The organism is Marinobacter sp. RI1, assembly GCF_041155085.1.
Taxonomy (GTDB): domain Bacteria; phylum Pseudomonadota; class Gammaproteobacteria; order Pseudomonadales; family Oleiphilaceae; genus Marinobacter; species Marinobacter nauticus.
The window spans coordinates 1550383-1605906 of sequence record NZ_AP031605.1 but is presented as its reverse complement, the minus strand read 5'-3'; the positions used below and the strand labels follow the sequence as shown (position 1 = coordinate 1605906).

Sequence of the window (55524 nt, the reverse complement as noted above, 5' to 3'; positions counted from 1 at the left end):
GTGCCACAAAGGTAAAGAAGGCGGACAGAATATGGCGAGTCTCGCCGGTATAGCTGTTCTCGGCCTCCACCTTCGCACCGATCTCCATGGAGGAGCCCCAACTACGGTTCAGCGACAGATTGAACAACAAGGTGTCATTGCCTTTGGCGGGAGCGCGAAAATGAATGGAATCCACCGCCGCCGTCACACAGACATGGGCCGAGTGCCGCTCCGCGACCACCAGTGCCAAGCGGTCACACTTCGCCATGATCATGCCCCCGAACACCGTATTGTGGGAGTTCATATCGTTCGGGAACACTTTATACACATGCTTTTCAATAGCTGAAGCAGAAACAGCTTTTGCAGGTTTATCGGTCATGAAACGGTCATTCCTTTGTGTGTTTACCCACACTTTCTGTGGATAACTTTGTTAGCAAGGCAAGGACATGCGATCACAGGCGGCATAAACACTGCATTTGCGATCCCTGCGGTTAATTTGATCAGATATACTGCACGTTTTAATGACAACAACAAAGCGGGCATTACCCCCGAAAGGATTCACATACCGGAAAGGAGTTTCCCATGATCATCTGCGGCCCTATCGTACGCCACTCCAATCGCACCGTGCTCAACCTATGGCTGGTATTAGACCAGCGTCCCGAGAGCATTCAACTGAATACCTATCTGGATGATGCCAGAGCATCACCAGTTACCAGAGACTGCGACGCCGAGTTCATACCAGCAGGCGATAACTGCTTTATCTGCATGCTGTCGACGGACCTTCCCCTCGACAACGCCGAGCCTTATCACCAAACCAATGAGCTCTTCTATGAAATAGTACTGGATGGCGAGCCCTTTGGAGACAGCCAGCTGCTCGCGACACTTTGCCCTGGCACGGACAAGCTGCCCAGTGTTTACCTGCCCCGGGAACATCGGCATTTCATTCAGGCCTCCTGCCGGCGCCCTCACTCCCCAGGGCAAGACAAAAAGCCGGACCAACTTGCCCGGGGCGCCCGTTTGCTGGCGGAGAATCTGCGCAAGGAGAGCCGGCCAAGCCAGCTGTTTCTGACCGGCGACCAGATCTACGCCGACGATGTGTCACCCTTGCTGCTGGATTATCTGGGCAAGCTGCAGAAACACCTTGGACTGGCCGATGATCTGAAAAACCTGCCGGCGGGCAAAGACCTGCTCCGGCTGTCGAAACTGGATGACCGGCACTGGGTAACCCGAAGCCCCTACGGATTCAGCTCCAGCGCCAAAAGCTCTCACCTGCTGACCCGTGCCGAATATCTGAGCATGTACCTGTTTGCCTTCTCAGGCGCCGGACACCAGTTTGGCCTCGACTTCGCGGGCCACGACGAACTCAAGCCACGGCTTGCCAAACAGCCCGCCAATACCCGGGATGGCCGGAACCCGCCGGTGCAATATGTCTACACGGAGCGACAACACGCAGAAGACCACCGTAATCTGTCTGGCTTTGCACATCTGGCCCGTTCGGAGGTCCGCCAACTGCTCGCCAACACGGTGACCTACATGATCTTTGATGACCATGAAGTAACCGACGACTGGAACATCTCGAAACAGAACGCCCGGCAACTGAGCACCACGCCCATTGGCCGGTATGTGCTGATCAACGCTCTGCAGACTTACTTCCTCTGCCAGCACTGGGGCAATCAGCCCTCTCTGGTGAAGTCCGAAGTGGCAAAACTCAAAACACTTCTCGAACAGAATACGCCAGCCGACCACAAAGAATGGGACTGGTTGCTTGAGCGGTACTGGGGCTACGAACTGGAACAGACACCGCCGGTGGCGGTGCTGGATACCCGCACGCACCGGGAATTCAGCAAGCGAGGCAAACACTCGCTTGGCCTGATGTCTGATCAGCAGATCCAGCAACTGGGCCAGAGACTCTCCGGGTTTCATCAGTGTCGCACGCTGATTGTGGTCTCACCGACCCCCACCTACGGGTTCAGTCATATCGAATACCTGCAGCTGAATTTTCCCATGTTCAAACGCACCCTGGACCGGGAACCCTGGAGCGCTGACACGGCATCGCTCGAGGCTCTGAAAGCGTCCTGCTGCCAGCTACCCGGCGTTGAGCATGTGGTGGTTTTCTCTGGCGACGTTCACTACGCCTTTGCCCGAAGACGTCAAACCAGCCAGGGGCCCGTGCTCTGGCAGATCTGCAGCAGCGCCTGCAACAACGTACCCATGGGTGAGAATATCGGCTTGAGGGCCATCAACAGGATCGGCGAGTTACTGGGCAAAAACCAGGAACGTTACCTGCTGCCGGAAGACAGCGACTTCTTCCTGACCAGTGACCGCAATATCGGCACCTTGATGCTTGACGATCAGGGCTGCCCGGTCCAGGCGGGATTGCTGTGTGCGGGAGAAAACGGCAGTTACCAGAAGCGTTACGATCTGGTGAACTACCGGGAAACCAACTGAAGCGACAGGAGCCACCAGACAGGTGGCCCCGTCAGGGATCAGCCCAGTACGTCGAAGTGGGCTGCATCCTGCTCAATGCACCAGTCCAGCTTCTCCAGATAAGCGGCCTTGGTTTTGAGCTTGGTTTGCTTGTGGGCGCGCATGTTCAGTTGCTTCATTTGCGTTGCCACCGCTGTGGCGCGCTCCGCCAACTGTTCCGGCGCCACAATTTCATCCAGGAAGCCGGCCGCGATAGCCGTTTCCGGGTTAAAGATCTCAGCGTTTACCACCGAGCGGTAGAAGTAAGGGGCCGGCATACGATGGCGCGCAATCTCAATGCCCGCATGGTGCATGGTCATACCAATGGCCACTTCATTCAGGCCCAGCTTGAAGCCACCCTCTACCCCGATTCGATAATCCACTGAAAGCAGAACGAACGCGCCCTTGGCGATGGCGTGGCCACTGCAGGCGGCAATAACCGGCAGCGGAAATGCAGCCAGACGACGGGTAAACGTAGAGCCCACCTTAACCAGCGCCATGGCCTCTTTCGGGCCTTTCTGCATTTCCTTGAGATCATAGCCGCCGGAAAACATCCCCGGCTGGCCCGTGAGAATGACAATGGCCTTATCCTGCTCTGCCTGGTCCAGCGCGGCATTCAGCGCGTCAAATACCTCATGGCTCAGAGCGTTAGCCTTGCCATTGTTCACGGTAATGGTGGCAATGCCGTCGTTCAGTTCGTAAGTTACGAGTTCTGTCACCTGGATTTCCTCATCTACTGCCAGAATTAAGTGAGTGTTTGTTAACTGTATAGCGAACACCGGTCATGGGCAACGCCAAAATCCCGATCAACGGTCTCAGGATTCTGACGCCTTCCCGGAGCCGGAGGTTCGCCGGTACATCCACGCCAGGCCAAGCAGCGCCAGCCCCAGCCCCATAAAGGCAGCAACCCGCCACAGCCCCTGCAGCCCTGCCATATCCACCAGAAAGATCTTGCCGATGACCAGGCCAAGCAGAATCATTCCGGCCTTGTGCAGCAACGCACTCCGGTTCTGGGTGGACCAGAGAATTGCGGCAATGGCGTAAAGCATGCCCACCACCGAATAGGTATAAAGCTCACCCTCGCTCATGCCACTGGCTATCGTCATCTCCGAGCCCTGCCACAGTTGCCGGATTTCGAGCAACGTGAACAGTCCGAATGCCCCGGCAGCGACACACAGAGACCAGCGAACCGGAACCAGATCCGAGAACCGGCTGTTCGCCAGGGCCAGCAGAACCGGCGCGCCATAGGCCAGCAACAACATATTGAAGACCGGGGTGTCACCAACCACGCTGGTTGCCCACCATGGATTGTGTACCACAACCAGCACCAGATAGCTCAGCACGCTGAGGACCAGCAGCACACGGGCCAGCAGTCGATACAACCAGCCCAGAGCCCCGGCCACGCTGGCCCGGAACACGTAGACCATACTCAAGGCCCCCCAAAGCAAGGTGTTGACTGACGCCTCGGTGAACCCGTATTCATGGGCAAATATATTGCCATCGTACAACCAGTAGCGGAGTTCGGCCCCCAGGAACAAAACCAGCAAATGCAGAGTGACCGCTTCCAGCCAGGGCCTGATGGCTTCGGCCCGGGCCAGCCAGGCGGCACCCGCCGCAAACATCGTTACTCCACCGTAGGTCCAGAGCGACCAGTGCCCGTCGCCCTCATAGGTCTGCAACCAGGGATTAAACGTCAGCCTGGTCACAACAATCGCCAACAGGACTTTGAGAACAAGAAACAGCTCCGGCGCCTGGTAACGCCGCCCAAGCCAGACGAGGCTGACAAACTGGGCCGCCAGCGCCAGGGTCATCGAGGCTTCCTGCAGCCACATGGCGACCGCCAGAGAGTAACACCCATGGGCGGCCAGAATCGCCCAGACCAGGCCCGCTCGATACGCGTGGTTTCGCTCCAGCTGCCACGCCAGCCCACCGTAAACCGCAGCGGCCAACAGTGACGCAATGGCCCAATTACCCGAGGCCTGGCCACCCTGAATCAGCAACCAGCCCAACACCAGCCAGACGACCGGCGCGAGCATGACCAGAGACGCCCAGCGCCTGAGTGTTAATTGACTCCGCCACTGCCAGAGACCGGTTAACACCACCACAATTGAGGCCACAATCAGATACGTCAGGAAATCCTGGTGATAATTCGGAGCCAGCGGCATGAACAGCACCTCGGCACTCCAGCGGCCGGACCATGCCAGCCAACCGGCAAACGTGGCGAGCACTGCCGCCCAGGGCAGATACCAGAGCTGTTGCCGACTCTGAGGCAACAGCACAGCCAACGGCAGGATCAGCAACCAGACCAGGAAAGAGGGGGCATCAACGGGTTGCCCGTATATGGAAGCACCCCAGACCGACAGCACCGCCAACAAAGCTTCGCGGCGACGTTCAGGGCTCAGCCGTCGGCGACCGGGCAAAAAAGAGAAGAGCAGAAGGAGCACCGGCAGATAGCAGGCAATCGCCAGACTGTTGGTTTCACTCGCGGCCACCAGCAACCACCACAGACCTGCACCGGCGAGCGTGCCATACCAGAGCCAGGACCGGTAAACATGCTGCATCAATAACAGAGAACTGGTGGTAATCACCACACTGTAACTGAGCACAAAGGCCGAACTGCCGCCTTCCCCGCCAACCAGTAATGGCACAAGATAGGCGCCGCTTAATCCCATAATGGCCAGCAGTGGGCCATGGACAAGCGCCAGGGCCATGGTGGCAAGTGACACCAGCGCAAGCCCGACCAACGCCAGGACAGGACCGATCAGCTGATAGTGATGAACACCCGCCAGCATGGCGGCATAAAGCGTGACACTTCCACCACCGGCAAGTGCCGCAAAGACCTGATCCGTGCCCAGATGGCGTCGCCGCAGGAGTTCAGCCGCAGCATGGAGAGCAACCCCGGTCACCAGGGCCATCAGCAACTGCTGTGCGGGACCAATCAAACCGGCGCTGATCGAATGGCTGACCATAAAAATACCGGCCAGGCTGACGCTCAATCCGCCTAACCACACCATCCAGTTCTCTTTCAGTGCCTGAGCGAAGCGGGGTTCCACAGAAGGGCGGCGATAGTCGGGGGATGGGACAACCGCTTCCGGCTCGGCGGGCGCAGGCTCCGGTTCCAGCGGGAGCGCGGTGTTATCAACATCGGCGTCAGCGGTATCGGGCACCGCTTGGGCAGCCGATGCCGCCTCATCACTCCCAGGCTGGGGTTGAAACTGTTGACGCTTCAGCGCCTCCAGTTCATGCCTTAAACCGGTAACCTCCTCGCTCAGAGCTTCGATCCGGCTGGCATGGCGATCCCGCTGGCGAAAAGCGAGAAATCCCAGCAATGAGCCAACTGGCACAAGCAGGAGAACACCCGCAACCAAAAGATAAAACAAAGCTTCCAATGGACTTATCCTTGTCGTGTCGTTACGTCAGGGTTGCACCACCCCGGATTGAGGCACCAGGCAATTGATCATGGTAATCGACAGATCCCGGAATACTGCTTCAGACATCACGTTATCCGGAAACCGGCCGACCATCGTTCGCCGGCAGGATGAGGATCGACTGTTTGCTCGCTGCACACAATCGTTGAATGTCTCCCCGCTATCCCGTCCCGTCGCCTCGCTGCAAAAAACGGGAACCCGGCTGACCACAAAATCAAGTACCTCCCCCCGGCTTGCAGGGCTGGTCGCCAGGTTACTGAAACGCTCTGCACTGGCCGGAGCCGGGGTTCCCCTGGTCTGGTCCCACAATACGTAGAGCAATGCGGCAGAAACCAGCGTTACTGTGACAACGGGCATCTTCATTACAAATCCTTAAAACAGAGTGGCGCGCCATTGTAAAGAAGAACAATCCGAGCTGCCTCATTGAACACCGGTTGAATACCATAGTGAACTCCCAAATTCTGAACCGAAAACGGAGCATCCTCATGAAAGGGAAACTCGGACTTCTCGCTGCCATGCTCGTTCTGGCCGGCTGTGCCACCGCTTCCGAGCAACTGCGCGTTTACACCGAACAATATCCTCCTTATAACATGACCACCAGCGGTCAGCCCTTTGCCCATTCAGAATCCGAAATCACCGGCCTCTGCACCGATGTGCTCAAAGCTGTTCTTGAGAATGCCAAGGTCGACTACAGCATCAAACTGCGTGACCTCAGCTATGGCATGAACCGCGCCCAACGGCACGAAGACCATGGTATCTACTGCGTATCCAAGACAGACGAGCGGGAGCCTTTCTTTGAATGGGTGGGACCACTCTCCAGCATCAAGTGGACCCTGTTCGCCAAGCCCGGCTCCAGCATCAAACTGGACGATATTGAGGATGCCCGTGACTACCGTATCGGTGGCTACAAGGGCGATGTGATGACGGGATACCTGGAAGACAAAGGATTCGACGTTTCCGCCATCACCAACAATGGACTGAATGCCAAGCGGCTGGAACAGGATCAGATCGATCTATGGGTGGCCGATGGCCTGGCAGGCCCCTACCTGGCCGCCGATGCCTCCGACGTGACCGGCCTTGAGGCAGTTCTTGTTTTCCGCGAAACCCCGATGTACCTGGCCATTAACAAGGACTCTGATCCCGACCTGATCAAAGCCCTGAATACGGCTTACCAGGCCATGCAGGAAAGCGGTGAGATAGACACCATTTCGCGTTCTTACGGGCTCTGATCAAGAGCCCGCACCTTCCCCGGAACACACTCGAGTTCCGGGGCCGTGCCCCGTTTTGCCCACTTGTCGTCAGGTACACCAAAACCAGTGATCTGCGCCAGCCAGAACCGCCTCCTACCGCTCCAACTGTGACTCACTCGACATTGTTACACTTTTGTTACAGGCACTTTCTGTCCTGAGTGCGGGACAACCGTCAGAATCCCTCGCGCAATTGCAAAAAACTGCAATACGGGAAAAATTCAAAGGGATTCAAGATGTTTTCGAGAAAAACCGTTGTACTTGGATTAACCGGACTCTTGCTTGCAGGCTGCGGCGGAAGCTCCTCAGATAGCGATGATCAGGCGCGCACCCACACCAGCGGTACCCTGAATCTGCCGGAGGCCATTGCCCAGGTGAATTATAGTTTTCAGGCGAAAGCGGCCGCTCTCTCCGGCAACGTGACCTATCGTGCCAGCCAACTTCCCGAGTGGGCGTCGATAAACACTGCCACCGGCATCATTGCGGGGAAGCCCGATGCCGACGATGTATCTGCCCGGGTTCCCGTGGTAATCGAAGCTACCAATGGTCAGCAAACGATCACGTTGAAAGGTAACCTTCAGGTCGAGCACTCTGCGGCCTATATCGACCGTGCAGCCAGGGATTTCTATGCTACAGACTTCAACGGCAAGGCCCGGTCCCTGAGAAATGATCTTTCAGGTGGTGAACTGAAGGGCGAAGTCCAGTTCGTGCAAACCCATTCCGTTGCTCCGGCAAACAATTTCGAGCGCAACCAGGCTGACGAAACCCAAAGTAAGTATATGCCCAGGCTGACGGCCCTTCGGGATACGCTCTTACTGTTCATCCCTGACCAGACGGTTAAACCAACGACCATTGACGTCCAGGTAAGCCTGCACGGTGAGCCGCTCATGACATTGCCCATGGCCCACCCCAACGCTCTGCCGACCTCCGATACAAACAATTCACCAGCGATCCAGTACTCGAACCGCGCCTGGTCAGTCCGGTTGCCCTGGGACACCGTAAAGAATGGACTGTCCCTTCGCTTTGTGACTGACCACGACGCCAGCAGCTCAAGCTCCGGTTACCTGCCCGCGGCAAACATTGATGTCGGAGAGGCCTCCCAGATTGTGTTCCAGAGTATTCGACTGGGCATGCTAACAGAGCCGGGCCAGGAAAACGGTCATTTCACGCTTCGCGATCCCATCATGGCCGCCACCGATTATTTCCAGACCATGCCGGTATCCCGACTGGTCATGGGGAGCTATGCCGATACCGTACTTGATCGCGTTATTTTGAGATCGGGCGTGATCTACGACAAAACCGCAGATGGCGCCAGTCAGGATGATGGCGGCGTCTACAGCGGTGATATGCGTGGGGATGTCGCCAAGTCACAGGTCAGTGTGGGCATAAACATGGCCAACTTTGGCTATCCCAGCCATCACATGAACCAGGCATACCCGCACGTTTTCAAGCAGATCACCAATCATCACGCCTGGGGCATGTATCAGAATGGTCGGGTGTACCATGGACTGAGTGGCGGCAATGGCATTGGAACGCTTTATTCCTCATGGGGTAACGAAGCCAGCCATGAATGGGGTCATGCCTACGGACTGGGGCATTATCCCGGCCAGGGTTTAACGGAAGACGGCCGCTGGGCGGTACATCACGCCGACAGCGGCTGGGGATACATTGCTCACCGAAATCGTATGCGGGCAAATATAACCGGCATTCAGGAGAACGGTGATTTCGCCTTCCATAAAGACTCCATGTCCGGAGGTTGGGAGAGTTCGCCATTCTCTGTGTACACCCATTACACTGGTTATTCCGCCCGAATCATCCAGAACGATGTGGCTCGGCTGCCCGTGCCGGACACCAGCTTCCCTTCCGGTTACAAAAAGTGGAATACAACGACCGGCCAGTATGAAAATTACAGCAGCCCCCATCCTGCCCCTGCAAGCGTCGGCGTTCCGGTAGCCACAATTCTCGGCGGCTACGATCCCGATGGCACAGCCGCTGTCATCTACCCGGTTTTCCACGGCAACTACGGCAACGTATTTGAACTGCCGAAGCCAGACCTGAGCGCTGCCGGCGACCTTTGCTGGGTGGAAGTCAGCAACGCCGAAGGCAAGCAGAAGCAGGTTTCCGTGGCCCCGGGCCGGCACAATGCCGGCAGCATCAATCAGCTGCACTTCAATCTGCACGCCGATTTCAGGCCGACCAGCGCCAGCTTGTTCTGTCGACGTGATGGCGACATCCAGACTCTGACCCAAACAAGCTTTGACGGATCAATTCCTGAACTGCCTCCGGTTGGCATCGTTGGTCAGGACACAGGCTATCAACAGCTGCGCGCACGCGAAATAGCCGAGGTTGAAACGTTGTTGGCGGCGTTGGACAACGCCCAGTTCGCGGTGATGAGCGGTGAACTTGCAACCCTGGTTGCAAGCTATACCGATACTGAGTTGCAGAATGAATTGTCGACTGAAGCCTGGCAGCGCCTTGAACAACTGAAGGAACAGGACGAGGCAACCCGAGAGATTGCCGTCATTCTCGAACAGGCCCGGCGCGCCAACCTGACGGTGTCGGAAACCCGGAGCCGGCTGCTTCACGCGCTCATCGAAAACGGCTTGATTGACTCGGCCGATGATCTGGTCCCCAGCGGTGACGTCATTCGCGGCAACAATCTGTTCTTCGATAGCAACCTTGATGAAGATGGCTATGTGGCTCTCACGCCGCTGCCTCAGGATCTTGACAGCACTCCCCGCTGGACCATGGACCTGAAAGGCCGGATCCATCCGACGGCTACTCCCTGGGAATGCCTGACGCCTGTCAGCGGCAGGCTCGGACTGACCTTATGCCAGGCCGATAATGCCAACCAGCGCTGGCAATACAATGAGGAAAACCAGCAGTTGCGGAACGAGGGAAGCGGGCGTTGCCTGGACTACGCCCACCACAATACTACCCTGATCACCTATGGTTGTACCGGCAGCTGGAACCAGACGTGGTCTGGCGTCTCCGTATCACACAACCGACTGTTGTCCCTGCTGGACGGCGCCCTTTTGGCAGAGGTGTATGAAACGCTTTTGACGGATTGATTCCCGGGCCCACCGATTGGCCGGGGCTGAAGCGCCCCGGCCACTCTCTTTCAGGCATTGCTCACCTGAAACTGACCGGTCAGGTTTTTCAGCTTGTTTGCCGACACGTGCGTCATCTCAGAACTGGCCGTCAACCCCGCGATCACCGTCGTCATGAAGCTTACGCTGTCAGCAACGCCACTGGTCTGGGCACTCTGGACCGCGTTGGTTTCCGCAATGCCCGAGATCGCCCGGAAGAGCTTGTCGACCATGTGATGCAGTTCGGCATTGTCATCCGACGCCGCCCGGGCCTGAGCCAGACGGGCCTCCATCTCTGCCATGCCTTCTTCCATTGTGGTTACGGCGCGCTGAGTTTCTTCCCGCACCCGATACAGACGCTCATCAATTTCCGTCGTGGCCTGGGCTGTCCGACTGGCCAGTTGCCGGACCTCATCGGCGACGACTGCAAATCCCCGCCCTGCCTCACCAGCCCGAGCCGCTTCTATGGCTGCATTGAGCGCTAGAAGATTGGTCTGGGCAGCAATGTCGTTAATCATTTCAGCCGCCTTGCCGATCTCGTCCGTGCGTTCACTCGCGGCGCGAATACCCTCGGCCGAACGCACGATAACGTCGCGAATGCTCTCGGTTTCACGGCTGACACGGGCAAACTGATCTTTGGCGCGAGCCACCACATCTTCCATGCTTACCCGCATTTCCTGTGCCGTGGTCGAGGCATTTTCGATTTCGTTCTGCTGCAGATCTGCGCCCTTCAGCATCTGCTCTATGTCGTGTACCACCTGCTGAATCTTTTCATCCGCCTGGCGGTTCTGACCCACAAGGTGTTCACTGGCGGAGCGGGATTCACCCGCAAGACTGATGACCTGCCCCACCATGCCGTCGAGGGTATCCAGAAAGCTGTTCATCCAGCGCGCGAGATCCCCGCTCTCATCCCGCTTGGTCTTGCCGACATCGAGACGCTGGCGCAGATTCCCGCCTCCTTCGGCAATGTTTCGTATGACATCCGCGAGTGATGACAGGCTATCTGCCAGTGGCTTGGCGGAACTTGCCCGGAAGATGACAAGCCCCAGGAGCGCAACCATCGCGTTCACGGAGGCTTCCAGCCACAGAGGAGCACCGCTTGCCGAAACCGCAACGTTGGCTGCCCAGATAAGCGCCATAAGGACCCCGAGCCGCGCCGTCAGTCGATAGCTGACCGAACGTTTCCGATACACCTCCTCCAGGTCGCCTTCACACATCATGCCCCAACGATCAGGAGACCCGGGTAATTGGAAGGTCACGCCCTTGCCAATCACCGGTATATGGCGATAGTCGGAATAGCCGGGGTACTTAACGTAGAGGTTTTCACCACGGGCCATGGTTTCCCGTACCCCCGGGTGCAACTGCCCCGTAGCCGGGTCGGTAAAACGTATTTCGAATTCGGTGTGTTCCCGAATCCGTACTGTACCGAAGCCCGTACGGATTCCGTCTTTGAGGTTGTCGCCGTGACTGAAGGTAGCGTCTTCAAACCGCGAGCGCGACAGGGCAACTCCCGGTCTGATCGATGGATCAAACTGACTGTCGATCATGAAAATGTAGTTGTCGCCAGACTCTTCAAAAATGTGCCCGGCCTCGCGCTGAATCAGGTCACTCATGACATCGTTCGGAACCCGGGCACAGACTGCTGCTGCCTGATTGCCAGCAAGAGCGACCGGCTGGTAGAACATCAGCGTGACATCGTCATGAAATCTGGAAGTTGTGGCACCAAGCTGCAAGGTGACCGGGTCACTGTAGGGCCCGTGGAGAAACCGCTCTCTCACCCCTCGTTTCACGGCCGTGGGCATGAGGCCTGCGGCTCCGTTTCTGCCGGTCACCGTCGAGGCGACAACAGAGCCATCTTCTTTCACAACGAAAAGCTCGGAAATTTCCCGGAGGCGCGTAACGGCCGAATCCAGTACCTCTGAAATGCTATCGTGTTCGCTACCCTCAAGTCGTGCCGCAAGCCCCTCAAGGAAGGCCCACTTGCCATTTGCCCAGTTAATCAGCGCTTCGCGACGGGTTTTCGCGATGCTCTCGAATATCTCTTCATTCGTTGCATATTGCTGGCGGTTCAAAAAACAGGACCATCCCATCCGCAATTTACCTGTGGCCCCAAACCAGGGCAACCAGCCCCGCTCATCGGATGAAAGGTTCATGGAATCACTGCGTAAAGTCATAGCGCGCCTTCCTCAATCGGTACTGCATGCCTGCACTACAACGAGGTGGTGCAAACATACCTGCTTTCAGAAGGAAGCTAAGCAAAGAGCGGGCCTGAACCGGCGGACCGTTCAAAACCTGAAGGGAAGTAGCAACTGCCAGATTCAAACGATGAGTGAGGCGCACCATCGGGGTGCGCCATAAAAAATATGCACCAAAGAAGGGCGAGGCAACCCTGGGCTCAGCGGGTCTTCAGATTCTCCAGAAACTCAGCCATTTCTGCTTGCATGTCGACAACACGTTGCCGCCATTCCGCCTTGTAGGCCGCAAACTCCTCGCTCAATTCGCCCAATTGCAGCTGGGCTTCGGCGGCGGTCGCGGTGCTCTCCGCAAGCGTCTTCAAGTTGACTTCAGACAACTGCTCCCGCTGGTCTTCAAGCCTGATTACCGTTTCGTTCAAGGTACGTCTGTCCTGCGGCGTTGCAGATGGGGTAGATTTAAGCGCTTCCCGCAGGGATTCAGACAGCGCTTCCAGATGCTGGCTCAGCTGGTCACCGTACTCTTCAGCCAACGCCGACATATCTTCATTCATACTCTGGGCCTGCTGCTGCAACTCCCGCCCCAGCCTCTCAAGCTCTACCGCCATCTCATCGGATTGATTTGCCCAGCGACTCTTGAGATCTTCACCCAGTTTTTCCAGCTGCCCAACAAGACTTCCCCAAACTGGGCCCTGTTTCAGGGCATCGCCGGTGCGATAATAATCCACCAGCCAGTCGTCACCTTTACGTACCAGATAGGTTAAGGACTCCGTGGCTTCGTTCCGGCCCTCCAGACCACTCAGGGTGGTGGTTACCCGGGCCAGATTGTCATCAATGACCACACGCCCCCACTCAATGCTCACGTTCTGCCATTGCTGTTCAAAACCATCGAATGCCGCTTCATCGACCAGGGTTGAATAATCTGCGGCCGCTTCAGCATCCTCTTCAAGTACAGCTTGCCAAAATGCTTCCGATACTTCCTGGGGCGATTCCGGGCGACTGCAACCTGTCGCCATGAGTACGGAAGACACCAGAAAAGGAAAAAGTACATATTTCATTAATCAACCTCATCGATCGCCCGGGAACAGTGACCCGGATTTTACATCAGGTGAAGGACAGCATTAGCGACGATTGCCCATCGTTAAGATATCGTCGTACTCCCACACTCTCACCACTGCACCGCCCGAAGTGATTCCGCTAATGGTCTCGAGCTCGTTGACCATGGCCGACGCTACGGCTTCCGCTTCAATCGCCCGATATTTTCTCAGTGGCCCGATCAACGCCCGATTCGCAACCGGCATGACGGCCACACCAAGAGCCTCGGCCGTTCGAGCCTCCTTGCGCTGCCCCAGCAACAGGCTCGGGTGGTAGATCGCAAGATAAGGAAATTTCAGCGCCCGGACATTGTTCTCAAGCTCTCCTTTGACTCGATTGTAGAAAACCGGGGATTGCGACGATGCTCCGATGGCCGACATCAGAATCAATGCTCGAGCACCGGCGTTACGGGCCATCTGAGCTGCCTTCAATGCATAGTCATGATCGACCTTGCGAAAGGCTTCTCTGGAGCCTGCCTTTTTCAGGGTTGTTCCAAGGCAACAGATCAGGACATCCACCTGGAAAGCGTCAGGCTGAGCCTCCATCGCATCAAAATCCATGAAGCGCTGCTCCAGTTTCGGATTTTCCACGACCATCGGCCGGCGAACCGGAGCGATCACAGTCGATATCTCCGGCTGCTCGAGGAGCTTCTCCACCACCATGCCTCCGGTCAGGCCGGTAGCGCCTAAAACCATCACATTCATTCGGTGTCCCCTGTGTTCATCGCTTCTGATTGGTTGCCGGATTGCGTAGGATGATACTCGTAAACACCCGAATCCGAGCTCTCAACACGTGCCACTATGCTGAAATTATCCAATGCCGTCGAACTGGCAGACTGGGAAATCCAGATTACGCAGATACGATCCCAGGGGGCCGGCGGTCAGAATGTGAATAAGGTTGCCTCTGCCGTACACCTACGGTTCGACATCCTGCATTCCACCCTGCCGCCGTTTTACAAAGAACGTTTGATGGCATTGTCCGACCAGCGCATCAGTAAAGACGGCGTGATTGTGATCAAGGGGCAGTCTTTCCGCACGTTTGAGCAGAACAAAGAGGACGCGCTGAACCGACTCAAGGCTCTCATTCAGGAGGCAGTAAAACCGCAAAAAGCCCGCCGGCCAACACGACCGACGAAATCCTCCCAACGGCGGCGTGTGGATAACAAAACCCGCCGTGGGGAGATCAAATCCCTGAGGGGAAAAGTAAAAACCTAAGCCAGCCCCTGCTCTTTCGCCAGGGCTGCTGCGGCCCGGGGACCGGTCCACAAAGAAGGGAGAATAATCAACGACACCGGAATGGCTGTGATGACAATGAACTGTTGCAACACCCCAATCTGACCGGCCCCCATATAGAGAAGAATCGCGGCCATCAGTGCCATGGCGCCACCCCAGAAAACGCGAATCCAGGGTTGCGGCTCGTCATGGCCGGCCCCCACCATCGCAATGGAGTAGCTCATCGAATCTCCGGTTGTTGCCACAAAGATGGTGGTCAGCAACAGGATTGCGGCCGCCATCCAGGTGCCTCCCGGCAGTGCCTGCGCAACCGTCAATGTGGCGACGTCAAACCGGAAGCTGTTCAGGGCGTCGGTCAGATCAAACGTGCCTGAAAGCTGATGGTATATGCCTGAGCCACCCAGCAACGTGAACCAGATGGTCGTGGCGATGGGTGCCAGTATGGCAACTGCCATGATGGTTTCACGGATGGTTCTACCCCGTGAGATTCTCGATACAAACACTGCCATCAAGGGGGTGTAACCAATAAACCAGGCGAAGAAAAACACCGTCCACCACTTCATCCACCAATCGGGCGCCGTCTGTGCTGTCATGGTCGCCATGGAAAAAAACGAGCCCAGATACTCGCCCATGGATTGCAGGTAGACGTCCGTAAGGAATAGCGTGGGGCCAAACACAAAAATAACGCCGGCAATCACCAGTGCCAGGATGACGTTGAAACGACTGAGCAGCTGGATACCCCGATGCAGCCCGGTCATTGCGGATGTCATGTATACCCCTGCCAGCACGGCCAGAACCATGAGCTGAGTACCGTAGCCATCGGAGACACCGAACAGCTCATGCAATCCAAAGCTCATTTGTGTCGCCAGAAAGCCGATCGGGCCCACGGTGCCGGCAACCACTGCGATCACGCAGGCGGCATCCACCACTCCACCCAGGCGCCCGCTGACAACACGCTCGCCTAGCACGGGATAAAGCAGGGTACGTGGCTGCAGTGGCTGCCCTTGTGAGTAGTGCGCGCGCGAGAGCACGATGGCCGTTAGTGAACCAAGCACAGCCCAGGCGAGAAACCCCCAATGCATAAATGACTGGGCTAGCGCAGGTGCAACGGCGGCAGGGGATGCGGCCTCGGTATCAAACGCCGGCGGGGTGACCACAAAATGGTAGACCGGCTCACCAGCTGCGAAGAAGACTCCGCCACCGGCCAGCAACGTACACATGATCATCGATAACCAGCGGAACCGGCCAATCTCCGGCTCATCCAGCCCTCCAATCCTGGCCCGGCCGGCCCCACTTATGCCCGTGGCAACGGCCACGAAGAACGTAAGCAGCAGAAGCAGCTGGAAAAAAGAACCAAGATACTTTGCGGTCCACGAAAAACCGTGACCAATCAGGTCAGCCACGTAATCGGCATCGACAATAGAAGCACCAACAAACAGCAGAATAAAGCCAATGGTCAGAACGAGCACCACGGGGTCACTGTCGCTCCAGACGCTCTCTCCTGCCTTGGGTTTAGGGATAGTCTCGGCGGTCATTGGGAATGGGTCCTTGCGGCAAAAAGGGCGCGACACTACCGGAACTCTCCCTAAATTGCACCCAACTACGGGGAATTACGAACCTGCACGGCTGCGGATCACTCGGCGATTTGCCCACAGAATCTGTGGATAACATTGTTGGCAACGACAGGATAGGCAGTGCAAAGCGTGTAGTGGCAGGCCCTGGCGAAAAGCGCAGGTAAAATGATCAATCTGACCAGATGCTTGCTTCGCCAGGTTCGGTGGGTGCTGGCGCACCCACCATTAGCTTATTTCTCAGTCAGTTCAGGCGGGAACAGTGGCCTCGATATCGTTGGCTGAATCGGTATCGCCTTTGCCCAACAGGATATCCCGGAACGAGAGATAATACGCACCCGCGAGAACCGCACCCCAGACAAATGAAACGACAACTGTAATCACCGTCATGCCAATAATGGATGTGGTTGACGCACCAACTGCGAACGTGGGGAACAGTACCAGTTGAGTAACAACCACCGCGTTCACAGCAAAGAAAAGCAGTACAAACAGGTTCTTGAAGCACGCGCGCATGCTGTTACGAACAGCCTCAAAAGCCCCCTGCCTGGCAACCACAATCAACGGGACTGCATAGAAGAACAACGCACCGAACAGAACCAGCGCGCAAAGCACTGCAATGAACATGAGCAGAATCGCAGCAATACCTGCTGAGGGCCCGAAGCCATCATCCATGAAACCACCCATGCCATAGCGGCTAACAGATGAAAACGAAAAATCGGCAATACTTGCGATCACGTAGCCAATAACGGACAGTACAATGCCGACGACAATCATCATCACTACCATCAGGAAAGTATGAAGTATCGTGTGCCCGCTGAAGCCGGAAAACACCTGGGTAAACCGGGGAGCCCCCTCGGCTGCGCTGTGGAACAGAGCCACCATACCGGCGTTGAGTAGCAGCGTTACGAAAATGCTGACAATCACCAGCACCACGGTGCCAAAGACACTGCCACCGGAAATCATCTCCATCGCACCATATTGAATCAGCGCCGGAACAAGAAACACCAGCAGATAGGCAGGCAGAATCACGCCCCAGTTACTGCGCAGCAGTCGCACCGCCGCCGAAATCCAGTTCAGTGGTGGGCCGGCCGGAACTTTTCTCGGGATAACAGGGGTGTCATAAGAAGTATCGGTTGGGGTGCTCACAGCAGGAAGTCCTTAATGTGTTTTCCAGGAATGTCGACCATGTAGATGGCCCGTCCAAGGGGGCGGACGTTAACAAAACCTGCCGTTTAGCAATGCCCAATATTGTCCTGCTTCCTTGTAGGACATTGACCATTGAACCAAAAGCTGGATCACCGTCCCGCAGACCGAAACAGCAAAGAGTTTTCCCACAGAATCTGTGGATAACTGTGTTGGCAACCCAAGGATAGCCGGTGTGAACGGCGCAACCACAAGGCCTGGCGATGAGCGGAGGTAAAATAATCAACTCGCCCTTTGCTTCAAGGTTACCGCGCTGTGTGCAACCTGTAATCGCAGCCTTTACGAAATATCCGTAGCCTGTCTCATCACATCCACAGGTCACGGTGAAAACGCATGCTCGACAGGTTGAGAAGTATTCCAGTACGCGGTTTGTTCGCCAGGCTGTTCTCCTGGTTGTTTTTCGGATTGGCCTTCGCTCTTGTGGCAGCAACCATCGTCGATGTCTTTGAACTCCTGAACTCCGATGAGCCCTTGATGCAGGCCATGATTAATGGCGTTAACGGCAGCATTATCGCACTGGCAGTTTACGAACTGGCGATGGTGATCCGCTCGGAATACAGCGGCCGTTCAGAAACTCACGATATAGTGACTATGATGCGCCGCACCCTGCCCCGCTTCATCAGTACCGTTTGCGTGGCCATGTCGCTTGAAGGCCTGATCATGATCATCAAATACAGCCAGCTTGATTTGGCGGGGAATCTCGTTTATCCGGTTGCTATTATTGCGAGTACAGCATTGTTGTTGGCCGCACTGGGTGTGTTTTTAAAAATGGCCCCCAAAGAGATCAGTGCGAACGGGTGCGATGAGTCCTGCACGACAAAGTGAGCCCATAGCAACAGAGTCAGGTCCGTTGCTCGGGAACGCTGGTTGCGCTGACGCTCTGACGCTTGCCGGGACGAAACAACACATAGTTTCCCAATATGGCCAGCAGGGCGCCCAGCATAGCCGGCGTCGTCCACTCGAATCCCTCCAGCCAGGTGGAGACCGAAAGAGCGACAACCGGGAACAGTACCGCGGCATAGCCTGCCTTGTCGGCGCCCAGCACCTGGATGACCGTAATGTAGCAGTAGAACGCCACAATAGAGCCGGGAACGGCAAGGAACACGGTCGCTCCCCAGAATACTGAGGTGGCAGGCAGCATCCACTCTACCCCCTGGATCAGGCACCACAATCCGAGAATAAGTGCTCCATAAACCATTGCCCAGGCATTGGCCGTAAACAACGGAACCCCTGCGGCCCTCACCTTCACGCTCACCAGGTTACCCATGGAAAACCAGAAGGTTCCAGCGACCGCAAACAGTATACTCGCGCCAGTGGCATTCCCGAGTTGGAGGTCATGCCAGAACAGCAGCGCGACACCGGTCACACCAAGGGCCACGGCGGGGTAGAGCCTCGCTGTCGGCCTGGTTCGCAACCAGAGCCAACCGTTGAACGCGTTGAACAGTGCCGCCAGAGAAAACACGACCGCCAACAACCCACTGGTCATCGATTCGGCGGCCCGATAGATCAGGAGAAAATTCACGCTATATAGCGTCAGCCCTTGCAAAAAAAGCCAGCCATGCTGGCCAGGCGTCAACCTGCTCAGCCGCCGGGTAACGGCAAGAACCGCAAGTGCAACCACAGAAGCCATCACAAAGCGATAGAACACTGCCAAATCCACAGACGCAGATTCGACCTGCAGTCGAATCGCCGTCCAGGTCAGACCCCATATCAATACAGTCAGTCCATAATGGGCACTAATGGGCATGATTCAGAGGCTCCCAGTTAAATGGCAAGTTCGGGCGTCAGGTGGTCAGATTATGGAAACGAACGCGCGATAGCTTGTCAGATCCTGCGGAACCGTGGATGATTCTTGCGGAGGCCTTGCATTATGGACAACCCAACGACAACAAACCCGTCACCGCTGCAAGACAGACGGGGGCAGCTGGACATTGCCGACAGCCTTCGCACGGCGGGCGTTGCGCCGCAGAGAATGATGGACCTGGAGCATGGAAAAACCCTCGCCCAGTGGCAGAACCGTCAGGGGGAGGTTCGCTACGAGCGCCCTCGCCATCACGCCCTGAGCATCTACATTGACAAGGGCCAGCAAGCCCAGCGGATGGTCAACGGAAAGGCGGTAAGCCGCGGCTTTCCCGGCGCCGTGTGCCTGTTTCCTGCGGGCAGCTGCTCCATCTGGCAAATCGGCGGACAATTCGAGTTTTTCCATTTCTATTTCAATGATGTCGATGTCGCGCGATGTGCCAGTCAAACCTGGGATTCCGACCCGGATAAGATTCAACTGAACGAGTGCTACCACCGTGAGGATCCGATCCTGGCCCAGGCAGGCAAACTCCTGGTGCTGAGTGACTGGCAGGCACCCGGCCAGGCAATGGCGATGGATCACCTGGCACAGTGGCTCCTGCTACAGGTGGTCAGCCGACACGCCAGCGTCGCCAAAGCACCTCCCGCAGTTACCGGGCAACTGTCCCATCAGTACCGGCGACTGTTACAGGAGCAGATTCATGCGGAACTGGACCAGCCTCTCACACTGTCGGAAATGGCCGGCTGGGTGAACCTCAGCCCCTACCATTTCGCAAGACTGTTCCGGGCCACGTTTGGCTGCGCCCCCTACCAATATGTACAGGAACAACGGCTCATCCGGGCACGCGATCATCTGCGACAATCAACCACAAAAATCACCGCCATCGCTCTCGCCTGCGGCTTCAACGACGCCAGCCAGTTCAGTCGGGCATTCAAAGCCCGGTTTGGTATGACACCCTCCCAGTGCCGGAGCGAGGCCCACTCATCAAAGAGCCGGTGAACCTTCAACAACGGTTTGGCATTACCTGCCAGCGTTGATTTCGGCGAGATACCCCGCCCTCGATAGCCGAGCCATCTGCCCCTCAATCCAGGCCACTCGTTCCTGGACGTAAGGCGTGGGCGAAAGCACGCTCAACACGTTCGGGTTAGGAAGGACTGCAGCGAGATGTGCAGCCTGGAGTGGCGACAGCACGCCCGCCGGAATTCGGTAGTAGGCGCGGCTGGCTGCCTGCACACCGTAGATGCCCGGTCCAAATTCTGCGATGTTCAGATAGACTTCAAGAATCCGCTGTTTAGGCCAGATCGCATCAATTGCCAGTGCCAGACCCGCCTCGATGGCTTTTCGGACAAAGCTTCGATCATTCCAGAGAAACAGATTCTTGGCCGTTTGCTGCGTGATGGTACTGGCACCTCGCAAGCCCTCTCCAGCCTGATATTCAGAGACCGCCTTATGAACAGCCTTGAAATCAACCCCGTGGTGCTCCGGAAATCGCTGGTCTTCACTGGCGATCACCGCCAGCGCCATCCATTCGGATACCTCAGATATTGGCACCCATTCGTGCTGCAAAGGCTCGCGGGCATCACCCATCTGATAACCCAGCATGAAGGCCGAGGTCGGAGGGTTCACGAACCGGAACAGCAGGATAATTGAAAACATCAGCACCAGTACGGCTACAACTACCCAGAACATCAGCCGCAGTGACTTTCTAGCAAAAGAGGCCTTGGCCATAACCTGATTAATTACCTCGCCGGGATAAACTGTCCATAGCCCATTTCACGACCGAATGACGGCGAGAATTCCTCGTCGTCGACCACCAGCCGTCCGTTGATCAGAACCGTTTTTACAATGCCGGGGTTGCGATTGACCAAACGCTGCAGATCAAAGTTTTCCATCTCGCCCCAGTGCACCTGCTCAAGGTCCTGATTGAACCCCGCCGGATCAATAACCACAACATCGGCGCGGTCCCCCTCACGAATCTTGCCCGCATCCACACCGAACCAGTCGGCCTGATCTCCCGTCAACCGATGTACGGCCTGCTCCATGGTCATGATGGGGTCTCCGTCATTGATAGACTCATGAACGAGCTTGAGCATGCGCAGTGGCAGATTGTAGAACGCCATATTCCGAATATGGGCACCGGCATCACTGAAGGTAATCAGCGACCGAGGGTCTTTCACCAGGCGCTTGAGTACCTGTTTTCGATGGTTCCCGACGGTGGTGTACCAACGAATATTCCTGCCGAACTCCACCACCAGATCCAGAAACAGATCGACGACATGCACACCACGGGCTCTGGCCACCTCTTCGAAATTCTTGCCGATCAGGGCTGCATCCGGGCAGTCGATAATCATGGCATCACCGAAATCCCTTTGCCACACCCGGGGGCTGAGCTTCTCACCATAGAACTTCCGGAATTGTCGACGGTACGACTCGTCTTTCAGGAGATCATTACGTTCCACCGCATCTTTCAGGTCCAGCGCCATCTCACCGGCGCCAAACTCCTCGAAGAACACGACATCAATGCCATCGGCATACACGGTGAAGGGCGTCGGCAATACCTGCCAACGGAAGTCGCCCCGAAGCGCATTTGTCACCCGCGAGGTCAGTTTGGTCAGATTGGTCAGGTAAGCGCTGCCTTTGAGATCCATCTGGCTGATCAGTGTTGTCTTGAGCGGTTGGCGCAACCACCCCAGACATTCACGCACGTACTGTAGGATCTGTAATGGCGTGGCCGCATTGGGCGCCCCCTGGTGCACGCGGTTGTAGGCCCGCACCAGTTTATTCAGGCGCGCAATCTCGCTCCAGCGCGCGTAGGTGCTGGGCAGGCTTTTGGACCACTCACGGTCGCCATCCACCTTGTCCCACTTCAGACACATGGTCGAAAGTCCCAGGAAGCCCTCATCCAATGCCTCCTTCAACAAGCGTTCCATGGTTTTCAACTCTTCCTCGGTGGGCTGCGTTGAGAGATCCGTTGCCCGACTGAGTCCCATCACCCCCACCCGCAAATCACTGTGCCCGAGAAAGCTGATAATGTTTGGGCCCAGAGGAACCTGACGAAGATGTTCCACCCATTGACGCGGCGTCGACCAGGTCTTGTGAGCTTTCAGAATTGGCAACACCCGCTCCCTGGGTACGGTCTCGACCCGTGTAAAGATATCCGAGGCATCCTCGTAGTCGCTGCACACCATGCTCAAAGAGCAGCTACCCACCAGCGCGGTTGTCACGCCGTGACGCACAGATTCCGAGAGGCTTGGGCTTACCAGCAGTTCGGCATCGTAGTGCGTGTGGGTATCGAGAAAGCCTGGCATCACCCAAAGCCCGGAGGCATCGATCACGCGCTCGGCATCGTCATAAGCAATCGGATCGGCCGTCACACGGACAACCCGGCCATCCTTGACAGCAAGGTTGCGGGTAAACGAGAGTGCCCCGGTGCCGTCGAAATAGCGGCCGCCCTTGATGATGAAGTCATATCTGGCCATGGCAAAACGCCCCTCAGGATCTTGTTGTTGTGGGATGGCTATGAATCAGAATAGCCGAAGCTGGGGCAGATACCGTGTCAGTCCTTCGCTTTTCGGGCCTCAGTCGCAGGCACTTTCAGCATCAACACAAACCCGATCAGCAGGAACAGCAAGATCGTACTCATGCCCCAACGCTGGCTGTCGGTAACCGACGTCACCCAACCCACCAGCAAAGGGCCGGCAAACGCGGTCGCCTTCCCGGAAAAGGCGAACAGGCCGAACATCTGAGTCTGCAGATGCGGCGGGGCCACACGGGCCAGATGAGAACGACTGGCCGATTGCAGCGGCCCAACGAAAATGCCCAGAATCATGCCCCATATCCAGAACGCGGTGGCCCCATCCACCACCAGAATCGCGAACGCACTGCAGCCCAGGCCCACCAGCGACAGCAGGATGGTATTGCGACCACCCAGGGCATCGTCAATCCAGGCAAAGCCCAGCGCGCCCAGCCCGGCAGTGACGTTCAGGGCAATGGCGAACTGCAGCACTTCAGTGGGGCTCATGTTGAACGTGCCGGCAGCATAGACGCCACCGAAGGTAAAAATCGTCGCCAGGCCATCGGTGTACAGCATCCTCGCAATCAGAAACCGCACGATGTCCCGGTACTGCCGTACATGAGCAATGGATTGTTTCAGTTGGGCCAGCCCGGCCCGCGTCGCCGCCCCCAGACTCAAACCGGTTGACGGACGATCCGGGATAAAAAAGAACGCCGGCAAGGCAAATACCAGATACCACACGGCCACCAGAACAAAGGTTGCCCGCACGTGCTCTGCGGCGTCTCGATCAAGGTTAAAAAACGTGCCGTCCGCTTCGATAAAGCCGTAGAGCGCCACCACCAGACTGGCGATACCGCCCACATAACCCAGTCCCCAGGCCCAGCCAGACCACCGTCCGGTACGCTCCGGCCGAGCCAGATCCGGCAACATCGAGTTATAGAAGATGAAAGCGAACTCAGCCCCGAGTGTACCCAACCCCACCCACAGAGCGGCCGTCCAGAACTGACTCTGATCCGGCGTCACCGTCCACAACATGGCCGACGAAATCACACACAGGAGTGTAAAACTGATCAACCAGGGTTTGCGCCGGCCTGACTGATCGGCAATAGCACCGAGAATTGGAGCAAGTATGGCAATCACCACCCCGGCTATACCAACGATGTTGCCCCATGCCCGCGTGCCCGCCACTTCATCCTGAATCACTGAGACGCTGAAGTACTGGGCGAAGACAAACGTAAGAATGATCGTAAAGAAGGCACTGTTTGCCCAGTCGTAGAGCGCCCAAGACCAGAGTGCGCGTTTATTCTCCGGCGCACCAGGTAGGCTTGACTGTAATGGTGATGGTGGCATGTCTTGCTCTTGGTCTGTTACTGCGTTGTTTCCGACTGGCTATCGGAAGGTTGTGAGCCAGACATATGCTCGGGCTTGGCAGCACGTTCAGCTTCGGCTTCCTTCATCAAAACCATACCGCCCTGAAGCAACAGAGACTTCAACCGGGGATCTCCCTGTTCGGCGATGCCCAGCACAAAAGCAATAGACGCCGATTCCAGAGGGTTCTTTCGAATCAGGTTCCTTAAAGATTCTACCGGCGATGACATGCCTGAACTTTCGCCGGAATCGGCCTGTCCGTGAGACCTGGCCGACCGCGTCATACGATAGAAAAAAAGCACTAACAGGAGAATACAGAAAAAGCCCGTCACGGCCATCGCACCGGCTTCACCCAGCACAGGAGCCAGGGCCAGCGTGGCGGCGTTGACGAGCATGTAAAAACCGGTAATGAGCAGGGCCACCATCAAAACCAGCGCCAGCAGTAAACCCAGAACTGCCGCCACTACCTTGCGCAGCGCGCCCTGCAACCAGGCCGAGTCAGGCATCATCAGCGATCCAACAAGCGACCCACCAACAACCCGGCCAGAAACATAAGAACAATACTGAGGAATGGACGCTCTTCAATTTTGTGTTCCACGTTTTCCACCGCTTTGCCGCTGACATCCTTTGCGCGATCAAGGGCTTCATCGCCCCGCCGCTTTACCTGGTCAAACGCTTCCCGGCTTTCGCGGCGTATCTCGTCTCGGAGATGACTGATGTTGTTCTTCTGGCCTTCAGCGACGCTTCTGGTCAGCTTGGCCATATCTTCCTGAAGACGGCGCAGATCCTCACGGACCTGTTCGTACTCATTTTGTTGACCGGATTTCGCTTCCATCATCTTGCCTCCTTATCAGTATGATTACTGCTATTTCGGCTATGGCTGCGTGTATCCAAAAGCAACCACGGTCACTCCAACTCTAGCACAGGGTTCAAACAACGTGATTAGCGCTTCTTAATGTGCGAGACGCCATTGGCGGATCTCCACCCTCAGGTGGGTAGGGCCTTGCCTGCCGGACCATCATAGCCACAAACCCGGTTGCGGCCCCCGGCCTTGGCTTCATACAGTGAACGGTCGGCCCGTTTGACCGCCCCCTCCACAGATTCCAGAAGGGGGTTTACCTCAGCCAAACCGACACTTACTGTGACTTGAACCGACAACCCATCGCCTCCATCAATGATCATGGCTTCGACAGCGTTCCTGATACGTTCAGCACAGCCAAACGCCTCTGCCAGATCCGCACCCGGCAGAAGAATGACGAATTCCTCACCACCGAAGCGCGCGACCAGATCCCTGTCCCGGCTGAACTGACGAAATACGGAGGCAACTTCTACCAGAACCAGGTCGCCCACATTGTGGCCATGGGTGTCATTGACCGCTTTGAAATGATCGATATCAATGGCTATAACCGACAACGGCTCACCGAGAAGGTCACTACCATCATCAGGGCGCCAAGACTGCTGGCAGGCTTCAGGGCCGTCGCGATATCAAACAGGCCGTAAACAAACGTCACCACCAGCAATGCCAGCATACCTTGAAGCACGCGATGTTCGGTTCGAAAACACTCATGTGTTTCGAAAATGGCCATCATGAACAACAGCAGGAAAATCGGCGTGGTTATCAACAAAAGGTTCAGAACAAACACTGCATCGCCGTAGGCATTGAACGCCTTCGCCACCAAACCGTAAGACAGCGCGATCCAGACCAGGCCTGAAATCAGATAGAGCGAGTAGTAAATGTTTTCCTTCTTGCTGGTGGCGAAATACAAAAGGCCGTTATAGAAGACCAGCGCCAGCATCATCCCCACCATAAGGGCAATATCGAGGTGCCCGCCGGCTAGCGCCCGCCGGGAATTCTCGTCATCGTATACCTTCAACGAGAACCACTGGTGTGAGTATGCGTGACTACGCACATACACAACCGTCGTTTTCCCGGCTTGCAGTTCGAACGGATACACCAGTGTTCCCCGATACATGGCAGGGTGGGCGTCAGCCTCATTGAGGTTAACGGAAAGGCGATTGACGACGCGTGAGGAGCGCTCTTCAACAATATCGATTGAACGAACGTGATAAGCCTTGGGAAGGTGCAGAAACAGCAAACGGCCAAGCGCCATTGAGGGTTTCCTTACACCTGCAGGGGTTCCAAGTCTAGCACCTGTCGCAATTCAAGGCAGTAGAACCTTAGACCGAGTCAGTTTCCCAATCGGTTGGCAAATTGAGAGACAGCATCCGCTTCAAGAAACTACAGTGTAGTTAAAGGAATCTGATCGTGGGTTCGGCAGAGACACCCCGGGACTAAAGGAGAAGACCATGAGTGGCCGGTATACATACCGTATGGGATTTCAGACCATGGATTTCAGGGACCTGGGGACCTTGATGGCAAAGGCAACGCCAGAGCGCTCAGGCGATCATCTCGCCGGCGTTGGCGCAGCGTCGGCTGAAGAGCGGGTACTGGCACAAATGTGTCTGGCCGACCTGCCACTCAAGACATTTCTGACCGACGCCCTGATTCCCTATGAAACGGATGAGGTAACCCGCCTGATCATGGACTCTCATGACGCCGCCGCCTTCGCCCCCGTTTCTCACCTGACGGTCGGCGATTTCCGGAACTGGCTTCTGAGCGATAACGCCTCGCCGGAGATGCTGGCGCGACTACGCCCCGGTCTTACGCCGGAAATGGTGGCTGCGGTCAGCAAGCTCATGCGCAACCAGGATCTGATCCTGGTTGCGCAGAAATGCCAGATAACCACAGCGTTCCGAAACACCGTCGGGTTGCCGGGGCGCCTTTCCACCCGGCTGCAACCGAACCACCCTACAGATGACATGGCAGGCATCGCCGCCAGCATTCTTGATGGCCTGCTTTATGGCAATGGCGACGCCGTCATCGGCATTAATCCAGCGACCGATAACGTGGCTCAAACCAAGCGGCTACTGACCATGGTCGACGAGGTAATCCAGCGCTACGACATTCCAACTCAGTCTTGCGTACTTACGCACGTGACCAACACCCTCGAAGCCATCGAGCAGGGAGCGCCCGTAGATCTGGTTTTCCAGTCTATAGGCGGCACCGAAGCCACCAACCAGAGTTTCGGGTTCAACCTCGCCACCCTGAAAGAGGCCCAGGAAGCCGCCCTGAGCCTGAAACGCGGGTCCGTCGGCCAAAACGTAATGTACTTTGAAACCGGTCAGGGTAGCGCCCTCTCCGCCAATGCTCACCATGGCGTTGACCAGCAAACCTGCGAGGCCAGGGCCTACGCGGTCGCCCGTCATTTTGACCCGCTGCTGGTGAATACGGTGGTCGGCTTTATTGGCCCGGAATATCTCTATGATGGCAAACAGATCACCCGGGCAGGCCTGGAGGATCATTTCTGCGGAAAGCTGCTCGGGCTGCCGATGGGTTGCGACATCTGCTACACCAATCACGCCGAAGCCGACCAGAATGATATGGATAACCTGCTGACGCTGCTCGGAGTCGCCGGATGCACATTCATCATGGGCATTCCAGGGTCGGATGACATCATGCTCAATTACCAGACCACGTCATTCCACGACGCCCTTTACGCCCGCCGTGTGCTCAACCTGAAACCGGCACCGGAGTTCGAGCAATGGTTGCGTGCCATGCAGATTTTCGAGGATTCGGATGGGGTGGCGCTGAATAACGACATACCAGCGGCCTTCCGCCACAGCCTCTCCGGCCCGCGAAGGAGAGCATAACCATGACCGACTCAAAGTTCCCGACCGTCGTTCACAACCCCTGGCGAGGTCTGCGCCAGTACACCCCAGCCCGCATCGGCCTTGGCAGGGCGGGCGTCAGCCTCCCCACAGCAGAGCTTCTTGAGTTTCAGCTGGCCCATGCCCGCGCCAGGGATGCCGTGCACCATCCACTGGATATTGAGCAGTTGATCGTCGAATTCCAGCAGATACCCGAGATGTCGGCCCTGGGCCCACCGATTCAACTTCAGAGCCAGGCACCAGACCGGGCCTGCTACCTGCAAAGGCCGGATCTGGGGCGTGTTCTGAGCGAATCATCCAGCAGCCGTCTACAATCGTCGAAAACAGGCTCTGCTGAGCCCCCTGATCTGGCCATAGTGATCGCCGACGGACTGTCAGCCAGAGCCGTGCAGCAAAACGCCCCGGCGTTCATGCGCAGCTTCCTCCGGAAACTGGCCCATGACGGCTCTGAGTGGCGGGTTGCAGCACCCCTGCTGGTAGAACAGGGGCGCGTAGCGATTGGCGACCACATAGGCCAGGTGCTCGGGACACAACAAGTGGTGGTACTGATCGGCGAGCGACCGGGGCTCAGCTCACCCGACAGCCTCGGCGTCTACCTTACTCATCATCCCGAGCCGGGGCTGCCAGACGCCCGCCGCAACTGCGTATCCAACATCCGCCCTGCCGGACTGGGGGTGGAACAGGCGAGCGAGAAAGTGATCTACCTTCTTAAGGAAGCCAGGCGACTGGGCACCTCAGGGGTCGCCCTAAAGGATCGAAGCGAAGAAGTGGAACTGACCGTATCAGAGAGGGGGAATTTTCTGGTGTAGCCGGGATCAGAAAGATCCCGACAACACTTCCTGAAGATCCTGCTTCAGCTCTTCCGGCTGCGTTATCCATAGCTCACTGTCGGCGCCCGGAAAAACACCCACCTCAAGCCCGTCACGGCTTAACCCGGGCACCCACTTTTTGAAGAAGTCCGGCAATGAAATCGCTTTGGGGCTCAGGTCACCCGAAGGCCCTGCATAATCTGCTGCAAAGCCCTCAGCGGGCCACACCGGGAGATATCCGACGCCATCTTCCTCCGAGACAATTTTGAGAAACTGGTTATCGCCATTGACCAGTATCCAGAGCTCACGCTCTTCCACCACAGCATCCAGAAAATAGTCATAGCGTTCTTCGCCATCCATTTCCAGAATCGAGGCTAACGGGTTATCGCTCATTGCGGCTCTCTTGTTGATCATGCCGGCGGATGCGGCTTACAGGTTCGCCAGCGCATCACGCACCGGCACATCTCCAGACACTACATCAAAAACGCAATTGCCGGTATTGTCAGAATCCAGCACAGCCAACAGAACCCGGGCAACGTCCTGGCGAGGAATCTCTCCGAACGCGTCCAGTCGCTCGCTGACAGACACCTTACCGTTGCCATCGTCATTGGTAAGTCGGCCAGGGCGCACAATGGTGTAATTCAGACCACTGTTTTTCAGGTGTTCATCGGCATTACGCTTGGCACGCAGGTAATGCTGAAGCTTTTCAGGGCCTTTTTCGGGCTCTTCAGCTCGCATACTGCTGACCATGATGAAACGTTTGACGCCCATGGCCCTGGCGGTATCCACGAGTCGAATCGCGCCATCCTGATCCACATCTACCGTTTTGTCCGGACCAGTATGGGGGCCGGACCCGGCCGTAAAGATAACGGCGTCACAGCCCCGCATCGCTTCGCTGCAATCCTGCTCCAGGTCGCCAATCACCGTTTCCGTGGCACCAAGCTGCTGCAACTCCGGCCCCTGATCTGCGTGGCGAACCAGTGCTCGTGCCTCATGCCTGCTATCCGCGATTTCCTGTAATAGAAAACGCCCGATCTGCCCGTTGGCTCCGGCAATGAATACATGCATGGGGTGCCTCCCCTGTCAGTTTTGTGAAATGAACCTACCCTACTAGCTGCGCCCGGACGGCCGATAATTCAAGGGACCGACGCGACCCGGGACTGGGCCTTACCCGATGAATGAGCCGTTATCAGGGGAACGGGACGGGCTTCGCGCTGCGCCAGATAGCGTGTGCAGCTTACACGGAGAAAGGAGGCGAAGTTCTCTACTTCACCTCTCAGTTCCATCACCTCTTCGTGGAGTTTGGTGATGAGCTGATTGGTGGTCATGCCGTCCACTTCGGCAATCTCCCGGAGAATATCCCAGAACTGGTTCTCAAGCCGAAGCGTTGTGACCACCCCCCGGATACGGAGAGAACGGGACCGACTTTCAAACAGGATCGGGTCGGCTTTCACATAGAGTTCACACATGGAGTCCGTCTCCTGTGATAACGGCAGCCTCCAGCGGAGGCTGCCGGGTTAAGACTAGATCGAGATCTCAGCACCAAGCAGTTTAACAAACGCCGCCAACCACGCTGGATGAGCAGGCCAGGCCGGAGCCGTCACGAGATTACCCTGTACGTGTGCCTGATCGACCGGAATGTCCATGTAGCGACCACCGGCCATCTTCACATCCGGTCCACAGGCCGGATAGGCACTGCACTCGCGGCCCTCCAGCACACCGGCGGCAGCCAGGATCTGGGCACCATGACAGACCGACGCAATGGGTTTGCCCGCGTTGTTGAACGCCTGCACGATCTCAATCACCCGCTCATTCAGGCGCAGGTACTCCGGGCCCCGACCACCGGGAATCACCAGCCCGGCATAGTCATCAACCTGAACCTTATCGAAATCGTAATTGAGCGCGAAGTTATGACCCGGCTTTTCGGTGTAAGTCTGGTCACCTTCGAAATCATGGATGGCGGTTTTCACGCTGTCGCCGGATTTCTTTTCCGGGCAAACCGCGTGTACTTCGTAGCCCAGCATGGTCAGTGCCTGGAACGGCACCATGGTCTCGTAGTCTTCGGTGAAATCGCCGGCCAGCAGCAACAGTTTTTTATTCGACATGTTCATTCCTCCCTGTTTGATCAACAATGCATATCCATCATGCGCCACTTTCAACAGGGATAGGTAACAGCGGAATACTACATTTCGAGTGAACCAATCAGCCTTTTTCAGCCTACTGTATACCCTGACCACTTATAAAACGGGAACGGAGCTTCCGAATGATCACAGTTCACCACCTCAATAATTCACGTTCACAACGCATTCTCTGGATGCTGGAAGAACTAGGCGTACCCTACGAGATCCAGCGCTATGAGCGCGACCCTGAAACCATGCTGGCTCCAGCCAGTCTCAAGAAGGTGCACCCCCTCGGAAAGTCCCCGGTCATCACCGACGGAGATCTGGTGGTTGCCGAATCCGGTGCCATCATCGAATATCTGGCGCACACTTATGGTAAAGACACCATGCTGCCCGAAGCCGGAGGCCAACAGTGGCTGGATTACACCTACTGGATGCACTATGCCGAGGGCTCACTGATGCCACCGCTGGTCATGCGCCTGGTGTTTGAAAAGGTGAAGACCAGCCCAATGCCGTTCTTTATCAAGCCGATCGCCAAAGGAATTTCGGACAAAACCAACCAGATTTTTATCGGCCCGATGATCAAGACCCACCTGGACTTCGTGGAGTCACAACTGGCCAAAAACACCTGGTTTCTTGGGGAACAGCTGAGTGCGGCGGATATTCAGATGAGCTTTCCTCTGGAGGCATCCGTCGCCAGGGGCATCGTTGGTAACGACAGGCCAAACATCAAGGCCTGGGTAGCGCGGGTGCATGCGCGCCCCGCGTACCAGAGAGCACTGGAGAAAGGTGGAGACTACGACTTCGCTTGACCAGGCCGTGGTCCCAGCGCTGGCTTAACCCGCCAGCGCAGCTCGAACTTTCTTGCTCAGATGCCCCATATCCACCCGGCCGAGCACCTGAGGCTTGAGTTCATTCATCACGTTTCCCATGTCCTGCATACCGGAGGCTCCCGTCGCGTTAATGGTTTCGCGGATAAGCGCATCCAGATCGTCCTCAGACAGCGCGGCAGGCATAAACTCCTCGATGATCACCATTTCCGAGCGCTCTTTGTCTGCCAGTTCGCCCCGGCCTGCGTCATCATATTGTGCAGCGGCGTCCCGGCGCTGTTTCAACATCTTGTCCAGCACCTTCAGAACATCGTCATCAGTGAGTTCCCGGCGCTCGTCGACCTCAATCTGCTTCACCGCAGCCTGAGCCATACGTAGCGTCACCAGGCGATCTTTGTCCTTGCTCCGCATTGCGTCCTTGACTGCGCTGGAAAGTTTTTCCTTAAGTGATGTATCCGCCACGGTTAGTCTCCTGTTCTGGGAAAATAAAAAGTAAACAACGCATAAAGGGCAGAATGATAGCCAAACTACGCCGGAACGTCCCCTATCCGGATAACGCGACCTCTCCCATCACCCCAAGCAGAAAGCCTGCAAGCGCACCCAATGGTGGCGCCCAGTGTTTTTTCAGGCGTACCTGAGGCGCTATGTCCTGGAAAATGATGTAGAGAATACCGCCTGCCGCAAACAGCATGATGCCGGATACTACACTCGGGGCATCCGACAGCAGAAAGTAGCCAAGGGCACCGGCCACCGGCCCAAGCAACGCCATCAGCGCCAGGGCACCCACAATCTTCAATCCTCGATAATGGGTCGCATCCACCAGTTCCCGATAGGAGTTAAAGCCCTCGGGAATATTCTGCAACGCAATGATGCCGGCCAGCAGAATTCCGCCCTCACTGGACACCGAGAAAGTGGCGCCGAGGGCCATGGCTTCCGGTACAAAATCCGAAAGCATGGCCACCAACTGGCTCGCCGGTGTGCCGTTGGCAGCCAGCCATCGATCCAGAAGCATAAAGCTGATACCGCCTCCGGCAAAACAGACAACGATGCCCACCATGGACAAGTTAGCCGTCCCTTCTGGCACCAGTACCAGCGCAACAGCCGCCAGCAGCGCGCCACCGCCAAACGCGATCACACTGTGCCGCACCTCGGTTTCCAGCCAGCGCGGGTGAATACGCTCCACCGATGCCAGTGCTGCGCCCACAGGCATTGCAAGACCGGCCATCAATGTCAGTAGTAGTATCTGCATAAGGCCATTGGCCTGAAGTGCGTCCAGCATCATGCTCTATCCATAGTCAGTTCGGGTGATCAAAGAATGAGCGACAAACCACCGGTTATCACTGCAAACAGAATCGACAACCCAATCAGCGTTCCCCAGGGGAACGGCGGTGGCGGTGGTTCAATCGCCAATTCCTTCTCAAGATAGTTTCTCAGCAGTCTGGTATTGCGAGTATTCGCCTTATACACGGCATCAAAGGCATCTCCCACCACCGGCAACAGGCCACCCAGAAAATCGATGACCATATTTCTGAGCATTCTTAACTTCACAGCCTTGCTGGCGCCCGCCCGTTGCGCTTCTACCAGCACATAGCCCGACAGGATCAGGCCAGCCATATCACCAACCACCGGTAACAGCCCGATGATGGCCTCTATGCCAATCCGGAACCTGGTAAATGGAAGGCCGATGCTGCTGTCCATCAGACGACTGAACCGGTCAAGACGATCCAGAATGGCGCGCTGTCTCGCCTCGGATGGTGTTGTCATGCTGCTTCCCTTTGCTATTCCGACGGATTTTGAGTCAATTACAAGCTGCGGTTACATTCGGGTTAACGCGCTTCTGAGGATGCTGACGCAATCCTCCATTTCCCGCTCACTGGCACTGGCAAACCCCATGACCAGACCGGATGATGCGGTATCTCCGATGTAGTGCGCACTCAATGGCGTGCTGCCAAAGCCTTGTTTCCTCAGCCATCCACTCAAGGCTGAGTCATCAAACCGGCCTTCAAGCACAAGATGCATACCCGCACTCTCGGCCACCGGGTGCACCAGATCCCCGAGTTTCCTCTGCACCGCGTTCTGGAAGTACTGCCACTTGTCCCGATACAACTGACGCATCCGGCGAACGTGTCGAACGAACTGGCCACTCTCCATAAACTCGGCAATAGTGGCCTGTATCAGCAAGGGCGTTTCGCCACCACTGACCTGTTTGGCCCAGAGCACCGGCTCCACTACTTCCTCCGGAAGAACGACATATCCCACTCTTAATGCCGGCAGCAGCGTTTTGCTGAAACTTCCCACGTAAAGTACCGGCGCATTGTCGAACATACCCTGCACCGCCGCAAACGGCTTGTTGAAGAAATGAAATTCGCTGTCATAGTCGTCTTCCACTATCCAGCAATCGTTCTGCCGAGCCCACTGCACCAGGGCCATCCGTTGGGAGAGGTCCAGAATCCCCCCCATGGGATATTGATGGGTGGGGGTGCAGAACAGCAACCTGGCAGAGCCCAGATGTGGCAAAGCGGTCACATCAAGAACCTGATTTTTCAGGGGAATGGGCACCAACGGGTTGCCAAGGCGCCCCAGCGCGTTGCGGGCACCTCGATAGCCCGGATTCTCGCAAAGGACACGATCGCCGGGGCTCAGAAACACATCCGCCAGCAACGACAAAGCCTGCTGCGCACCATTGGTGATCACTATCTGATCGGCATGGCAACGCACGCCACGCGACGTTTGGAGGTAGTCCGCAATGGCCGTCCGCAGCGGCAGGTAGCCCTGAGTACTGTCATAACCGCGAAGCCCCCGCCGGCTTTCCTGATGGTGCAGCACGCGGTTCCAGGCGTTGACGGGAAAGGCATCGAGATCCGGCAGGCCGGGCTGAAATGGCAGGCAGGCATCTTCCGCTCTGCGGGGAGTCCCACGCAACCTGTTTGGCAGTGAAGGCAGTCGGAAACTCCCGCCAGAGGGTATTTGCAATTTTTTTCCAGCCGGTTCGATAGCCGACCCGATATCCTCGTGAACGAATACTCCCCTACCTGCCTGGCTCTGAAGGAAGCCTTCTGCTTTCAACTGATCGTAGACCGCATTCACTGTGTTCCGACTGACGCCAAGATCCTCCGCCATCTGGCGACTGGACGGCAACCGGTGTCCCGGAGGATAACGTTGAGCCAGAATTCGATCAGCCAACTGTCGATAGAGCTGAAGCTGCAGAGGTTGGTCAGCACCAAACCGAATATCATCAATCACAACCACTGGTCCTATAAAAAAACACAATCTGGGTCTTTTGAGGGTATCAGAAGTGACGTGAAATAGAACGCAACTGTCCAACCTACAACTTTGAGGACCAGCGAATGAATCAGCCAGATACTCAACTAGCCTCACCTCTCACGTCCTGCCCAAGGAGCACCGTGAGGCGGGCCACAAAAAGAGCGTCGGTGGACCGCCAGGTTGCCTATACGCTGATTGACCGACTCAAAACCGCGCACCTGGGCTTTGTGGAGGACGGCGAGCCCCGAATCATCCCGATTACCGCCTGGCGAATGGATGGCCACCTGTACGTTCACACCCTCAATGGAGGCCGGTTGTCAAAACGCCTCGGCTCGGGCCAACTCCTTTGCATCTCGTTTGCCGTCACCAATGAATGGGTTTTGACCAAGTCTGCGTACCACCACAGCGCCAACTACGAATCTCTGGTGTTGTTCGGCCGCGCCCAACTCGTAGAGGACACTGCAGAATTCGACGCCGCATTCCGGGCCATCATCAACCAGATTGAGCCAGGGCGTTGGGAGCAGGTACGGGCACCGAACCAGAAGGAGCGCCAGGCAACCGCGCTGTTCCGGATACCGATTGAGGAAGGCTCATTCAAGAGCCGGACCGGTGGCCCCAACGAAGATCCCGAGGATATGGAATTGCCAATATGGCACGGAACCGTGTCGGCAGTAACCTCATAAAAGGACGATCCCGGCCTTACCTGCTAATCTGCGTGAGCAGATACAAACAAAACTGAAAGACCAGGAGACGATCTGTGCTGGAAAGCGAAATCCCCTTAATGGACATGGTCATTCGACTGCTTATGGCGGCTGGCCTGGCACTGGTGCTCGGGCTTGAACGTGAACTACGAGGGAAGCCAGCGGGACTGCGATCGCACATGCTCGTCTCCGTGGGGGCATCCGCATTCATCATGATGGGCATGCACATTTTGCTCGCCACGGCGGAAGGCGACCCTTCCGCCCGAATAGACCCCACACGCATTGTCGAAGGCGTGATTGGCGGCATTGGCTTTCTGGGCGCCGGCAGTATCATCCAGAGCCGCGGCAATGTTCAGGGCATTACCACGGGAGCCTCCATCTGGGTATCCGGCGCCATTGGCGTAGCCTGCGGCCTTGGCACCCTGGCCCTTGCCAGCATGGTGACGGTGCTTTCACTGATTATCGTGGTCGTGCTTGGCCGATTCGAGCGGGATGTCATCAACGATTGAGATCCCGACCACACAAACCAGCGCCTGTAAAAAATCAACCCGGACGGGCTGCAATCAGAAAGTAAACATCCGGCGAACGTTCGGGCACCCAACGATGCTGAATCTGGAATCCAGCATCGTTCAGGCTCTGTTCCAGAGCCTCTCGCGACAGAAAGGTAACGGCAGGCGCCAATCTCAACCAGCGGGCCAGTACCACAACAGGTTTCAGATAACGACGGGTGGTTTGCAGGCAGGCGGTATTACTGATGAAAACGCCCCCCGGCTTGAGCATTTGAAAAACCTGACGAATTGCCCGGTCCGGGTCCGGCAGAAGGTGCAGGATGTTGAGGCCGAGTATGGCATCATACCGTTGTTGACGCTTCTGCAGCTCATCCAGCGTTGCCACCTCGAGGCGAAGGTTACTGATGTCTTGTTCAGATTCAGCTACCCTCTGCCGGGCGATTTCGATCATGTTTGAAGACGCATCAGTGGCGAGATAAGAACGCACTTTCGGGGCATGAATGATGGCCGTCGATGCGGTTCCGCATCCAAACTCCATTACATCCATCTCCGGCCGGAGGAATTCCTGCGTCAGTGCCAGTTTTCGGAGATAGGCCTCCTGGTCCGCGATTGGCCGTTTGGCATAGCGGGCTGCAGTGCGATCCCAAAACGTGATAGACCAGCTCATGTTGCTCCCTTCCCTGTGATTATCTCCCCTCGGAGCAAACATATTACCCCTGCCGTACTATTAGCAGTATTAACAAATTCCGGGTTAGTTAGTTGTCCTCGAGTTCAATTATTAAATTTAGACTCTTGATCTTGAAAAAGGTCAGTCGAAAGGCGCACATTTAACCCATGACCAGATTGCAGAAACTTCTATGCCTACTTGCCATGACGACACTGGCACAGGCAAGCAAAGGCGAACTTCGATGTGGCACCTCGCTGGTAGGCGATGGCGCCTGGCCCCTGGAAGTCGAAAAAACCTGCGGGCGACCTGACTATGTATCGGAGTATCCAACAGCAACAATGCCTGGTCTTGGCGTCGTTCAAACTGAAGAGCACTGGTACTACAATCCAGGCCCACAACAATTTATCAAGCGACTGGTTTTTCGTAACGGCAAACTCGTTCGTGTGGATAGTTTGGGCTACGGCTTCCATGTTGCCCGATCTCCGAGCTGCAGCACCAGCACGCTTCGCCATGCGAAAACCGAATACGAACTGATAGCCCGGTGCGGAGAGCCAGCGTCCAAAAGGGTGGAATGGCAGATCCCTTCAAAACATAAAAACCGGGAACACTGGGAAACAACCCAACCCGTGTTGGTTCAGGAGTGGTTGTATGAATTCTCGAGTAACCAATTCCGGCAAGTTGTAACGCTAAGGGACGGGCAGGTGACCGATATCGAATCCCGCGCCGATCGATAACAAAATGCCTAAAAAGCCGTTCATTTCCCCAACAACTCCCCTACCGGACGAAAGTTCACCACATGATCGCAGACGGATTTTGCGATCATGAGAATGGGCGTAGCCACAATCAAGCCCACTGGCCCCCACAACCAGCCCCAGAACAACAATCCGATAAAAATGGCGACGGCATTCAAACTGGAGACGTAACTCGTCAGCCACGGCATCAGCAGATTCCCCTGAATACTGGTGATGACCAGCGATGTAAGCGCAACAATCACGGCAGTATTGAGCTCGCCGAACTGCAGAAATGCGGCCACCCCAGAGCCGACCAGAACCAGGAAAGGCCCCAGATACGGCACACCACTGGCAATACCAGCCACCACGCCCCACAAAGCCGCTTGTTCAACTCCTAATAGCAGGAATGCCAGCCAGGTGAGAATGCCGACAAAAAGCGCACTGATGACCATGACAAAAAGGAACCGGCGTACCTGGTGATGCAGCTCGTTCATAATTCGTGCCGCCTTGCGCATACGCCGGAACGACGGACCGGATATTCTAACGATCTTGCGCCGATATAGCTTGCCGACGGAAAGCAGGAAAAACACCAGTAAAAGCACAGAAAACATCTGGGAAATCAGCACTAATGTGGCCGGCGAGTTGCGGATCACGTAATCACGAACGTCCATCGGCTCGTCCACCAGCCGCACGGGTGTCACGCCGGCCTGAACAGCCGGTTCCTCCTGGCTTTTCTCGGCGGTTTCCTCAATCTGCTTGGCGGCAATCTGGGCTTTTTCCATGATGCTTTCTTCATCCTCGGACGCAGACGCATCTTCACGCTGAAGCTCCTTGATGGCCTGGGGAATCTTGTCCAGCATGGCCATGGCTTCCTGCTTGAGTGGCACACTTGCCGCCGCCAGAATCGCTATCAGTGCGCAAAGAACCAGAGCTGCACCCAATGGACGGGGTATGTGAATCCGATCCAGTGTCGCCACCAACGGATCCAGGGCGTAACTGATCAAAACTGCGACCACAAGGGGCAGCAGAACAGGCTGGGCCCAGTCGATAAAATACAGGGAGGCGATGCTGGTCAGCACAATCAACGACATGCTGCGGATATTGATGGCTTCAATCAGGGCCGTGGTTGAGTCCTGTTCACCCGAACCCGACCCGACACCCGGGCTTTCCTCGTTGTGACTCATAACCGCAGCTATGCCTCATATCAGATCCATGATTCAGAAGAGTGTAGCTTGCCTGCTGCCGGCCAGTGGTTACGATATTTTATGGTGTGGTTCGACTGATATGAGTGGCACATAAACAAAAAGGCAGCCGAGGCTACCTTTTTTAAAAATCTCTTAATTACTCTTCAGATTAATCTGCTTCGGGCCAGCCGAGGTCAACTGCGAACTCTTACCTTTAGCCACATACTCAACGCGCCCACCGGACTTTAAAAAGGCAGCCGTCTGCTCTTCAATCTCTGCAGACGTTAAAACAACTTTGACGACTTTCTTGCTCATGAGATTTCCCCGATTGGATATCGGCCTGTTCGCCAATATCAAAGCAACAGTGTAGCTGAAACAGGAAATAATTGCCGGGGGAGTGCTTCAGGGTCGTTTATTAACGCACAAGACTCCTCCGCTCAGCCTCCAACAACACCCGCTTTCGCTCCAATCCCCATCGATAACCGCCAAGGCCGCCATCCCCTCGCAGTACCCGATGGCAGGGAATCAGCACGCCAATCCGGTTCTTGCCACAAGCCGACGCCACGGCCCTCACTGCCCTGGGCTTGTCGATCCTCGCGGCCACCTCGCTGTAGCTCAGGACATCGCCCTCGCGGATACTCAACAGAAACTGCCAGACTTTGACCTGAAACGCGGTACCTCGCATATCCAACGGCAAATCCGGCCGTGGGCCTCCCGCACTGATATGCTGATCCAGGGCTTCCATCCAGGCATCAAGTTCCGGGGCGTTCCGGGCTGGTGAGGCGGTCAGCTCAGCCTCAGGAAATTCCGACCTCAGTCGGCCAACCAGCGACGCTTCATCGTCACCGAATTCCACAAAGCAAACACCCCTATCCGTCGCCGCCATCATCATCAGCCCCAGTGCGGTGGTTCGGCCGGCATAGACAATGGCTTCACCCGCACCACCGGCCCGATAGGCCCTGGGGGGCATACCGATGCTACGGTTCGCTTCACCGTAGACACGACTGACCGAACCAAACCCGGAGGCGAATATCGCGTCCGTCACTTTACTCCCGTCTTTCAGGGATTGCTTGAAGCGCCGCATGCGGACGGCATCCTGATAGGCTTTTGGAGAGACACCAAACGCCGCCTTGAACTGTTTCTGTAAACGGGACGGTGACAGAGCGGCCACCTTCGCCAGGCTCGAGAGCGTGAGTGCTTCATCGGCGTGCATCTCGATGTGCTGTGCCACCCTGACCAGCCTGGCCACCCGTGCACTCTCTCCTGCCGCAGAGTCGCCGACGCCTGTCATCCAATCGCTATCCTGTTCCGGGGAGCGGGACATCTCATCACCCTTTTAATCATGGTCGTCGCGATGAGTAAAACCGACTTCGCCAATGGTTTCCATCCGATTGTTGCCGCCATTGGTTTTCGGTTCTGCCCCCTGACAACGGCAGACCCTAGCTCGAGATGGTTTGACACGCTCCCATAGCCTGCGCCTTCACGTACTCACAAAACGCCTCGACATCCGGGTTATGGAATTCGTCCGAAATAAACTCACTGGGAATCAGCCCTTCATCCCAGCGCGTTGTCACCAGTGTCACCTCAGGGGTGGCGTGATCGTCTGAATAAATGCGGACCACTGCCGTAGTTTGATGAATGTACAGGTCCCGGAGTGGTCGACTGCAACGCAGGCTGTCTGCAGGCTGGTCGGCATGACACTGATACCCCGAGCCGGTGAAGAAATCGCGGGCAACCGACAACAGCTCCCCTGCTTCCTGCCCGGCAGACGAGGATAGATGAATGGAACGGGGCACGTCCCCGATCACGTTGGTGCAACCCGACAGCACAAGCGCTCCGGCAGTCACCAATGATTTGAAAACCTTCACAACAATGCCCCCGCCTAAAGTGTCAGAACGCAAACCGCACCGAACCCTCACCCTGGGCATGCAGCCAGCGTCGCCAGTCCAGGCCCAGCATGTTGACCCCGCCGATGTAGTTGTCGTCTACCAGGTAATACGAGAGTGTGCGGTCACCTCGGTTGAAGTTATGCATCAGCCGCACCAGAAAACTGCGGCGCGTGGGCTTGGCAAGCAGGAAGTAGACAAACTGGCCAGCCTGGGCACGTACGCTGCCGCTACCAGACATATCTGAGTGTCGCCACTTGTTGCTGGGCAGCTTCAGGAATTGGTCGATGCCGGTTAACCGACCCTGTTCACGGGCTTTAGCGACAATCCATCGGTTTTCCGGGTGGCTCTCGAAATACAGGCCGGCGTCATCCCGTTCCAGCATCTCCATCTGCTCGGCAAGCCCCTCGTTCAACCAGGCGGGAGCGTAGGGGACGATGGAATTGACAACCGCATGACTGACCTCATGCTTGATGGTCCTGAAGGTGCGTTCCCTGTCCTCCTGAATATACACCACGATCTGATGCTCAGATGGCATGTACAAACCGTAGGATGCAACCGCCCAGCCCCTGTCCCGTTGAATCAGGTAGTTCCGGTAACTGGCCATATCCTTGAAAATCAGAATATTAACCGGCACCGTCCGGTACATATCGAAAGACAGCACGCGGTCGAAAAACTCGTAAACATGGTTCACGCCATCGACAATCTGCTGGTTTTCCTCGGCGGTCAGCTCCAGATCAACCGTTTCAATGCGGATTTCAAAACGCGACCATTCGGAGGCCCTGGGCTTCACGTCAACCACTTCCTGTTTAACGCTATGGTCCTGGCGGTCGCTGAAGTGCACCTTGCCGTGCTCATCTACCCATTTGTAGATCTTTGCATGCCCTGCCGTCGCTCCAAGTAGTAGCAGCACGAGCACCGTGGTTTGAAAGGTAGCCGACATGATCCGAGTAGACACCGCTTAAAAGCTGACAGATGATTATATCCGAATCATACAGGGCGATAGACCAGAAGGCATCCAACGCGCCACCGTAGCGTCGCTTAACCAGTCAATAGGCCTTACGATACTGCCCCCGATAATCGAAGATTCGCTCCTGCACTTGCCAGTATTGCTTCTGCTTGCGGGCAATCACGAAATCCGGCACGGGTAACAGCACCTGCATTTCCAGCACCTCATTTGCCCGGGCAAAGACTTTCGGAGCCTGGCCATTGGCAAACCGTCGGCCAAACAGCTTGTTGAACACGGCGCGCTGGCCTGGCTTGCTGAAATCGAAAGACTCCCGGAGTTCCTCCCCGTCTTCTCCGTGGTAGGTCATCCGAAGTTTCTGGCCTTCTCCCGCCAGAGAAATGCCGGCACAGCGGATGACCATGGCATCCTTGAGCTTCAGGGCATCCCGCAGTTGATCATCCGGGTCGATAATCCCCTGGTGGCAGTGCCCGCAGTTGCGGGCAGCGATGTCGTTCTCACCACCACAATGTGGACATTCCTTGAAGCGGAACCGGTAGTCGCATTGCTGTGGCCGCCCAGCGTCATCTTCTATGGCTTCCAGCAGACCCTGGCACCGGCGGCCATAATGCTCAACGACACGACCGTCGCTGTCGGTTTTGCCCCAGAAGATGTTGGCAAAACCGCAGCCCGGGCAGAACACCTGCACCGGTTCACTGTCGGGGTTGGGCTTCGGTTCCCCAACTTCCGGATGATGCAGATTGACATGATTGCCAGCGTAATCAATCACCAGGCAATCCCGTTTCCCCTCATCCAACCGCAAGCCTCGGCCGACAATCTGCTGATACAGGCTTACAGACTGAGTAGGCCGCAAGATGGCGATCAGGTCCACATGGGGGGCATCAAACCCGGTCGTCAGCACAGACACATTCACCAGGTACTTCAACTGCCGTTGTTTGAAGCGCTGGATCAGCTGGTCGCGATCTCGCAGATCAGTCGCGCCGGTCACCAGGGCGGTTTCCTGCTCGGGCAAATACCCGGCAATTTCCTGCGCGTGCTGCACTGTCGCCGCGAAAATCATCACCCCCTGGCGCTCGGCCGCCATCTCCATCACCTGTTCGATGATGGCACGTGTCACCCGCTGATGTTTGCTCAACAACTGGTTGACGTCTTTCTCGGCGTATTCGCCAAAACGGTCCTGCGTCAGCGTGGAGAAATCGTATTGGGCCACGGCGGCGTTGACCAATTCAGGCCGGGTGAGATAGCCACGGTTGATCATGTAGCTCAGGGGCAGTTCGTAGATGCAGTGCCGGAAAGGCTTGTCCTGTTCGTCATCAGAACCACGAACAAAACCCCGGTAGTGGTAACGATAGATCCATCCCATGGCCAGGCGGTAGGGAGTGGCGGTGAGCCCAAGCACCTTCAGGGAGTCATTCTGCTGCCGTAAAAGCTCAATGATCCGCTGGTACTGGCTGGTTTCCTCGCCACTCACCCGGTGGCACTCATCGATAATAACCAGCGAGTATTCATCCCGGAACTGGTCCAGATTCGCCGCCACCGACTGCACGCTGGCAAAGGTCACCTGATGGTGGTTCTCCTTGCGCTTTAGCCCAGCAGCATAGATGCCCCCCGACAGACCATAACTCTGGTACTTGGCGTGATTTTGCTCCACCAGTTCCTTCACATGGGTCAGGACCAGAATCTTTCGGCGCGCAAGGCGAGCCAGCTCGGCAATCACCAGGCTCTTACCGGCACCGGTCGGCAGCACAATGACCGCAGATTCATCCGATTTACGGAAGTGGTTCAGCGTGGCGTCGACGGCTTCCTGCTGATAGGGCCGAAGCTGGAAAGGAGCATTCATGTTGCCGGACTTAGATCATCAACCCAGTGAAAAGTCCGACATGGTAGCAAATGCGGTGACCGTCAAGCCGCCTTTTTCATCACCGGAGCGAGCCATTTCCGTTTGGCTTTCTCCACCAGATCACGGGCATCGTGATTCCAGGGATGAAAACCGGGGCTGTAGTACTTGAAGTAAGAGGGCAGGAGTTTGCGGAATACACCTGGCTTGCCCCACATGTAATTGAGACCGTTCGCCCAGGATTTCAGGTTGAACAACTGGCCGTCCTCTTTCATCAGTTGAATCAGGTGAATGCCGCTAGAGACCGGGAACAGCACGCTAACCACCATCATCTCGGTCAACCGGACAAACTCGCTGCCTCCGATGGTCTTGTATACGTCGAAAGCCACCGCCTTGTGCTCGGATTCCTCAATCGCATGCCAGGCCCAGATGGGAGCCATACGCGGGTCCATCTCTTCCAAAGCGTCATATTTCAGGAGGAATTCCTCTGCCATCAGTGCCGTGAAATGCTCCACCGCCACCGTATGGGCCAATTGGCGCTCCGGACTCAGGCGCTTGCGCAGCACATTCATCAGCCACAGCACCTCGCGCTCAAGGCGTTTGAGGTTGATGCCGCGCGCCTGCATGTATCCGTTCAGGGCCTCGTGTTCCTTCGAGTGGTGCGCCTCCTGGCCGATGAACGCTCGCACCGCCGCCTTTAGCTCCGGGTCTGTAATCTCTTTCTGATAATGGCGCACGGAGTCAATAAAGAACCGCTCACCAGGCGGGAAACTTGCAGACAGGGCCGCCAGCAACAGCGTTTTGGCCGGATCGTTATCCCACCAATACTTGGGCACGTCTTCCGCCAGGTCAAAATCCGGCTGACGAACTTCGGGAATGGGCGCCTTGGTCTTGGGAGGCGGCGTGTGTTGAGTACCGGCTATGGTTGTTCTGGCGTTCATTTCAGGACTCCGGAGCTGATGTCTGACAATCCATCATACGGGGGCCAGGTCCGGCGCTGGAACAGCAAAAGAGGACAGGATGACGCAGCAAAATACTGTATAAATATACACTATCCGTGATAAGCTGCGATTTCATTAACGGTCTTACCAACCATCATTACCCCGGAGGCGATGGCATACCATGGGCGTAAAAGCACTCTACTATTCCGAGAGGGACGGACTGGACATGGCACTGAAAAACCCGGACAAAATGTTGTTTTCGTCCAAAGCAGAAGCCGATGCCCGAGACAAGGTTCTTGAACTGTCAGAAGAGATTACCACCTTCCTGCAACGTAAGGTCGGCGGCCTGTCTGAAGAACTGGCAGAACAGTGCGCCCTGGCCATTGCGGAAGAAAAAGAATTGTTCACCAAGGCACTGAAAAAGCCGGAACTGCTGAACGAAACCGTCGAAGCCGAGTAGCCCCCGGCCCCACTGGCGGTGATCAGCTGCTTCTGTTTAATGATGATGACCGCCCGGGCCGTGAACGTGGCCATGGGCGATCTCGTCGGCCTCCGCCGCGCGCACCTCAATGATCTCGATATCAAAAGTGAGGGTCTTGCCAGCCATCGGGTGGTTGGTATCCACATCCGCAAACTTGTGGCCAACCTTGGCAACGAGCACATGGCGAGGCCCGTGTTCGGTCTGTACCTGAGCGATCATGCCCGGCTTCCAGCGCTTAGCGCCTATCAGATGTTTGATGGGTACTCGCTGGATCGCATCCGGCTTGCGGGTGCCATAGGCCTTGTCCGGTGACACCGTCACGCTGAACGTATCGCCTGCTTCGCGGCCTTCCAGAGCGTCTTCCAGCCCCCGAATAATGCCACCATGGCCGTGCAGGTAAGCGTTCGGCTCTCCTCCACGAGAGTTTTCCACTTCATTGCCCTGTTCGTCTCTCACGATGTAGTGAAACAGGACCACTTGATTCTTTTCGATTGGCATAGCGTTCTCTGCAATGATGAAAGGCGCCCATTATAGCTGCCTCATGGCCAAAACACCGTTTTATGATACCGTTCAAGGGAAAGGAGAGACGCATTCATGAATAGCCACCTGCCCTATTCCCAAGCCTGCGAAAACAACAAAGCGCCCATCCTGGAAAAGCTGCGTGACGTCTTTACGGCGCCAGGTACCGTCCTGGAAATAGGAACCGGAACCGGCCAGCACGCCGAGCACTTCGCTGCGGCTCTGCCCCACCTGAAATGGCAGCCCACCGACCACCCCAGAGCGGCGCACCTGGCCGTTGCCCGACTGCAACAGGCCGCCTTGCCCAACGTCCTCCCAATCCTTGAGCTGGACGTAAACCAAATGCCATGGCCTGTGCCCGCCTGTCGCTGGGCATTCTCAGCAAACACAGCTCACATCATGGCCTGGGAGGAAGTTGAAAAGATGTTTCAAGGTGTCGGCGCCTGCCTTCAAAAAGACGGTGCGTTCTGCCTGTACGGGCCGTTCAAGCATGAGGGCGGGTTCACCAGCGAGAGCAACAAGGCGTTTGATCAGTCGCTGAAAGCCAAAGCCTCGCATATGGGCATCCGCGATATCGAAGATCTATCGGTGCTGGCCGAGACTACGGGTTTGGCGCTGAAGGACGATTATGCCATGCCCGCTAACAACGAAATGTTGATTTTCAGGCGGTGAGCAACTGAACCTGAAACCAGGCTCAGGCAGCCTGATAAGAACCGGTACCCTCGCCAGCCTCCAAAGTCCAACTCATCCCCAGTGCACGCCCCGCTTTCACAAGTGTGGTAATCGTTACTCCTGTGTCCTTTTCATCTAAAAGGCGGTTAACCACGGTACGACTGGTGTGCATACGCTTTGCCAGTTGGGTTTTGTTCACGCCGGCATGCTCCATTGCTTGCTGAATCTGCCAGACTATCACGCGCTTCAGTGCTTCGGCTTCTGCCTGCTCCAGCGTACCGTCAGATTCGAGCAGATCATCGAGAGTACTCCCGATATGTCTATGCTGTGTCATCGCATTCACTCCCTTTCAGACAAGGTCTTTCTTTCGATCCCTCGCCTTCTTCAATTCTTGATCCGGTGTTCTTTGAGTCTTTTTGATAAAACCATTCAGCAACACCATGTCGCCTCGAAACATCGTGAATATGACTCGTGCAATCCGACCGCCTGAGAGATCACTTCGAACCTCCCACAGGTCAGAATTGGCTTTGCCCGAAAATCCCCTCACCAACGGCATACCCAGAGGCCAGCCATATTCCACCGTTTTCAAATCTGTTCCTATCAGAGAACGATCATCCTTACTCAGGCTCAGAAGCCATTCCTTGACTGGCTCACGGCCGTTGGCCGTTCGATAAAATAAAACTCGTACTATTTTCCCTGTCACACAGTCTCTTCCTTGACACCCAATCGTACCGATTTCGGTACACCGAAACAAATTAATTAACCTTGGAAATTGAATCCTAGAAGCATAACCGGCCTGATCTCCAGCGCCTGCCTGACGAACTCAGCGCCCGGCCACAGTAACAACCAGCAAAGCACTGCGAGATTGAGGACGACATTGAACCAGAAAGACACCTGGTACGAGGTCTTTCTGGTTTTATGGCGAAAGAATTGCTGGCCCACCAGTGCCCCCGGCCAGCCGCACAGGAGTTCAAACAGATGCAACCGCCCCTCGGGGACACGCCTCCTGCCGCTCTCAGCTGCCCCCTTATCGACGGCATACATCAAGAAGGTCACTACACTCATTACGCCATAGGCCGCCGGCAACAGCACTGGCACATAACCCTGAACGTACAACACAGAAACCGCCCCTGCGACTGCTGCGGCAATCAACAGAGCAAACCAAACGCCAGTGGCGACCGCTGCGCTGTGTCTCGCCACGCCAGCGTACTGGAAACTGGACGCCCTCAGCCGCCCCTTCTCATCTTTTGTCTGTGCGTAGACCACCTTGCGGCTGGCCGAGGGCCTGCCCCGGCCCTGATAGGCGCTGATGTGGGCAAACAGACGCTCGCCACCGTTCTCTGGCGTGATAAAACCGAAACCCTTGGCGTCGTTCCATGAGGTGAGTAAGCCTTTTTGATTCACGTGGTGCTTCCTTGATTAGTCTTTTCCGGTTTTCCCTATATCACTGTTTCATCAAGCGTGCTAAAAGATTGCGCCCGGCCGTCGCCTGGGTATTCTCTCCTTCAGGATATCAGCATGTCAGATAAATTTTTCTATAAAGGTCGGCAAGACGCCCGCCAGCACCACACGGCTTACGGCGGCTTTCAGACAAACGCCAGCCAAAAGAGCGGCAGCAAGAAGTACCCACTAACGCTGGTGGTTACCAGTGAAGCACGCAAGAAAGAAGTTGAAGCCCAGGTGGCCGCGGCGAAACTTCACGCGACCATCTCCGTTGATACCCGCGAGGGCGCCGTTGAATCCGTCAACGAGCTCACCGCTATCCTGAATAAAACGGGAACAGTCACCACAGCAAAATCTCCCTCCCGCAACGACGCCTGCACTTGCGGTAGCGGACTCAAATTCAAGAAATGCTGCGGCTGAGAATAACCGGGGCATAGGGGGCATTATTATGATTGTATGCGGAGTAGAACTGACCGGCAGCGATGCGGTGGTGTGTATGCTGAATATGGACCGGGGCCAATTTAACCTGCCGGACAGCAACGTACGCAAGCTCTCGCTACCCAAAAATCACAGCCGGGACGACCTGAAAACGTTTCAGGCCACCTTTGCGGAGTTGATGGCCGAATACGGAGTGGCCACGGTCGCGATAAAAGAGCGGATGCAAAAAGGCAAGTTTGCCGGTGGCGCCATCAGCTTCAAAATGGAAGCCGCCATCCAGTTGATTGCCGACTCTGAGCTGAACGTGACCCTGGTGCCACCGGCCCTGGTTAAATCCACTCTGGCCAACAACCCCGTGCCCATCGCCTTTGCCGACACAGGCCTGAAAGCCTTCCAGGAAAACGCTTTTATTACCGCTTATGTGTCACAGCTTCACTCTCGTTGAGGCGGCTATCAAGATAGTGTTCAAGTCCAGAGTTATCGTATATGATAACCAAAAGGCAAAGGAGCACCCATGGATTGGGAGATTGAATTCTACGACTCAGTAGGCGAAGAGTTGACTAAGATGCCGCCAAAGATTCAGGCCAGAATGATTCGGCTGATGGAATTGATGGAGAAGCACGGGGCCAACCTTGGAGAGCCGCACACAAAGTCTTTAGGTGGTGAGCTGTTTGAAATCCGAGCAAAAGCCAAAGAAGGAATAGGTAGAGGAATCTTCTGCTATATGCAGGGCAAACGGATCATCATCCTGCACGTGTTTGTAAAAAAGGATCAAAAGATACCGAAGAAAGACCTAGAGCTCGCGAAAGAGCGTTTAAAGGAGGTCAAAAAATCATGAACTTCAAACAGTTCAGACAAAAGGCACTCGAAAATCCGGAAGTTCGCCAGGAGTACGATGCCCTCCAGGAAGAATTCAGCCTGATCGACCAGTTGATCGCAATGAGGACTAAAGCAGGCCTTACTCAGGAAGACGTTGCGAAAAAGCTCGGAACCAACAAAAGCAACATTTCGAGGCTTGAGAGAGGCCGTAGCAACCCAAGCTGGGGAACGCTCAACAAATACGCAGCAGCCTGTGGCTTTCGGGTAAAACTGGAAGCAATTGAATACGACCCAGCCTCTCAGCATTGATCGCCAGTCCAATACGGTTTGGATTTGGGCAATTGCAGGACTGAAGCAGGAAACGACTTCGCCATGACAAAACCCAAACGCATCTACCTGGCCGGCCCGGAAGTGTTTTTCCCACACGAAGAACACAACGCCATCGTCGCCGAGAAAAAGCGCCTGCTGCGCGAAGCCGGTTGTGAAGGCATAGACCCACTGGACACCGCCCTGACGTTTTCCGACCAGGAAACGAAACCAACGCGCGGCCACCGAATCTACCAGGCCAACCGCGAACTGATGGACAGTTGCGACGCCATCATTGCCAACCTCACCCCCTTCCGCGGCATCAGTGCGGACCCGGGCACGGTGTTCGAAGTCGGCTACATGATCGGCCAGGGCAAAGCAGCTTTCGGATTCACAATGGACCGCAGGCACTACCGTGAACGCGCGGGCTCAGCCGACCGGGATGAACTAGGCCACAGCATTGAAGACTTCGAGATGAGCGACAACCTGATGATTGAGGGAGGAATTCAGGAGTCCGGTGGCCAGCTACTCGTGGCAGAGCAGCCCGGCGAACACCGGTTTTTCTCGGCTGAACTGTTCCGCCGTTGTGTTCAGGCACTGATAGGCCATAGGCACTCCAGGTAATGGTCTCTGGCGACCGCCGAGTTCTGCCCGAGTAATCTGATATATTTCCGGACTCCAGAAACGCCGAAAACTCAGACGCGTTAAGGCCGGGCCAAATGTCTGGCCCGGCCTTTTCCATCAGTTGATGGTTACCTGCTGGCGAGCTCCTACCAGGTAGTAACTACCACCTTCAGTGAGGGTGTACTCATACAGAGGAACAACAACTGCACTACCCGGGGCTTCAAACACCACCGTACCGCTCGTGTTCGCATAAGAAACCGTGCTTTCCAGAACCAGGAAGTCGGAAGTAGCCGCTGTCATGTTGTTACCAACCTGAGTTGTGACTGTGAGATCCGCCCACAGGGCAGAATTTGCCGCAACTACCAGATCAGATTTAACTGGCTCAACCGTAACCGGATAGTCACTGAACCACTGGGCATAGTCCGTCGTCAGCCCGTGCGTGCCGGCCAGATAGTATTTTTCTGCGTCAGCCAGATTACGGAACGTCCACGGCCAGAAAGTGGTGCCGCGATGTTTTGCTGCTTCCATCACTTCCGGAGCGAGGCTACCGTAGGACGGGTTGAACGTGGACGAATACTGCTGAGTGGCGTTGAGAATCGTCCGCAGGTTCTTTTCCATATTGCTGTCTGAGCTGAAGCCTGTCAGGAAACCGCCAGACACACCGGGCATGACTTCCTGCAACTTAAGCAGTTGGTCAGAGTTGAAGGAAATAACAATCACCTGATCGTGAACACCATGGCGTTCAATGGCCGCTTTCAGGTGCTCAACGATTTCAGGCTTGCCGCTCTTGATCTCAACAAAGTGAACCGCACGCTTACCTTTCAATGCCGTAAAGAACTCATCCATGGTTGGCACAGAGTGGCCACCATCAACAGTAAGGGCCTTGAGCTCTGCCAGCGATTTCTCTTCAACTGCACCGGTGCCATCGGTGGTGCGATCGACAGTGCCGTCGTGCATCACCACAACCTGGTTATCGGTGGTCAGATAGATGTCCGACTCAACGGCGTCTGCACCCAGCTCAACCGCTTTCAGAGCGCCCGCAACGGTATTCTCGCTCACCTGGGAAGGAACGCCACGGTGGCCAACAACCAGCGGTTTTCTCAACAGAGTGTTCTCCGGCAACGCGGTGAAGAACGCAAGCGCCTGGTCCGGGTCCGTCGTCAGAAGGCCATTAACACCCGCCGTCAGAGCATCAACCGTTTGCACATATTCCGGTTGCTCCAGCTGCCCCCAGACGGAGATCAGGCGGTTCTGGATATACTGGACAGACGTTTTGTCCAGCAAGCTTTCCGGCAGAATCGCAATCTTGGCTTTTGACTGATTGGTAGTCTGTACAATGCGCAATAAATCAGCCGGTCCAGCCACCAGGTTCGCATGAGTAAAATCCACGGCAGCCCGAACAAACGGCATTTTTTCCCGCGCGTCTTTCAGCAACTCCTGGTTGTCTGACACCAGTGTCAGGTCGAAGAACTGATGACGTTCAACCACGGGCTTCAGAGCGTCAACGGCAGCCTGGCTGGTTACATACAACATCGGCATAGCGGTGAACTCACCGGCATCCAGCATTTGGTCCAGGTACCCCAGGCTTCCACCATTCTGTCCAGACAACATCAACTGGTCATCCAGCTTAAGGAAAACTGAATTTGCGGGCGACGCCGTCAGATCGCCGGCGACCGGTGAAAGGTTGGTGATGCTCGGAGCCATAGACGCACCGGTCTCCGGCTCAGCCACACTCACCATCGGAGGTAATGGCGGCAACGCCTTCAGCTGTTCCGTAACGGTAACGTCCTCAACCCGCAACAGGCTGCCCGCCGCCTGAAAGCCAACACCGCCCTGTGAGAAATCGCTGTCTAGCACAGAGTCTTGAAGCAGGGTGCCGTTGAGGTACTGTTGAACGCGATCACCGTGAACCACGATGGTTGCAGTATAAAGCTTGGCAGGGTCAATCACTTCCGAGAACCCGGCCTTGTCAACAATGCTCCACTGGCCGGTGTTTCGGAACGCATGCTCCGTCCCGTTGGCGGCCGTCGCGTTCTGGCGAATGGCCATTTGGTAGTAGGGTTCTACTCCCAGACCGGTCCGATATTGCATGCCGACCCAACGAGAAGTAGTGTTCGCCTCTGCAATGGTGAAAGACACTTCAATACGATAGTTTCCCTGGTCCTGCAGGAACTCGGGCAAACGCACGGCCACCGGCGTGTAATTGTTACCGCGGCCATCAACGAACAAGCTTCCCTCTTTTGTGTAGAAAAGCTCTTCCGCGCCATCCATCACCATCCAGCCTTCAGGGAGCTTACCCTCAGCGATGGCTTCGAAGTCTTCATCCAGAAGAATGTTGGGTTCGGGCTCAGGATCTGGATCTGGATCTGGATCCGGTTCAGGATTCGTTACTGGCGGTATTTTATTATCATCACTGCTGTCAGAATCGTCGCTACACCCTGCCATCCCGGTAATGGCCACAAGCATTAACGCTAGAAGGATTACCCTGCTCATCAAGCACTCTCCATATCGGCTTCGAAATGAGCAGGCAGAATAAGCCGCGAAGATGACCCAGCCGTTTCAGAAATAAAACACTCGACTGGCAGCTCGAAACCAACCCACAAACTCCCTTGCAGCCTCCTGGATCTCGTTGATCAACCAAACCCAAAACGTCGGGTCGGATAATGATATGCTCCTCCAACCTTCTTCAAGAAACAGGTTCGGCCCGGATCATGATCAAAGCCTTTGCCGTTTCCAACTATCGCAGCCTCAGAGACGTGGTCGCGCCGCTGGCGGGCCTGAACGTTGTTACCGGTCCAAACGGCTGTGGCAAATCAAACCTCTATAAATCGTTGCGCCTGCTGGCGGAAACGGCAAAAGGCAACCTGATTTCCTCCCTGGCGGAAGAAGGCGGCCTGGACTACACCTTCTGGGCAGGGCCCGGCGAGTTCTCAAGGGAGATGCGGGACGGCTCAGCGCCCGTTCAGGGGACCGCCGGGAACACCCCATCCCGCCTACGGCTGGGGTTTGCCGGCGAAGAATTCGGCTACGCGATTTCTCTTGGGATTCCGGCCTCTACGGGGTTTGCAGGTTATCAGGAACCCAGCATGTTTCAGCTCGACCCTGAAATAAAACGCGAATGTATCTGGGTGGGTGATGTCTACCGCCCAAGCAGTTGTCTGATTGATCGCGTCGGGCCGGTTGTCAAAGTACGTTCAGGGCGGAAATGGGAGGTCTACGACACCCGGCTAAACACCTATGAGAGCATTCTGAGCGAGATCAGTGATCCTGTGGCTGTACCTGAAGTCCATGCCGTCCGGCAGGCCATCAGGCAGTGGCGCTTTTACGATCAGTTCCGCACCGATCAACACTCCAGCATCCGCACCCCGCAAATCGGGACCCGCACCCCGGTGCTGGACCACAATGGCCATAACCTGGTTGCAGCCCTGCGTACCATTCACGAAATCGGCGACCGGGAGGGCCTGCACAGCGCTATTGAAGATGCCTTTCCCGGAGCGAGGCTCGGGTTCAGCACAGACGCAGGCAACCGTTTCGTCCTGGAATTTGAGCAGGCCGGCCTGCTCCGCCCCCTGAATCAGGCCGAGCTTTCTGATGGCACCCTTCGCTACCTGCTGTTGGTCGCCGCGCTGCTTACACCCCGCCCACCATCACTACTGGTGTTGAATGAACCAGAGACAAGCCTGCATCCCGACTTGCTTCCGGCCCTCGGCCGACTGATCATTCGCGCCTCGCGGGAAACCCAGGTGTGGGTTGTTTCCCATGCCCCTCGACTGGTAGCCGCTCTGGAAGCAGACGACGATTGCCATTCCATCGCACTGAACAAAGAGCTGGGTGAAACCCGCATTCTTGGCCAGGGGCTTCTGGACGCGCCCCCCTGGAACTGGATGGATTGACGATGCAGAGAGTCACTAACCCGCTTCATTTAAAGCATAGTCAGCAGCCAGAGCCTCCAGCGTCCTGAATCAGAGGCACGGCCAGTGACGGGACAAATCGAAAAACACACGGCCTTCCAGCTCCGGAACCCTGGACTCGGTGACCGTAAAACCGGTCGTGGACTGCAGAACCGGCGCCTGGGCGGGTATTCCTGAGTGTATGGTGACAGAAACAGGCTTCCCCTCCAGTGTCGCGAAAACGCGCCCCTCCGCCGTCCGTAATCGGATCCGGCATGCCGACTGGTCAAATGACCAGGTGCCGGTAACGTCACTATCCGACAACGGCTCGTACGTCACGCTCTCAAAAACCACCAGTTCGCCTTCGGGATCCGGCACCTCCGGCACACTGGCCTGCAACGAGGTCAGGGTGAAGAGCGAAGCTTGCTCCACTCCGTCTCTAACACTCTCACCACCCCCGGCCAGAAAAAGCCGGTACCGGTCCCGCTGAAACGTCGTGGTCATCATGCTGAACGGAGTGAGTTGCCCGGTTGTCGCGTCAGGGGGTGGCGCCCGGTGTATCGGGTCGTTCGACTTCCGGTATATCTGGCACCCGGACAAAAGGCCAAGCACCAACACCCATACGGTTATACGAATCATGCCCGCCCCAGTGCAGACGCGTTACATTTCGTCAGCAACACAAGCGTCTCAGCAGTTACCCTTTTTCGCCTGCCCCGGTGGGCAGAAATGGCCACGAGACTTCCGGTAAGACCCGCGATCATCGTCATACCGGCGGCGATCATAATCATAATCGCGATCGTGGTCCCGTTGGTCCCGGGTGGTCACGGCCGTTCCCGCTGCCGCACCGACAGCCCCGCCAAGAATCGCTCCGTCTCTGCCACCCACCTCGTTGCCGATGGCGGCCCCCAGTGCGCCGCCAATACCTCCACCCAGCGCGGCGTCGGCGGTATCACCCGCAACGGCACCCAACGAGGTGGCACTCAGAGACAGAAAAACGAGCAGTGATTTCATATTCATGATGTAAATCCCATGGTCCAGTTGGTCTGACTTGTCCTGTATCGCGGGTGGGAGAGCCTGTTCTCAGCGCCCCACCGGGCACCTGTCAGTTTTGAACCATTCGAGAATAACAGAATCACACGAGACGCCACCTCTTACATTTTATTTATACTTCAACAGGTTACGAAGCCTGAACAACTAGCTTCCGGGTTCGGATGCACGATCAACGGCTAGACTGGGCAGACCGGAGGCGGCATTCTATTAGGCTCCGGCACCTAAAGACGCCCGGACCAACCACAACAGAGTGAAGAACTCACTCACCCCTCTGAACCGAATCGATGGAGCCTCGTAAGACCCATGAGAATTGCCGTATTTTGTGGTTCAAGCATTGGTGAAAACCCGGAATTCGCCCAGGCAACCCGTGCTCTGGGGCACTACCTGGCAATGAACGGAGTGGATCTGGTGTACGGCGGTGGCAACGTCGGCCTGATGGGCGTGGTCGCAGACGCCTTTCTGGAAAAGGGCGCTCAAGTGTACGGAGTGATTCCCGAGTACCTGAAAGAGCGGGAGCTGGCCCATCAAGGCCTCACCGAGCTGAAAATTGTTGCCGATATGCACGAACGAAAAGCCGCCATGGCCCGAATGGCCGATGCCTTTGTGGCTCTGCCCGGCGGCGTCGGTACCCTGGAAGAAATCTTCGAAGCCTGGACCTGGGCTCAACTCGGCTATCACGCAAAACCCTGCGCCTTTTACAACGTCCACGGTTTCTACGATAAATTGTTCGAGATGATCTCGAACATGACCGATTCCGGCTTCCTGAAACCGCACCATGCAGAGATGATTATCCACACGGATAACAAAGCGCAACTGCTCTCGGCCATCCAGTCCTACCAAACGCCCAAACTGAAGTGGAGCTGAACCGGCGGGCCGAACCAAACCCCGGAAGACCGTCGGCCTGATTCCTGACCGGCTTTAT

General features: G+C 56.2%; 61 protein-coding genes (1 of these 61 only partly in view). 21 read left to right on the top strand and 40 right to left on the bottom strand.

What is annotated here, in order from left to right; all coding sequences use genetic code 11:
- Positions 1-358, bottom strand: partial view of an acyl-CoA thioesterase gene (locus ACAM27_RS07205; RefSeq protein ID WP_022991506.1) — the 5' portion only. Its footprint begins 140 nt before the window's first position; 358 of the gene's 498 nt are visible here — the first part of the coding sequence; it begins with the start codon at positions 356-358; the stop codon falls past the left edge of the window.
- Positions 359-561: 203 nt separating this feature from the next.
- On the opposite strand from ACAM27_RS07205, the gene ACAM27_RS07200 reads away from it, so the two are divergent.
- A complete protein-coding gene (locus ACAM27_RS07200) occupies positions 562-2427 on the top strand; it encodes an alkaline phosphatase D family protein (protein ID WP_369612771.1) in 1866 nt (621 codons plus the stop codon).
- Between the two features lie 38 nt (positions 2428-2465).
- Here ACAM27_RS07200 and ACAM27_RS07195 read toward each other — a convergent pair whose 3' ends face one another.
- From ACAM27_RS07195 to ACAM27_RS07185, 3 genes are all read right to left on the bottom strand, one after another.
- The gene (locus ACAM27_RS07195) at positions 2466-3164 is read right to left on the bottom strand and encodes a crotonase/enoyl-CoA hydratase family protein (protein WP_219193720.1); all 699 of its coding nucleotides are present in this window, start codon (positions 3162-3164) and stop codon (positions 2466-2468) included.
- A gap of 96 nt (positions 3165-3260) precedes the next feature.
- Entirely contained in the window at positions 3261-5834 is a 2574-nt protein-coding gene (locus tag ACAM27_RS07190) for a DUF2339 domain-containing protein (RefSeq protein ID WP_369612770.1), read from the bottom strand.
- A 27-nt stretch (positions 5835-5861) separates the two neighbouring features.
- Positions 5862-6236: a hypothetical protein gene (locus tag ACAM27_RS07185; protein ID WP_369612769.1), complete on the bottom strand. Its 375-nt coding sequence runs from the start codon at positions 6234-6236 to the stop codon at positions 5862-5864.
- Between the two features lie 122 nt (positions 6237-6358).
- Here ACAM27_RS07185 and ACAM27_RS07180 point away from each other — a divergent pair, with 122 nt between their 5' ends.
- Positions 6359-7102 (top strand): substrate-binding periplasmic protein, encoded by a 744-nt coding sequence (locus ACAM27_RS07180; RefSeq protein ID WP_369612768.1) that lies wholly within the window; start codon positions 6359-6361, stop codon positions 7100-7102.
- A 254-nt stretch (positions 7103-7356) separates the two neighbouring features.
- Positions 7357-10191, top strand: coding sequence for a M66 family metalloprotease (locus tag ACAM27_RS07175; RefSeq protein ID WP_369612767.1), 2835 nt, complete (start codon positions 7357-7359; stop codon positions 10189-10191).
- Between the two features lie 50 nt (positions 10192-10241).
- Here the strand turns inward: ACAM27_RS07175 and ACAM27_RS07170 are convergent, their stop codons facing one another.
- The 3 genes from ACAM27_RS07170 to ACAM27_RS07160 form a co-directional block, all read right to left on the bottom strand.
- A complete protein-coding gene (locus tag ACAM27_RS07170; protein WP_369612766.1) occupies positions 10242-12383 on the bottom strand; it encodes a methyl-accepting chemotaxis protein in 2142 nt (713 codons plus the stop codon).
- Between the two features lie 221 nt (positions 12384-12604).
- Entirely contained in the window at positions 12605-13459 is an 855-nt protein-coding gene (locus tag ACAM27_RS07165) for a hypothetical protein (RefSeq protein WP_369612765.1), read from the bottom strand.
- A gap of 63 nt (positions 13460-13522) precedes the next feature.
- A complete protein-coding gene (locus tag ACAM27_RS07160; protein ID WP_222534483.1) occupies positions 13523-14200 on the bottom strand; it encodes an NAD(P)H-binding protein in 678 nt (225 codons plus the stop codon).
- 96 nt (positions 14201-14296) lie between these two features.
- On the opposite strand from ACAM27_RS07160, the gene arfB reads away from it, so the two are divergent.
- Entirely contained in the window at positions 14297-14710 is a 414-nt protein-coding gene (gene arfB, locus ACAM27_RS07155; RefSeq protein ID WP_222534484.1) for an alternative ribosome rescue aminoacyl-tRNA hydrolase ArfB, read from the top strand.
- Here arfB and ACAM27_RS07150 read toward each other — a convergent pair.
- Together ACAM27_RS07150 and ACAM27_RS07145 are read right to left on the bottom strand one after the other, a co-directional pair.
- Entirely contained in the window at positions 14707-16263 is a 1557-nt protein-coding gene (locus ACAM27_RS07150) for a BCCT family transporter (RefSeq protein WP_222534485.1), read from the bottom strand. The two genes, arfB and ACAM27_RS07150, sit on opposite strands and share 4 nt — an antisense overlap.
- Before the next feature lie 285 nt (positions 16264-16548).
- Entirely contained in the window at positions 16549-17445 is an 897-nt protein-coding gene (locus ACAM27_RS07145; protein ID WP_369612764.1) for a hypothetical protein, read from the bottom strand.
- 390 nt (positions 17446-17835) lie between these two features.
- Between ACAM27_RS07145 and ACAM27_RS07140 the strand changes: the two genes are divergently transcribed.
- A complete protein-coding gene (locus ACAM27_RS07140; protein WP_219193706.1) occupies positions 17836-18327 on the top strand; it encodes a hypothetical protein in 492 nt (163 codons plus the stop codon).
- Positions 18328-18343: 16 nt separating this feature from the next.
- On the opposite strand, the gene ACAM27_RS07135 is transcribed toward ACAM27_RS07140, so the two are convergent.
- Complete coding sequence (locus ACAM27_RS07135) at positions 18344-19249, bottom strand: DMT family transporter (RefSeq protein ID WP_023009181.1); 906 nt, start codon at positions 19247-19249, stop codon at positions 18344-18346.
- Positions 19250-19372: 123 nt separating this feature from the next.
- Between ACAM27_RS07135 and ACAM27_RS07130 the strand changes: the two genes are divergently transcribed.
- Positions 19373-20302: a helix-turn-helix domain-containing protein gene (locus ACAM27_RS07130; protein ID WP_369612763.1), complete on the top strand. Its 930-nt coding sequence runs from the start codon at positions 19373-19375 to the stop codon at positions 20300-20302.
- Between the two features lie 21 nt (positions 20303-20323).
- On the opposite strand, the gene mtgA is transcribed toward ACAM27_RS07130, so the two are convergent.
- The 7 genes from mtgA to ACAM27_RS07095 all read right to left on the bottom strand — a co-directional run bounded on the left by mtgA (position 20324) and on the right by ACAM27_RS07095 (position 26296).
- Positions 20324-21031 (bottom strand): monofunctional biosynthetic peptidoglycan transglycosylase, encoded by a 708-nt coding sequence (gene mtgA / locus ACAM27_RS07125; protein ID WP_369612762.1) that lies wholly within the window; start codon positions 21029-21031, stop codon positions 20324-20326.
- 11 nt (positions 21032-21042) lie between these two features.
- Positions 21043-22782, bottom strand: coding sequence for an amidohydrolase family protein (locus ACAM27_RS07120; protein ID WP_369612761.1), 1740 nt, complete (start codon positions 22780-22782; stop codon positions 21043-21045).
- Positions 22783-22859: 77 nt separating this feature from the next.
- Positions 22860-24167, bottom strand: a complete 1308-nt coding sequence (locus ACAM27_RS07115; protein ID WP_369612760.1) for an MFS transporter — start codon at positions 24165-24167, stop codon at positions 22860-22862.
- Positions 24168-24184: 17 nt separating this feature from the next.
- Complete coding sequence (locus ACAM27_RS07110; protein WP_369612759.1) at positions 24185-24694, bottom strand: hypothetical protein; 510 nt, start codon at positions 24692-24694, stop codon at positions 24185-24187.
- On the bottom strand, positions 24694-25023 hold the full coding sequence (locus tag ACAM27_RS07105; protein ID WP_011786381.1) for a YqjD family protein: 330 nt from the start codon (positions 25021-25023) through the stop codon (positions 24694-24696). The genes ACAM27_RS07110 and ACAM27_RS07105 overlap by 1 nt, the downstream gene beginning before the upstream one ends.
- A gap of 149 nt (positions 25024-25172) precedes the next feature.
- The gene (locus ACAM27_RS07100) at positions 25173-25598 is read right to left on the bottom strand and encodes a GGDEF domain-containing protein (protein WP_369612758.1); all 426 of its coding nucleotides are present in this window, start codon (positions 25596-25598) and stop codon (positions 25173-25175) included.
- The gene (locus ACAM27_RS07095) at positions 25586-26296 is read right to left on the bottom strand and encodes a 7TM-DISM domain-containing protein (protein ID WP_369612757.1); all 711 of its coding nucleotides are present in this window, start codon (positions 26294-26296) and stop codon (positions 25586-25588) included. Before ACAM27_RS07095 ends, ACAM27_RS07100 begins: the two co-directional genes overlap by 13 nt.
- Positions 26297-26492: 196 nt before the next feature.
- Between ACAM27_RS07095 and ACAM27_RS07090 the strand changes: the two genes are divergently transcribed.
- Positions 26493-27896, top strand: a complete 1404-nt coding sequence (locus tag ACAM27_RS07090) for an ethanolamine ammonia-lyase subunit EutB (RefSeq protein ID WP_369612756.1) — start codon at positions 26493-26495, stop codon at positions 27894-27896.
- Between the two features lie 2 nt (positions 27897-27898).
- Positions 27899-28723, top strand: a complete 825-nt coding sequence (gene eutC / locus ACAM27_RS07085) for an ethanolamine ammonia-lyase subunit EutC (RefSeq protein WP_369612755.1) — start codon at positions 27899-27901, stop codon at positions 28721-28723.
- A 6-nt stretch (positions 28724-28729) separates the two neighbouring features.
- On the opposite strand, the gene ACAM27_RS07080 is transcribed toward eutC, so the two are convergent.
- From ACAM27_RS07080 to ACAM27_RS07065, 4 genes are all read right to left on the bottom strand, one after another.
- A complete protein-coding gene (locus ACAM27_RS07080) occupies positions 28730-29116 on the bottom strand; it encodes a DUF2750 domain-containing protein (RefSeq protein ID WP_181800110.1) in 387 nt (128 codons plus the stop codon).
- 36 nt (positions 29117-29152) lie between these two features.
- On the bottom strand, positions 29153-29791 hold the full coding sequence (locus ACAM27_RS07075) for an SDR family oxidoreductase (RefSeq protein ID WP_369612754.1): 639 nt from the start codon (positions 29789-29791) through the stop codon (positions 29153-29155).
- Between the two features lie 68 nt (positions 29792-29859).
- Positions 29860-30192 (bottom strand): ribbon-helix-helix domain-containing protein, encoded by a 333-nt coding sequence (locus tag ACAM27_RS07070; protein ID WP_011786387.1) that lies wholly within the window; start codon positions 30190-30192, stop codon positions 29860-29862.
- A 54-nt stretch (positions 30193-30246) separates the two neighbouring features.
- A complete protein-coding gene (locus tag ACAM27_RS07065) occupies positions 30247-30828 on the bottom strand; it encodes a DJ-1/PfpI family protein (protein WP_369612753.1) in 582 nt (193 codons plus the stop codon).
- A 158-nt stretch (positions 30829-30986) separates the two neighbouring features.
- Here ACAM27_RS07065 and ACAM27_RS07060 point away from each other — a divergent pair, with 158 nt between their 5' ends.
- A complete protein-coding gene (locus ACAM27_RS07060; protein WP_011786389.1) occupies positions 30987-31655 on the top strand; it encodes a glutathione S-transferase family protein in 669 nt (222 codons plus the stop codon).
- A gap of 24 nt (positions 31656-31679) precedes the next feature.
- Here the strand turns inward: ACAM27_RS07060 and ACAM27_RS07055 are convergent, their stop codons facing one another.
- From ACAM27_RS07055 to ACAM27_RS07040, 4 genes are all read right to left on the bottom strand, one after another.
- Positions 31680-32135 (bottom strand): GatB/YqeY domain-containing protein, encoded by a 456-nt coding sequence (locus ACAM27_RS07055; RefSeq protein ID WP_011786390.1) that lies wholly within the window; start codon positions 32133-32135, stop codon positions 31680-31682.
- An 82-nt stretch (positions 32136-32217) separates the two neighbouring features.
- Entirely contained in the window at positions 32218-32955 is a 738-nt protein-coding gene (locus ACAM27_RS07050; RefSeq protein ID WP_023009196.1) for a ZIP family metal transporter, read from the bottom strand.
- 26 nt (positions 32956-32981) lie between these two features.
- Complete coding sequence (locus ACAM27_RS07045; protein ID WP_011786392.1) at positions 32982-33437, bottom strand: DUF4112 domain-containing protein; 456 nt, start codon at positions 33435-33437, stop codon at positions 32982-32984.
- Between the two features lie 51 nt (positions 33438-33488).
- Positions 33489-34916: a PLP-dependent aminotransferase family protein gene (locus tag ACAM27_RS07040; RefSeq protein ID WP_369612752.1), complete on the bottom strand. Its 1428-nt coding sequence runs from the start codon at positions 34914-34916 to the stop codon at positions 33489-33491.
- A gap of 188 nt (positions 34917-35104) precedes the next feature.
- Between ACAM27_RS07040 and ACAM27_RS07035 the strand changes: the two genes are divergently transcribed.
- Positions 35105-35620 carry a pyridoxamine 5'-phosphate oxidase family protein gene (locus ACAM27_RS07035; RefSeq protein WP_369612751.1) on the top strand — a complete coding sequence of 172 codons (516 nt, stop codon included), beginning with the start codon at positions 35105-35107 and terminating at the stop codon, positions 35618-35620.
- A 74-nt stretch (positions 35621-35694) separates the two neighbouring features.
- On the top strand, positions 35695-36147 hold the full coding sequence (locus ACAM27_RS07030) for an MgtC/SapB family protein (RefSeq protein ID WP_183576690.1): 453 nt from the start codon (positions 35695-35697) through the stop codon (positions 36145-36147).
- A gap of 34 nt (positions 36148-36181) precedes the next feature.
- Here the strand turns inward: ACAM27_RS07030 and ACAM27_RS07025 are convergent, their stop codons facing one another.
- Positions 36182-36814: a class I SAM-dependent methyltransferase gene (locus tag ACAM27_RS07025; RefSeq protein WP_369612750.1), complete on the bottom strand. Its 633-nt coding sequence runs from the start codon at positions 36812-36814 to the stop codon at positions 36182-36184.
- A 167-nt stretch (positions 36815-36981) separates the two neighbouring features.
- Between ACAM27_RS07025 and ACAM27_RS07020 the strand changes: the two genes are divergently transcribed.
- Positions 36982-37548, top strand: a complete 567-nt coding sequence (locus ACAM27_RS07020) for a DUF2845 domain-containing protein (protein WP_369612749.1) — start codon at positions 36982-36984, stop codon at positions 37546-37548.
- Positions 37549-37568: 20 nt separating this feature from the next.
- Here ACAM27_RS07020 and ACAM27_RS07015 read toward each other — a convergent pair whose 3' ends face one another.
- The 7 genes from ACAM27_RS07015 to ACAM27_RS06985 all read right to left on the bottom strand — a co-directional run bounded on the left by ACAM27_RS07015 (position 37569) and on the right by ACAM27_RS06985 (position 44360).
- Entirely contained in the window at positions 37569-38729 is a 1161-nt protein-coding gene (locus tag ACAM27_RS07015; RefSeq protein ID WP_014422323.1) for an AI-2E family transporter, read from the bottom strand.
- A gap of 153 nt (positions 38730-38882) precedes the next feature.
- Positions 38883-39044, bottom strand: coding sequence for a hypothetical protein (locus tag ACAM27_RS07010; RefSeq protein ID WP_022992820.1), 162 nt, complete (start codon positions 39042-39044; stop codon positions 38883-38885).
- Between the two features lie 100 nt (positions 39045-39144).
- Positions 39145-40020, bottom strand: coding sequence for a bifunctional transcriptional activator/DNA repair enzyme AdaA (locus tag ACAM27_RS07005; protein ID WP_369612748.1), 876 nt, complete (start codon positions 40018-40020; stop codon positions 39145-39147).
- A gap of 148 nt (positions 40021-40168) precedes the next feature.
- Positions 40169-40597, bottom strand: coding sequence for a hypothetical protein (locus ACAM27_RS07000; RefSeq protein WP_369612747.1), 429 nt, complete (start codon positions 40595-40597; stop codon positions 40169-40171).
- A gap of 22 nt (positions 40598-40619) precedes the next feature.
- On the bottom strand, positions 40620-41558 hold the full coding sequence (locus ACAM27_RS06995) for a DUF4124 domain-containing protein (protein WP_222196847.1): 939 nt from the start codon (positions 41556-41558) through the stop codon (positions 40620-40622).
- Positions 41559-41664: 106 nt separating this feature from the next.
- The gene (locus tag ACAM27_RS06990) at positions 41665-43422 is read right to left on the bottom strand and encodes a DEAD/DEAH box helicase family protein (protein ID WP_369612746.1); all 1758 of its coding nucleotides are present in this window, start codon (positions 43420-43422) and stop codon (positions 41665-41667) included.
- A 62-nt stretch (positions 43423-43484) separates the two neighbouring features.
- Entirely contained in the window at positions 43485-44360 is an 876-nt protein-coding gene (locus ACAM27_RS06985) for a metal-dependent hydrolase (protein ID WP_369612745.1), read from the bottom strand.
- A 181-nt stretch (positions 44361-44541) separates the two neighbouring features.
- Between ACAM27_RS06985 and ACAM27_RS06980 the strand changes: the two genes are divergently transcribed.
- Positions 44542-44820, top strand: coding sequence for a YebG family protein (locus ACAM27_RS06980; protein WP_022992826.1), 279 nt, complete (start codon positions 44542-44544; stop codon positions 44818-44820).
- 36 nt (positions 44821-44856) lie between these two features.
- On the opposite strand, the gene ACAM27_RS06975 is transcribed toward ACAM27_RS06980, so the two are convergent.
- Entirely contained in the window at positions 44857-45339 is a 483-nt protein-coding gene (locus tag ACAM27_RS06975; protein WP_011786404.1) for a peptidylprolyl isomerase, read from the bottom strand.
- A 96-nt stretch (positions 45340-45435) separates the two neighbouring features.
- On the opposite strand from ACAM27_RS06975, the gene ACAM27_RS06970 reads away from it, so the two are divergent.
- Positions 45436-46032 carry a DUF938 domain-containing protein gene (locus ACAM27_RS06970; RefSeq protein WP_369612744.1) on the top strand — a complete coding sequence of 199 codons (597 nt, stop codon included), beginning with the start codon at positions 45436-45438 and terminating at the stop codon, positions 46030-46032.
- Positions 46033-46054: 22 nt separating this feature from the next.
- On the opposite strand, the gene ACAM27_RS06965 is transcribed toward ACAM27_RS06970, so the two are convergent.
- The 3 genes from ACAM27_RS06965 to ACAM27_RS06955 are packed head-to-tail and all read right to left on the bottom strand — an operon-like array spanning position 46055 to position 47436.
- A complete protein-coding gene (locus ACAM27_RS06965; protein WP_011786406.1) occupies positions 46055-46366 on the bottom strand; it encodes a helix-turn-helix transcriptional regulator in 312 nt (103 codons plus the stop codon).
- 15 nt (positions 46367-46381) lie between these two features.
- Positions 46382-46735 (bottom strand): type II toxin-antitoxin system RelE/ParE family toxin, encoded by a 354-nt coding sequence (locus ACAM27_RS06960; protein ID WP_041656461.1) that lies wholly within the window; start codon positions 46733-46735, stop codon positions 46382-46384.
- Positions 46736-46791: 56 nt separating this feature from the next.
- Positions 46792-47436: a cold shock and DUF1294 domain-containing protein gene (locus ACAM27_RS06955; protein ID WP_114435471.1), complete on the bottom strand. Its 645-nt coding sequence runs from the start codon at positions 47434-47436 to the stop codon at positions 46792-46794.
- A gap of 114 nt (positions 47437-47550) precedes the next feature.
- Here ACAM27_RS06955 and ACAM27_RS06950 point away from each other — a divergent pair, with 114 nt between their 5' ends.
- The 5 genes from ACAM27_RS06950 to ACAM27_RS06930 all read left to right on the top strand — a co-directional run bounded on the left by ACAM27_RS06950 (position 47551) and on the right by ACAM27_RS06930 (position 49662).
- The gene (locus tag ACAM27_RS06950) at positions 47551-47895 is read left to right on the top strand and encodes a PBPRA1643 family SWIM/SEC-C metal-binding motif protein (RefSeq protein ID WP_094623786.1); all 345 of its coding nucleotides are present in this window, start codon (positions 47551-47553) and stop codon (positions 47893-47895) included.
- Positions 47896-47923: 28 nt separating this feature from the next.
- Positions 47924-48358, top strand: coding sequence for a DUF3010 family protein (locus ACAM27_RS06945; protein WP_114435472.1), 435 nt, complete (start codon positions 47924-47926; stop codon positions 48356-48358).
- 69 nt (positions 48359-48427) lie between these two features.
- Positions 48428-48751 carry a type II toxin-antitoxin system RelE/ParE family toxin gene (locus ACAM27_RS06940; RefSeq protein WP_114435473.1) on the top strand — a complete coding sequence of 108 codons (324 nt, stop codon included), beginning with the start codon at positions 48428-48430 and terminating at the stop codon, positions 48749-48751.
- On the top strand, positions 48748-49041 hold the full coding sequence (locus ACAM27_RS06935) for a helix-turn-helix domain-containing protein (RefSeq protein WP_114435474.1): 294 nt from the start codon (positions 48748-48750) through the stop codon (positions 49039-49041). Before ACAM27_RS06940 ends, ACAM27_RS06935 begins: the two co-directional genes overlap by 4 nt.
- 63 nt (positions 49042-49104) lie before the next feature.
- Positions 49105-49662: a nucleoside 2-deoxyribosyltransferase gene (locus ACAM27_RS06930; RefSeq protein ID WP_369612743.1), complete on the top strand. Its 558-nt coding sequence runs from the start codon at positions 49105-49107 to the stop codon at positions 49660-49662.
- 117 nt (positions 49663-49779) lie between these two features.
- On the opposite strand, the gene ACAM27_RS06925 is transcribed toward ACAM27_RS06930, so the two are convergent.
- Positions 49780-52155: a glycerophosphodiester phosphodiesterase family protein gene (locus ACAM27_RS06925; RefSeq protein WP_369612742.1), complete on the bottom strand. Its 2376-nt coding sequence runs from the start codon at positions 52153-52155 to the stop codon at positions 49780-49782.
- Positions 52156-52373: 218 nt separating this feature from the next.
- Between ACAM27_RS06925 and ACAM27_RS06920 the strand changes: the two genes are divergently transcribed.
- A complete protein-coding gene (locus ACAM27_RS06920) occupies positions 52374-53555 on the top strand; it encodes an AAA family ATPase (RefSeq protein WP_369612741.1) in 1182 nt (393 codons plus the stop codon).
- A gap of 69 nt (positions 53556-53624) precedes the next feature.
- Here ACAM27_RS06920 and ACAM27_RS06915 read toward each other — a convergent pair whose 3' ends face one another.
- Positions 53625-54191: a hypothetical protein gene (locus tag ACAM27_RS06915; RefSeq protein WP_369612740.1), complete on the bottom strand. Its 567-nt coding sequence runs from the start codon at positions 54189-54191 to the stop codon at positions 53625-53627.
- A gap of 48 nt (positions 54192-54239) precedes the next feature.
- Positions 54240-54569, bottom strand: coding sequence for a hypothetical protein (locus ACAM27_RS06910; protein ID WP_014422345.1), 330 nt, complete (start codon positions 54567-54569; stop codon positions 54240-54242).
- Positions 54570-54905: 336 nt separating this feature from the next.
- On the opposite strand from ACAM27_RS06910, the gene ACAM27_RS06905 reads away from it, so the two are divergent.
- Positions 54906-55466 (top strand): TIGR00730 family Rossman fold protein, encoded by a 561-nt coding sequence (locus tag ACAM27_RS06905; RefSeq protein ID WP_369612739.1) that lies wholly within the window; start codon positions 54906-54908, stop codon positions 55464-55466.
- Positions 55467-55524: the final 58 nt, after the last annotated feature.

What these genes read in the sequence shown, in the direction of transcription:
- ACAM27_RS07080 (WP_181800110.1), bottom strand. Translation starts at nt 29,116, where the DNA reads ATGAGCGATAACCCGTTAGCCTCGATTCTGGAAATGGATGGCGAAGAA.
- ACAM27_RS06905 (WP_369612739.1), top strand. Translation starts at nt 54,906, where the DNA reads ATGAGAATTGCCGTATTTTGTGGTTCAAGCATTGGTGAAAACCCGGAA.
- ACAM27_RS06915 (WP_369612740.1), bottom strand. Translation starts at nt 54,191, where the DNA reads ATGATTCGTATAACCGTATGGGTGTTGGTGCTTGGCCTTTTGTCCGGG.
- ACAM27_RS06930 (WP_369612743.1), top strand. Translation starts at nt 49,105, where the DNA reads ATGACAAAACCCAAACGCATCTACCTGGCCGGCCCGGAAGTGTTTTTC.
- ACAM27_RS06910 (WP_014422345.1), bottom strand. Translation starts at nt 54,569, where the DNA reads ATGAATATGAAATCACTGCTCGTTTTTCTGTCTCTGAGTGCCACCTCG.
- ACAM27_RS07005 (WP_369612748.1), bottom strand. Translation starts at nt 40,020, where the DNA reads ATGACAGGCGTCGGCGACTCTGCGGCAGGAGAGAGTGCACGGGTGGCC.
- ACAM27_RS06940 (WP_114435473.1), top strand. Translation starts at nt 48,428, where the DNA reads ATGGATTGGGAGATTGAATTCTACGACTCAGTAGGCGAAGAGTTGACT.
- ACAM27_RS06920 (WP_369612741.1), top strand. Translation starts at nt 52,374, where the DNA reads ATGATCAAAGCCTTTGCCGTTTCCAACTATCGCAGCCTCAGAGACGTG.
- mtgA (WP_369612762.1), bottom strand. Translation starts at nt 21,031, where the DNA reads ATGGCCAAGGCCTCTTTTGCTAGAAAGTCACTGCGGCTGATGTTCTGG.
- ACAM27_RS07185 (WP_369612769.1), bottom strand. Translation starts at nt 6,236, where the DNA reads ATGAAGATGCCCGTTGTCACAGTAACGCTGGTTTCTGCCGCATTGCTC.
- ACAM27_RS07010 (WP_022992820.1), bottom strand. Translation starts at nt 39,044, where the DNA reads ATGAGCAAGAAAGTCGTCAAAGTTGTTTTAACGTCTGCAGAGATTGAA.
- ACAM27_RS06950 (WP_094623786.1), top strand. Translation starts at nt 47,551, where the DNA reads ATGTCAGATAAATTTTTCTATAAAGGTCGGCAAGACGCCCGCCAGCAC.
- ACAM27_RS07075 (WP_369612754.1), bottom strand. Translation starts at nt 29,791, where the DNA reads ATGCATGTATTCATTGCCGGAGCCAACGGGCAGATCGGGCGTTTTCTA.
- ACAM27_RS07150 (WP_222534485.1), bottom strand. Translation starts at nt 16,263, where the DNA reads ATGACCGCCGAGACTATCCCTAAACCCAAGGCAGGAGAGAGCGTCTGG.
- ACAM27_RS07115 (WP_369612760.1), bottom strand. Translation starts at nt 24,167, where the DNA reads ATGCCACCATCACCATTACAGTCAAGCCTACCTGGTGCGCCGGAGAAT.
- ACAM27_RS06995 (WP_222196847.1), bottom strand. Translation starts at nt 41,558, where the DNA reads ATGTCGGCTACCTTTCAAACCACGGTGCTCGTGCTGCTACTACTTGGA.
- ACAM27_RS07060 (WP_011786389.1), top strand. Translation starts at nt 30,987, where the DNA reads ATGATCACAGTTCACCACCTCAATAATTCACGTTCACAACGCATTCTC.
- ACAM27_RS07120 (WP_369612761.1), bottom strand. Translation starts at nt 22,782, where the DNA reads ATGGCCAGATATGACTTCATCATCAAGGGCGGCCGCTATTTCGACGGC.
- arfB (WP_222534484.1), top strand. Translation starts at nt 14,297, where the DNA reads ATGCTGAAATTATCCAATGCCGTCGAACTGGCAGACTGGGAAATCCAG.
- ACAM27_RS07090 (WP_369612756.1), top strand. Translation starts at nt 26,493, where the DNA reads ATGAGTGGCCGGTATACATACCGTATGGGATTTCAGACCATGGATTTC.
- ACAM27_RS07200 (WP_369612771.1), top strand. Translation starts at nt 562, where the DNA reads ATGATCATCTGCGGCCCTATCGTACGCCACTCCAATCGCACCGTGCTC.
- ACAM27_RS07175 (WP_369612767.1), top strand. Translation starts at nt 7,357, where the DNA reads ATGTTTTCGAGAAAAACCGTTGTACTTGGATTAACCGGACTCTTGCTT.
- ACAM27_RS07170 (WP_369612766.1), bottom strand. Translation starts at nt 12,383, where the DNA reads ATGACTTTACGCAGTGATTCCATGAACCTTTCATCCGATGAGCGGGGC.
- ACAM27_RS07020 (WP_369612749.1), top strand. Translation starts at nt 36,982, where the DNA reads ATGACCAGATTGCAGAAACTTCTATGCCTACTTGCCATGACGACACTG.
- ACAM27_RS07130 (WP_369612763.1), top strand. Translation starts at nt 19,373, where the DNA reads ATGGACAACCCAACGACAACAAACCCGTCACCGCTGCAAGACAGACGG.
- ACAM27_RS07050 (WP_023009196.1), bottom strand. Translation starts at nt 32,955, where the DNA reads ATGATGCTGGACGCACTTCAGGCCAATGGCCTTATGCAGATACTACTA.
- ACAM27_RS07140 (WP_219193706.1), top strand. Translation starts at nt 17,836, where the DNA reads ATGCTCGACAGGTTGAGAAGTATTCCAGTACGCGGTTTGTTCGCCAGG.
- ACAM27_RS07065 (WP_369612753.1), bottom strand. Translation starts at nt 30,828, where the DNA reads ATGTCGAATAAAAAACTGTTGCTGCTGGCCGGCGATTTCACCGAAGAC.
- ACAM27_RS07135 (WP_023009181.1), bottom strand. Translation starts at nt 19,249, where the DNA reads ATGCCCATTAGTGCCCATTATGGACTGACTGTATTGATATGGGGTCTG.
- ACAM27_RS07105 (WP_011786381.1), bottom strand. Translation starts at nt 25,023, where the DNA reads ATGATGGAAGCGAAATCCGGTCAACAAAATGAGTACGAACAGGTCCGT.
- ACAM27_RS06965 (WP_011786406.1), bottom strand. Translation starts at nt 46,366, where the DNA reads ATGACACAGCATAGACATATCGGGAGTACTCTCGATGATCTGCTCGAA.
- ACAM27_RS06945 (WP_114435472.1), top strand. Translation starts at nt 47,924, where the DNA reads ATGATTGTATGCGGAGTAGAACTGACCGGCAGCGATGCGGTGGTGTGT.
- ACAM27_RS06990 (WP_369612746.1), bottom strand. Translation starts at nt 43,422, where the DNA reads ATGAATGCTCCTTTCCAGCTTCGGCCCTATCAGCAGGAAGCCGTCGAC.
- ACAM27_RS06970 (WP_369612744.1), top strand. Translation starts at nt 45,436, where the DNA reads ATGAATAGCCACCTGCCCTATTCCCAAGCCTGCGAAAACAACAAAGCG.
- ACAM27_RS06925 (WP_369612742.1), bottom strand. Translation starts at nt 52,155, where the DNA reads ATGAGCAGGGTAATCCTTCTAGCGTTAATGCTTGTGGCCATTACCGGG.
- ACAM27_RS06975 (WP_011786404.1), bottom strand. Translation starts at nt 45,339, where the DNA reads ATGCCAATCGAAAAGAATCAAGTGGTCCTGTTTCACTACATCGTGAGA.
- ACAM27_RS06980 (WP_022992826.1), top strand. Translation starts at nt 44,542, where the DNA reads ATGGGCGTAAAAGCACTCTACTATTCCGAGAGGGACGGACTGGACATG.
- ACAM27_RS07160 (WP_222534483.1), bottom strand. Translation starts at nt 14,200, where the DNA reads ATGAATGTGATGGTTTTAGGCGCTACCGGCCTGACCGGAGGCATGGTG.
- ACAM27_RS07095 (WP_369612757.1), bottom strand. Translation starts at nt 26,296, where the DNA reads ATGGCGCTTGGCCGTTTGCTGTTTCTGCACCTTCCCAAGGCTTATCAC.
- ACAM27_RS07045 (WP_011786392.1), bottom strand. Translation starts at nt 33,437, where the DNA reads ATGACAACACCATCCGAGGCGAGACAGCGCGCCATTCTGGATCGTCTT.
- ACAM27_RS06935 (WP_114435474.1), top strand. Translation starts at nt 48,748, where the DNA reads ATGAACTTCAAACAGTTCAGACAAAAGGCACTCGAAAATCCGGAAGTT.
- ACAM27_RS07070 (WP_011786387.1), bottom strand. Translation starts at nt 30,192, where the DNA reads ATGTGTGAACTCTATGTGAAAGCCGACCCGATCCTGTTTGAAAGTCGG.
- ACAM27_RS07165 (WP_369612765.1), bottom strand. Translation starts at nt 13,459, where the DNA reads ATGAAATATGTACTTTTTCCTTTTCTGGTGTCTTCCGTACTCATGGCG.
- ACAM27_RS07110 (WP_369612759.1), bottom strand. Translation starts at nt 24,694, where the DNA reads ATGATGCCTGACTCGGCCTGGTTGCAGGGCGCGCTGCGCAAGGTAGTG.
- ACAM27_RS07015 (WP_014422323.1), bottom strand. Translation starts at nt 38,729, where the DNA reads ATGAGTCACAACGAGGAAAGCCCGGGTGTCGGGTCGGGTTCGGGTGAA.
- ACAM27_RS07025 (WP_369612750.1), bottom strand. Translation starts at nt 36,814, where the DNA reads ATGAGCTGGTCTATCACGTTTTGGGATCGCACTGCAGCCCGCTATGCC.
- eutC (WP_369612755.1), top strand. Translation starts at nt 27,899, where the DNA reads ATGACCGACTCAAAGTTCCCGACCGTCGTTCACAACCCCTGGCGAGGT.
- ACAM27_RS07180 (WP_369612768.1), top strand. Translation starts at nt 6,359, where the DNA reads ATGAAAGGGAAACTCGGACTTCTCGCTGCCATGCTCGTTCTGGCCGGC.
- ACAM27_RS06985 (WP_369612745.1), bottom strand. Translation starts at nt 44,360, where the DNA reads ATGAACGCCAGAACAACCATAGCCGGTACTCAACACACGCCGCCTCCC.